We start from the raw sequence: 57,671 nt of genomic DNA on the forward strand, positions 1-57,671 counted from the left end.
AAATTTTCATTAACCCTTTTTCAATAAAGGCAATTCGGTTGCAGACATCTCCTTCCCTGAGCCAATAGCTATTAGCCGGTAATTCCCGTTTTCTTAAAATTTGCATCAGGTAAGATTGAACTTCAGAAGAAAGCGGATATATGGAATTTAAATATTGAAATAACTCTAACATTTTAAACGAGAGGTGGCAACTGCCTAGACTTTTTTAAATCAGCGATAAACTGGATAGAATTAGATATAATAAAATAAGTAACCAGCGCTCCAAATGCACATAATGTGATCATTGGCAGTGTTTCATGAAAAGTGCCATAGTTATAACTTGCATTAGGTTGTATAAAAAAATAAATAAGTGAACCACACATGCAACTTGCTCCAAAAATATTAAATAAATAACCCTTACTTTTTTTAATGTAATAAGCAAGCATTAAACAAAATATTCCCGATATACCAAGTATTGAATGAATAACAAAGTGCGGCAATCCCAGTAAAATATACAATAGGTAAAACCCGCCCATTTCTTCACCGCTTATTATTATTCCACAGAATAACAGAATTATTAATAAAGGGTGAGTGATAATTAATTTTAATCGTTTCATTTTACTTAATTTAATTACAGGGGCCATGACTTGCACCTACGTATCCGGCTACTCCCGGAATTAATATTTCTCCTCCCTCATATCCTCCTGTTTTGCTAAGATCAGAAAGTTCTATGTATAGCCCTTGAGGTGTATTTGAAAGCTCACCCATCATTCCGCCAGGTATATGATATTGCGGAATTTCCAGCGGCTCATATGCTGCCAGATTAAACACGGACAATGCAAAATCTGTACAATTAAAATTATCTATATCATATCTTGATTTAGACTGGTATTGAATTTCATTCAAAGCATTTTGAAAATGGGTAGCATCTATATTCACTGTAAGCGAAGCATTAAACTCATGACCCGCATTATCCACCATTTTACTTGGAACCGGCCCATTAGCTTCAATTGATTTCCATCCTGTTTCAGGGTAAAAACCTATGTTCTGCTGAATTGATGTACTGCCATTAGATTTTGTTAATTGCAAAAAAGTATGGCCGCAGGCCCCTGTACTAAAATCAAACAGTTTGTAGGGATCATTATTTACAGGTATATCGGTATAAATCGTAATCTTAAATGTTGCCCCCTGATCTGATAACTGCGAAAAGCAGTTTACATATTTTGTTACATCTATCGGTGATTGATCAGCATTTTCATAAGAAATATTAATGGTTTCATCAGGATAAACAGGGCCACTGCCCCCACCATGCGGTTGTGGGTCAGCGGAACCATATGTATAAGTGCTTCCACCACCACCACCACTGCCCATTCCTAATATGTCGTCAAAACAATACCAATAATAAGATGTAGGATTATCATAGATATATCCAACTACAACAACATCCGGCAGCGTTTGTTCACCCGCTGGCGCTTCTTCCTCCATCATGGAACTTATATTGTTGCTGGTAACGGTGTTTGCTTTTTCACGGTTTTCGTTTTGGCGATTTTTACTTTCGGTATTTTTAAGATAGACAATTTCTTTTCGATTCAGGGAACTTGCAACCATTGTAAAGTTTGCGCTTCCCTTTTGCTTGCCATCATGTTGTACGTGGACTATTCTTGCCTTAATGATATTTCCAATACTGTCGGTGCTTAATAAAACAAAATCATCTGACAGCTTCTTACGTGCAATGCTTATGCGCAGAAAATGATCTCCGGTAAGAACACTATTACTTTTATACAGGTGAAGAAAATCGATGGTTGCAAAGTCGCTTGCATTTAAACTATCTTTTAAACCGGCTTTTATTTTCGCCAGGTAATTTGCTTGCACAACAGAGGAGTCAATAGCACCTGATTTGTATTCTTGCACTATGTCTTGTTTGTAGCATGAGGAAATTAATAACGTAGTGTAGGCAATAGTGATAAAATACAGCTTTTTTAAATTCGGGTTTTTCATACCAAAAAGTTTTTATAATTGATAGTTGAATATGTCTGTTAAATGAAACGATTTGTGCACAAGTTTTTGAAAGCCATCTCATCGAAAATTGTGCACAATCTTTAAAAACTAATATGCGCATGGTGATAAAAAAGTATGTAAGCAGGACTTTATACTGAAATATGAATTGTAAGGCAACTTCTAAATACCCTTTATTATTTAAACGGCTTGGAGCTAAAATTATTCAAAGTGTAAAATATTCACTTAACTTATCAATATCTATGCAAACGGTGTAAAAAAAGTATGCAAGTGGGACTATTTATGGATTGAACAAATGCAGATTGCTAAAAGCGCTACATTCGTTTAGTCGAAAACATTATCACTATTATTCTAAGAAAATTGGATGATAGCTTATCATTTAAGAAAGATAAGGTTTTTGTTAATCAAATTTTCGACTTCAATTATAAGCTGCTCTTTAACCTTAAAAAGAATTTTGATGAGATTTAGACTTGCCATCTTATTTACAAATGAAAGATTTAGGTAATTTATTTGAATAGCGTTACCTTATTTTAAACGCCTTAACATGAAATAGCCTTAACTCAAAAATTAAAAAGATGAGTAAACCCCCTTTTAAATTATTGCTATTAAAAAAATCTACTTTAAGCCGCTTAACAGATGAGCAATTATTAAAGTTTAAAGGTGGTGGCGGGAATGCCAACGTCGAACAATTATTATCAATTGGTCATTCGTGAGTTGTAAGCATAGTTGCACCAGATTGGAACATGATTATTGTTGTATACCTCAAGTGCAGGATTAATAAATGACATACTACCTTAAAAAAATAACTTACATCTATTCCATTAATAGAGGTCCTCCTACCTTTAAAGTTTAAAGGCATAAAATGTAATTTCAAAGAAACGATTGTAATGATCAAATTTTTAAATTCAAAATATTTTACAATGAGAAATTCAAAAATTCAAAAATTGTTTTTAAAAAAGTCTACTTTAAGCAGATTGACAGATGATCAATTATTAAAGGTTAAAGGAGGTGGCGCAAATTCGCAGGAACCAATATTATCAATTGGTTCAGAATGTAGCTGTAATCATACTTGCAGCAGAAAAAAAGGTGATACTTGTTGTTGCCCACCAGTAAATACCTGATTTCTTCATTGAACACATAAAGTAAAGTGAGGCGTAAAATTAATTTTTGCCTCACTTGCTTTTTAAATCATTTAGGATGTTTAAAAGGATTGCTTTTATAATCTTATTTGCAATAATATCATTTACACGGATATATTCTCAAAGTCTTTTTGATTCAACTATATACAAATCCTTTCGTGGTTTTGATAGCATCAATTGGTCGTATCATATTGATACTTCTTATAAATTTATTTTTTCGAGCGAATGCCATGCGGTAAGCTGTAATTACGATTTGTCTTTCAGTATTATCAATTATCAGTTAAACTTTGGTCCGGTAAACTTAATAATTGAATATCCTTTTTCCTTTGGGATTATCTATAATAAATATTTGGAAACCGGAGATAGTTCAATTCTAAACACCCTTTGTTATTCAAAGGAAGAAATAGAATTCTGGAATAGAATTCATTCATTGCAGAAAAGCTTGCCTTCAAACAGAAAAGTAAAAGTATGGGGGGTAGATTTTGAGTTAGGTAACAGTGTAAACGCAAGATCCAGATCATTTCCGAGAGCTTTAAAAATATTAATAGAAAATAAAAAAGGTAATCCTCCTTTACTACTATCCAGAAGTATTGATTCAATGATCACTGATATTGATAATTTGGATAAGATACAATCTATAAAAAATATATTAAAAGATTCTCTTGAAAAAGAAGATATAATTACCTATTGGGGCAGTGATTATAATTTATATAAAACTTTGATTAGCCGGGAGGATCATTTTAAACGGAATCGGAATGATGCGATGTACGAAAATTTCCTTAGCCTTTATAATGATTCTTTGATTAATAATACACATGCAAGATTTTTCGCGCAGTTTGGCTATGGACATTCCTCATCTGATTATAAAAAATCCTTTGCATCTCTTCTGTTAAATTCAAACACTTCACCTGTACGTAACAGGGTTTTCATTTTATATAATCAATATATAAATTGTTATAGCACGCTTCCTGCTAATTCTAATCTTTTAAATCAAAATTCGGGACCAGTAGCAGACAAGAGAAACAAAAGCTTGCTAATGGAGCTGGCAAACAGCGACTCAAGCCGCATCAAAATTGTAAACGGGAAAGCTATTAATGATAAATTTCCTTCAATGAAAAAAGAGAAAATGAACCTGTTAATTCTCCTTTCAAATTTCGGCGGAATTCATTTAAATGATCATAAAAATAATAATGAGAACCGATAACAGTAACTTATTAAATGAAATTATTTCAATCATAAAAACTGAATTGACCGAAAATTTAGAGCAGATAGATCATCCATCATTATTAAGCGGAATCGGAGGCTCTATCTTATTCTTTTCATATTTATATAAGACTACGGAAGACGATTGCCTATTAAATCAAATTAATCAGGGTGTAGATATCCTTTTAGCGGGTGTCGAGAAATATGAAATTGACTATTCTTTCGAGAAGGGAATTTCGGGGATCGCTTGGTTACTGCAATTTCTTGTCAATGAAAACATTATCGACTTAGAATCCCCTGATATTTTTGAAAGCTTTGACAAAACTATAATTGACTCGATAGAAGTAGATATACAGAATAAAAGATACGACTATTTTTCAGGCTTAATAGGTAAGGGCGTTTATTATTTAGAAAGGAGTAAGTATAATAATCAACCCCATCCATATCTAACTTCAATTATTCAAGAGCTAGTTAATCTCTCTGAGCACGATTACCGCGGAACATATTGGCAAGATTTTTATTCCGTCGGAAGAAGTATTGAAGATAAAAATTTGTGCAGCTTAGGGTTAAGCCATGGCATTCCAAGTATCCTTGTTTTTCTATCAGAAGTTTTGAAACTTGATTTAGCAGAATATGAGCATGATAGCATTTCAAAGGTGCTTGAGAACGCCGTTAAATGGGTTTTGTCCTACCATCAAGAAAAAGACAGCCTCATTTTTTTTCCAAGCAGAATTGTAAACAAGGAAATGATTTACCCGTTAGATCCGCCGGAAAGATTGGCTTGGTGCCATGGCGATTTGGGAATAGCAGCCTCCTTGCTTAAGGTAAATGAATCTTTAAAAGAGACTTACGTATATGATGCCGCACTTGAACTGGCAAAATTTCAAATAAGCAGAAAGGAAGATGCCGATACCGGAATTGTCGACGCCTGTTTATGTCATGGAACTTCAGGAGTGTCGCTATTGTTCAAACAAATTTTTAATCAAACTGATATAGGCGATTTCAAAAACTGTTCGCAATATTGGTTGCAAAGAACTGTCGGGCTTGCAAATCTTTCTTTAAGATCATCCGGGTATAAAACCTGGTTTGAAGGCAACTATGGTAAAGGAGTGTGGAAAACAGATTTTGGCCTCTTAAATGGAATTAGTGGTATCGGTTTGGTGTTGATTGACAACCTTCCTCAAAGAAGCCAACTATTTAACTGGGAAAAAGTACTACTGATATAAGCAAAATTTTATAAACCTTAAAGGATAAAGTATGGAGCTGGCGTCTGATTTTTATTTGCTGAGAACAACTTTGCTTCCTGTAAATATCCTTGATTTAAATGATGAGCAATTTGATTTTCTATTTTCTAAGCTTTTAAAAACTGATTTTTTCAAAGAGGCTATTTACGTTGCTTCTACTGATTTGTATTACGAAATGGAGAAACTGAATACAAATCAATTATTAGAACAAAAGAAGATAGATAAATTAAAATGCACACTTTATAAGTATATATTTCGTATGTGCGGAAGGCCTATCCCTTTTGGCCTGTTTTCCGGAATTGCATTAGGTGAAGTAACAGGCCATGATACTTGTTTACAATATGGCAAGAAAGAACTTCATCAAAAGATTGTGCGTTTGGATATCAGTATTCTCATTTTAATTTTAAAAACATTAATGCAAACTGATGAAATTAAAAACCAAAGCAATTACTCAATTAATAATACAATTTATAAGATTGATAAAAACTATAGGTATGTTAATACAACTTTCATAAATGGCAAAGCATGTTATGAACTACAACAAGTGGAGTCTTCCGCATCGCTTGATAAAATTATAAGGAAAGCAAAGAGCAGTTGTAATATTAATGAATTAAGTCAATCATTGATAAATAAAGATATTGATATAGAATTGGCGACAGATTTCGTAAATGAATTGATAAACGAGAAAATATTAGTAAACGATATCGAACCCTGCTTAATCATTGATAGCCCTTTACATACATTTCTCAACAACATACAAAATTATAAGGGAATTGATAAACTAAAAATAAAAGCAGAACAACTTGCCAACAATCTTGGCCCAAATAAAATCGGGATTGGCAAATATTTTCAAATAACCGAAAATGTCAAACAGATTGTCAATTCCGATTTACATAAAAATACAGTACATGTTGACCTTTTAGTTGATATGAACAAAAATCAGATTAGTAAAAATGTTCTTGATGAAATTGTTGATTTAACTAAAGAATTAAAGCCCTTAAGCCATAGAAGGCAGAACATTGATCTGGCTAATTTTATAAATAATTTCCGTGACAAATTTGGAGAAAGTGAAATACCGCTAAGCTTGGCTATTGATTCCGAATATGGCATTGGTTATGGTAACCAAAACGTTGTGCGTTCTGATTTTCACAGTTTACTTAGCGGGTTAAGTTTTGATAAATCAAATGAACGTTATATTAAAGACGATTTGTTCACCCAGCTTGAAATTAAGAAGTTTAAACAGGCCATCACTTTAAATCAAAAAGTAGTTCAATTAGAGCAGGAAGATATAGGTGAATTTCTTAAAACAGAGAAAGGCTTCGAGCTTCCGGAAAGTATGTATGTAATGGGATCAATTATTGCTTCAAATATTGATGAGCTTACATCAGGTAATTATTATTTTGAATTAGCCAGCATTTCTGGCCCTTCTGCAGCAAATTTGATGGCCAGGTTTGGTTTACTAAATAAAACTCTTGGTGAAAAGCTGAAAGATATCGTTGAGAAAATTGAGAAAAACCATGAAGATATTATATATGCAGAAGTAGTGCATATACCTGAAACAAAGGTGGGGAATATAAGCGCAAGACCATCTTTTTATAGCTACGAAATACCCTACTTATCCAAAGGGCAAGGTGAAAATATTATTCAAATTTTATTGAATGATATTCTTGTTACTGTCCGGCAAGGCGAAATCATCTTGCGAAGTAAGAAGCATAATAAGAGAATAATACCCTGCCTCACTTCCGCCCATAATCACAATGTAAATAGCTTGCCGTTATATCAATTTTTATGTGATTTGCGCGTCCAAAATTTATTAGTGCCCTTTAATTGGAAATGGAATTTATTTGAAGATGAATTGTTTTTGCCACGTGTAGTTTATAAGAAATTAATTCTTCAAAAAGCACAATGGAAAATATCACTGGAAACCCATCCTGAAATTACTAAATTAAGCGGCAGTGCTTTAAGCGAGTACATTGAGGCTTTAAGAGAAAAATTAAGTATTCCAGCCAAAGTTTGCATTTCATATCGTGACATGGAACTTCCTTTAAACCTTGAATTAAGGCACTCCCAGGAATTACTAAGAAGTGAGCTAATTAAAATCAAAAAGCTGGGATTGACAGAGTTCTTAATGGACAAAAACAATTGTGTCATTAGCAATGATAATGACAGATATGTAAATGAAATAATTATTCCAATTGCCACAACTAACAATGTACAATTTCAGGAACTAAAACCGACAGCAGGAAAGAAATATGTACGAAAAAGCTTTAAGCCGGGCAGCGATTGGTTGTATTATAAATTCTATTCCGGAACTTTTACAGCCGATAAGATTTTGCTTAAAATAGTACCAAAAATAGTTAATGAATTCACCAGGCAAAACCTTATAGAAAAATGGTTTTTTATTAGATATCTTGATCCAAACCCACATCTGCGATTGCGCTTCAAGTTTAAAAATGCGAAAGATATTTGCCATGGTATCCATATCATTACCGAACAGCTTAATCAACCGGCCTTTAGGTCAGCAATCTATAAAACTCAAATTGATACCTACGAGAGAGAATTGGAAAGATACATGCATTCCTCCATTGAGCTTTCCGAATCCGTTTTTTGGAATGATAGCCTGTTCGTGATAGGAATTCTCAAAAAGATTGCGAATTATGATTTGGATGAGGATACGCGTCTGCTCGTAGCAATAAAAGGCGTGAATAATTATTTGAGTGCCATTGAACTTAACGAACATGAGAAATATGAATTAATGAATATTCTAAGCAATGGTTTTATGAATGAATTCGGAAATGATCCCTTATTGAAAAAACAGATCAATGAAAAATACCGGCAATATGCTCCAGTAATATATTCAGCTTATGCGGATAAAAACAATCAGATGCAGTTATTTAAAAAAGATATTGACAATCATTATCTCACATTGAAAAAAATAATTAATGAATCGGTATTGCGCCAAGACAAGAAGAAGTTAATCGATATAACTGAAAGTTTCATACACATGTTTTTGAATAGGCTATTTACTTCCAATCAAAGAAAATTTGAAGTAGTGGTTTATTCCTTTTTAGCGAAATTCTTTGATTCTTTATTGAAAAGGGATAAAACCTATTAACAGGTATATTTATGTCAGAGAGCTACCCATACAATATCTTATATAACTATTTGACTTCTCATAATGAGTTCGGCATAAAAGAAGAAGAAATAAAGGAGGCATTCTTGTCGTCTTCTAATGCTGATTCTTCCATTCTGCTTTCTATAAAAAGAGCTTTTGCCACACTTAAAATCCCAATCGAATTTTATAAAGTAAAATATGTTGATCTAAAGCATTTAACTTATCCATTTCTGGCATATTTGGGCTTTGCAGACCGGGTTGTCCTCGTTTTGAAAAGTTCTGATGTTCTTATTAGCTACTTAAGTGAAGACGGGATTGTAAAAGAACATGCCTCTATTTTTGAAAAGCGCTGGAGCGGTGTCGTTTCAAGATTAACAAACGAAAGGGGTTCCTCAGACGAAACTTTATCTTCTGGTTATACAAGCCCGGTTTTAAAATATAAAAAGCTGCTATTGCTATTAACTCTTTTTTTTTCCATATCCTTTTTTTACCAGCTATTATCGCCACCTGGATATAAAGGCACATTTCTCCTTTCCCTGCTAATTAGCATTGTAGGAACTGTTGTTTCCTTGATCATAACAGCGGAAACAATTAAGATAAAGGCATTTTCCAACAATTTAGTATGTAAATCAAACTCAAAAATTAGCTGTGAGAGCATACTGATTTCTAAAGCATCATTTTTTTTTAATCTTTTTTCCTGGAGCGATGTTGGTGTTACATATTTTATTGGCCTTTTTATCTATGAAACAGCGATGTCTGGTAATCCGGATATTTTAAAGCCTATATCGGTTATAAGCATACTATCAATTGGCTATGTAATTTATTCTCTGTCTTATCAATTAATAATTGCTAAGCGTTGGTGCGCATTGTGTCTGGTCATTCAATTCCTTTTGATTTTCCAATTCGTTCTGGTTTACAAATATTTTTCATTCGATGAAATTTTATCATTCAAAACCTCTATTTACATTTTAATTCCATTTTTAATCTCATCAATAGCTTGGACACTGTTTAAACCTTACTATAAAGAATTGGTTACTTATCCTGAATTGAGTCGAAACCTAATATCTTTAAAATATAGCCCGAAAGCTTTTAATTCGATAATTCGCAGTCAGCGTCAACTTGTAGAAGTGGATTGCAACAATCCAATTGTTTTCGGCAACCAGGACAGCAAAAATGTTATTCATCTTATTATTAGCCCCTTTTGCTTATACTGTGCACGCACGTTTATTTCACTAATCAGGTATTTGGATGAAAAGAAAGATGTTTTTCACTTCATAGTTGTCTTTAAATTAAAGGCAGAAGATAAAAGCTCTGCCAGGATTGCTTCAGCTTTAATTAATTATTATTTCCATTCTAAACAGGAAGATGTTATCAATATCTGGCTTGACTGGTTTACCAGCCTTCCAATGAAAAATGAAGTAAAATGGCTAAAAAAGAAAAGCTTTTCCCTTCAGAATTCGGAAAGTGTCAATGCTGTTTTGAAGTGTCATGTTGATTTTTGTGAGCAGAATGATATTAAGAACACCCCGGCAAAATATTGTAACCATTATTTATTTGCTCCGCAATATGATATTAAGGACATTATTAAGTTTATGGATTTTGATTTTTTTGAAAAATAGTTTGAAAGAATTTACTTAATCGTCGTTTGATATGAAATTTAATCGCTTTCCTTTATATCTTCAATTGGATGCTATGGATTGCGGTCCAACTTGCCTTAAAATGATTGCAAAATTTTATGGCAAGAATATTTCATTGAACAGGTTAAGGACTGATAGCCAGTTTAGCAAAGAGGGTGTTTCTTTATTGGGTATTTCAAAAGCGGCTGAGAAAATTGGCTTTCGCACGCAGGGTGTAACTTTAACCCACAAGCAATTAACTGAAGAAGTTCCTCTTCCCATTATATTACATTGGCGTCAAAATCATTTCGTAGTACTTACGCCTTTCCAACAAAAAGAGTATTTTGAAATCGCTGATCCTGCTGCTGGTTTAGTAAAAATGACCGAGAAAGAATTCAAGGCACAGTGGCTGCAGGCAGAAGAAGATGGGGAATCAATTGGTATCGCTTTAATCTTAGAACCCACACATGCATTTTATGTACAGGAAGATGAAAAAGAAGTTAAGGTGGGATGGACTGTTCTGTTGTTTTATTTGAAACAAAACAGAAGGTTTATTTCCCAATTATTTATTGGTTTATTCATTGGCAGTTTATTGCAGCTGATTTTTCCTTTCCTTACACAGAGTATTGTAGATGTAGGCATTAATACGCACGATCTTCAGTTTATATATATTATTCTTATTGCTCAATGTATGCTGTTTATCAGCCGGACTGTGGTAGATTTTATTCGCAGCCGCATATTGCTTTACGTTAGTACAAGAATTAATATTTCGCTATTGTCAGATTTCTGGAGCAAGTTAATGAGGCTGCCTCTTGCTTTTTTTGACACCAAACAAACCGGCGATATCCTGCAAAGAATCGAGGATCAGCACCGCATTGAAAATTTTCTTACGGGCACTGCGCTTTCTACCATGTTTTCTTTTATAAACATTATTGTTTTTTCTATAGTGCTTTTACTCTACAAAGTTTCGGTATTCTTCGTTTTTGCAATTGGCAGCATTTTTTATGTTCTATGGATACGCTTTTTTTTAAAACGGCGGCGTGATCTTGACTACAAAAGGTTTTTTCTGGCCAGCAGGGAAAACAGTACCACCATGCAGCTCATTTATGGCATGCAGGAGATTAAGCTAAATAATGCGGAAACTGCTTATCGTTGGGAATGGGAAAATTTACAGGCGAGGTTATTTAATCTTCTGTTTAAAAATTTATCCTTAAGCCAATGGCAACAGGCAGGTGCAGTATTCATAAATGAAGGCAAAAACATTTTTATTACTTTTTTGGTTGCAACTGCTGTGCTAAACGGGCAGCTAACACTCGGCGCAATGTTGGCGATTCAATATATTATTGGCCAGCTAAACAGCCCGGTTGAACAACTGGTTGGTTTTGTGCAGCAGGCACAGGACGCCAAAATCTCTCTGGAGCGTTTGAACGAAATATACCAGGTGGAAGATGAAGAAAAAGATGATTCTGCTTCCTTAAACCACGGCTGGAATGAAGGGTTAATAAATCCAATTACGATAAATAAAGGCATTAAAATTCAAGACTTGTCATTTAGATATACCGGCGTAGGCAATGAGCCGGTTTTGAAAAATATCAAATGCGAAATACCCGAAGGAAAAGTAACCGCTATTGTTGGTGTAAGTGGCAGCGGCAAAACAACCTTGCTAAAACTTCTGCTGAAGTTTTACGAAAATTATAAAGGGGAAATAACGGTTGGTGGAGTGAACTTAAAATATATCAGTCCTTCTTATTGGAGAAGCCAGTGCGGCAGCGTTCTTCAGGAAGGATATATATTTAATAAATCCATTGCTCAGAATATCACTATAAATGACGAGAATTTAAGACACGAAAAGCTGATACACGCTTGTAAAATGGCAAATATTTTACCTTTTGTTGAATCATTGCCTTTAGGGTTTAATACAAAGATCGGCGCTGAGGGCAATGGCATAAGCGCAGGACAGAAACAGCGTATTTTAATTGCAAGGGCAGTATATAAAAACCCGCAATATTTATTTTTTGACGAAGCCACCAATGCCCTGGATGCAAACAACGAAAAAGTTATTATAGAAAATCTGCAAAATTTTTTCAATGGTAAAACAGTTGTTGTTGCAGCGCACAGGTTAAGCACTGTAAAAAATGCGGATAATATTATCGTACTGCACGAGGGAGAAATTGCGGAACAGGGAACTCATGAAGAATTGAGCAGCAGAAAAAAACGTTATTATGAATTAGTACGAAATCAACTGGATCTCGGGAATTAAACTGATCCAGAAAACACGGCATTCTTATTAAGAAATTTTAGCAGTAGAAAACTTTATAAGCAAATAAATTATGCCCATCGAAGAAATTTCTAAAAATGGTAAACCTCGTCCCGTTGCTTTACGCCGGACAATCCAAAGCGAAGCGGTGCAGGAATTTGTATCACGTAACCCAGGGTTTTTAATATTGCATGGCACTACGTTGTTTTTAATATTATTTGTTTTTATTATTGGCGCCTGTTGGTTTATTCAATATCCGGAAGTTATTTCCGCTTCCGCCAAGCTGGAATCATTAAATGCACCCAAACCGGTAGTAAATAAAGTCGCTGGTAAATTAGTAAAGCTTTTTGTAAAAGAAGGAGATAGCGTTTCCGAGAAATCCATAATAGGTTATATGGAAAGTACGGCTATGCCTGAAAATGTTCTTCATCTTTCACAAAGCCTTGATAGCATTCATACACTAATAACAGATGCACATTTAGAACAACTGCCTTCATTTATTGCTTCATTGCATTTTGAGAATTTAGGAGAGCTGCAGCAGCCCTATCAAAATTTTATGCAGGCGTTTCTTATTTATAAAGATTACATCGGGAATGGCTTTTATGCAAGAAAAAAATCAATGCTTGAAACAGATTTAAATAATTTAAAAAAATTGCATACCAACCTCGATACGCAAAAAGCTATTCAGCACGAAGATCAAACCCTTGCCCAAAAAACCTTTGAAATGAACGAAACACTGCTTAAAGAAAAGGTGATTTCACTTAAGGAATACCGGGATGAAAGAAGCAAGCTGCTCAATAAATCATTAGCAGTGCCGGAAGCGAACTCCAGTATTATCAGTAATGAAAACGCGCAAAATGATAAAAATAAAGAAATGCTTGAGCTCGAAAATACCGCCCTGCAACAGCAAATAGTATTTATACAGGCATTGAACACGCTAAAAAGCCAAACCGAAGACTGGAAGCAAAAATATTTGCTTTTATCACCCGCTGACGGCGTGGTTTCCTTTCCTGATTTTTTGCAGGAAAAACAAGAGTTAAAAGCTAACCAAACTGTTTGCTATATTAAACCGGCAAATACTGCTTATTATGCAGAGGTTTTTATACCACAATCTAACTTTGGCAAAGTGAAAATTAACCAGCCTGTTCTCCTGAAATTTCAGGCTTATCCCTACGAGCAATATGGAAGTGTAATAGGTAAGCTTGAATTTATTTCACCTATTCCATCTGATAGTGGTTATGCAGCCAAAGTTAGGTTGCCTGAAGGGTTAAGAACGAATTACGGGAAACAAATCGAATATAGGGACGGTTTAATTTCTAATGCGCAGATCATTACTCAAAACATGCGACTGCTTCAAAGATTTTATTATGACATCGCCAGACAAATAAAACGTTGATGCATTTTTTTATTACCCATAAAAAACTAATGTATACATATTGTTTTCTTGAAGCCGCAATTTGCTTGATACAATTATATAACGTAATCGCTTACAGATTTATCTTTCGACTGAAATACCTTTAATTTTTCTATATAAACTTATCGCATAATTATCAGTCATGCCAGAAATATAATCTAATACAGATAGAACCCGTTGATACTTTTCATCATGGCTTAGTTGTTCAATTTCTTTCTCGGCAACAGGTTGAAATTCATCAGGAAGTAAGCTTCTGAGTTTTTGATCTTTAGGAGTTTCTTCATCCCCGCAAGAGAAACAAATATTGCTAATGATTGCAAATGAATTTATTAAATGTTCCATAACTTCAAATCCGCTCGCCTCACTTTCTAACACTGGCGGATAATTATATATGAATTTTCTAACTAAACTTTGCATCTGGTCTAAGCTTTCCTTTATTTCACTGTTCATTATACAGTCTAGTAAAGCTTTGTCGAACTTACCAGTCATTATGTTTTCATACTCAGTTCGGAATATAGCAAAGCATTCGTGAATCAGAACATTAATTACTTTACTTCTTAAATATGAAATTTCTTGTTTAAAGTCAGCTAAAGATGCGAGTTTTTCTTTATCAAATGAGGTATCAAGCTGTGCGATACTTATTAGAATTTCTTTCGGCGATTTGTTTAATGAAACTTCTTTTACTAAGTTATCCTTTTTGCGAACTTTAATTTTTTGATATTTCTTTTCAAAATCAATTAATCCTAGTCTACATCCATCCTCGAAATCTATCATTCCATATGCGATGTCATCAGATGCTTCCATCAAGAAAGCTAACGGATGTCTATAGTATGCAATATCATTTTCATCAATGCCATCAACTTTTATTAAACCTAATTCGTTAGCTACAAATTTAAACACATCCGCCTGTTCTTGGAAGAAGCCATACTTTGTTTGGCTTTTGGGCTTTTTTGCCTTGTCTGTAACTTCAAAGGGATCAAGTAAGAGGAAACTTTCTCGCGGATATTTTGTAAATACTCCTAATAATGCTAATGTAGGGTTAATGCCTTTATCACAATTTTTAGTAAGAATTCTGAAGCCATTGGCATTACCTTCAAACTGTGACAAGTCTTTCCACTTTTTCATGTATGCAGCTTCATCATCTGTCGGCTGTGATTCAATTGATATAAACTTATTTTGATTGGCGTCATATTTTTCTTTACAAACTTTTCCATTTTTAAATTTAAAATTCGGTTTGAAATTACTGTCTCGTTGAAGGAAATAATGTGATATTGAATCTTCTCCGGAATGACCAAAGGGTGGATTTCCTATATCATGTGCTAAACAAGCTGCTGCTACCAGGGCTCCAATATCTGACTTGTTAATATTTAATTGTTTTATAATGTCTTCACCTAATTCTTCGAAAATTAAGTCAGCTGCCATTTTTCCAAACGATCTTCCAACTGAAGCTACTTCTAAGCTATGAGTTAGCCTGGTATGAACAAAATCATATTTAGGAAATGGTATAACCTGGGTCTTGTCTTGAAGTCTTCTAAAAGGGTAGGAAAATGTCAGTTGATCATGATCCTTTTCAAAAGGGCTACGTGGATCAGTATATTGAGATGGCAAAAATTTCGTTTCACATTTTGTATAATCAGCTACACGTTTAGTTGATAGCAACAGCTTCCAAGTCATTCTTTTTTTCATGAAGAAAAGGTTTTCTAAAGATGGTGCACACAGTTCACTGCATTGCTACTGTATAATTGATGCCGAAGATAACTACTAAAAGTCAATGGCGTTTTATCTGATGTTGCTTTGATAGTTGTTTAGTCTTTGAATAAATTGAACAGCAGCAGTAATCCTGTTCAGCAACAGAATATATAATCGTTCAAACCCAAAGTGTACCTATATATTTTATGTAGTAACTTTATAATTATATCACCCATTATTCGGTTACGTTTATAACCGCTTTACATAGGATACTTTTATTGGCTGCTGCTTTTTTAATTGTTAACTGTTTATATTTTTAAGACTGGCTTGGCGTTAGATTTAATGTTACAGTCCACATTTTGCCTTGATAAAGTCCAACAACATCGTGTCCGGTTATTTCAAATTCTTCTCCAAAATTAAGAGGAGTAATATGCAATCCAAACGCCTTAGACTTTCTATTCATGAATTCTATTTTATCAAGTTTATTTAAAACGTAATTGTTGAGCCATAAATCAGGCAGTCCACTTTTTGCTGCCCTTTTTAATTGAGTATCTTGATTTGTCGTTACTCCATTTTCTTCTTTCGTAATGATGAACAAGCTATCTAATTTTAAAATTGTAATATGTAAATTCTCGTCATGTTGACCCAGGGTTCTTGCATGTTGACCCACCCTATTTGCTTGCAGTAAGAGTAAGAGCTTAATTGAGGGGATAAAAATACAGATGTGTATTAAGAGTTGTTTGATTTTTTTCCTCTTCTTGATTCTCCTTTCAGTTCAATTCGGTTGGCATTAGCTGTCAACCTGTCCATAATGGCATCGGCGAGTGTTGGGTCATTTATGTATTCATACCATTTTGCAACCGGTAGCTGGGAAGTTATGATGATGCTCTTTTTACCATAGCGGTCTTCAAGCAGTTGCAAAATGGTAAGTCTTATTTCCTGTGTTAATGGTTGCAGGCCAAAGTCATCGAGGATGATAAGGGTTTGCCTTTCCAGATGGTTGAGGAGTTTGATATAAGAGCCATCCAGTTTGGAGAGTGTTACCTTTTCAATCAGGCGGTTTGTATTCAGGTAAGTGGTTTTATATCCTTGCAAACAAGCCTGGTGGCCCAGTGCACATGCGAGGAAAGTTTTGCCACAGCCTGTAGCGCCGGTAATCAATATATTTTCACCATTACTAATGTAAAGGCTTTCGGCCAGTGTAGCCAGTTGCTGTTTGGAGAGGTTGCGCGAAGCGCCACATTCAATTTGCTCTATGGCAGCCGGCAGCCGTAGTTTGGCCAGTTTCAGGTAATAGGCTGTTTTCTCGTTGTAACAGTTAAGCTGCTCAGATTGTATGAGATGAGCAACCAGTTCATGGCCTTCCAGTTGGTGGTTTAGAGGTAAGTCCAGTTGCGATTTATAAGCCTGGTGCATGCCGTTTAAACGTAAGCTGTGCATCTGTTCCAATGTTTGTGTTGTGTTCATAATTGATTTGTTGTTTTTAATTATAGATGAAGTTTTTATTTATAGTTTTCTTTTCCGCGTATGTTGTCATGGTTAGGTATAAAAGGTTCGGCAAGAGGTAATTGAGTTTGTTTATCCAGCCCCCGTTCGAGTATGTGTTTAATCATGGTATAATTAACCCTTGGCCCCTGTAACGCCCTCATACAGGCGGCATTTAGCCGCGCAGCGGTATATTTTTTATACAACATCAGCATACCAAAACAGGATTTATAATTCTGCTCTACGTAAATACTGTTTTCGAGTATTAATGAAGCCGCTTGCGCAACATGAGGGCCTAAGCGTGCTGCCTGCGCAAGAAGGTCATCCCGGTTAAATCCTTTTATCTGCTGCATTTTCTGATGGTGGGGCGGCATGTGTTCGCCCAGTGTAGTGTAGGCTTTATTATGCCCCTGGCGGCTGTGTGTAGCAATACGGTTGCCATCCAGGTAAACCTCTACTGTGCCGGCATCATACATCACTTTTACTTTTTTACCTACATACGCGTAAGGAACGCTGTAATAATGAAGGCTTTCACTGAGCTGTACATGATAGTTACGCTGTACCGTAAGACACACTACCTTTTTTATGGTGAAGGGCGCTGGTGGAAGAGGTTTTAGAACACCAGACTCTTTGTCTTCAAAAAACCATCGGCGGCTATACGGTGTGTTTTTATAGGGTTTGTTATTGAGTAAAGCCAGTTGCTGGTGCAGGGCTGTATTAAGCGCTTTAAGGCTGGTAAAGGTTTGCTGGCGTAGCGGCGCATATACATGCGTATATACAATATTTACTGCCCGCTCCACCATGGCTTTATCGCGGGGGCTGTAAGGCCTGGTGGCAGTGAAAGTGGTACTGTAATGTTCAGAGAGTTGTTCGCAGATATCGGTAAACTGTGGCTCGTAGCGGTCGGCACGGGTAACGGCTGTTTTAAGATTGTCACAAACGATAGTGGCTGATACACCGCCATAAAACTTCAGCATACTGTTGATGCAATCAGCAAAATCGGCTGTCTGTTGTGAGGGTACTGCCTTACAAAATATAAGGCCGCTATAAGGCAGGATGGCCACAAACACTTCGCAGGCAACCAGTTCCCCGGTATCGGTATCCGTATAGTATTGTTTTTTGCCGGCAAAGTCAATCATCATCATATCGCCGCACTGGTACTCCAGGTGCATGGACAGGTCGCGGTTTTTAAAGTACCGGCTAAGGTGATAGCAATAACGGCTATAGCTATATCCATCAGGATGCCGGGCCAGGTATTCCTGCCATAGCAACTGCCTGGTAACACCGGTTTTTGATAGTTCGCTGCCGGCTGTATTAAAATGGGCTGTTATTTGGCGCAGCCGTTCAGCCTCCAGTTCTATCAGGTCATTATCATAGGCCTTATCCAAAAGTTCCTTGTCTGAAAGGGTATGTTTTACATTATTAAACCGCGCAAGATATTTACGCACACTATTGCGGCTGATGCCTACACGGCGGGTGATCTCGCGGATAGATATTCCATCGCTGTGGAGTTGAAGAATCTGCTTTAATTGTTCCATTGCTATCGGTTTTTGTGCCATGCTCCTTTAATTTTTAAAAGGCGCAAATGACATTTAAAAAACCTTACTCTTAGCAAGTCAGGGGTGGGTCAACATGCAGGAATGACAGTAGCCCAAAAACTGATCTGGTGGTGGGTCAACATGCAGGAATATCCGGTGAATGATAACCTATAGGATGGGTCAACATTCAAGAATAATCCCCCGCATCAAATAACAGGCTCATTAAAACAAGTGGGGCATCATGCAGGAATGATGGGTCAACATAAACAGGAATGGTGGGTCAACATGGGCAGGAATCTACAGTAAAATCCAAAGTTCCAAGAAATTGGTTTATTAAAAACCCTATTGTGTCTGGTTTTGTAATTGTGTTCTCATCGTAATAACGATATTTATAAGCCTTACCCAAAATTTCTAAAAAAACTGGGTCAAGAACATCAAACATCATGTGATAAGGTGTTTGGCTGTAAAGTGATTTAAATTGCCCCAAACTATCTAAGTGAAATTTTTTTAGTCTTTTTCCATTCATTGCTAAGCCAGCCTTTAAATATTTCTCTACTGCTGAACTTGCTAAAACAGTTCCTTGTAAAATATAATTGTTATTCAACAAAAACCTACTTGCAATATAATCCCTATAACCGAGAGAGATAAGACCTCTGGTGTATTCAATGTCAGTCATTCTTCAATAATTTCTGGTCAATAAAGCACTTGGATTTTTAGAGTTATAATAAGGTTGCTACCAACTCAAAAATATTCGAAAGTTAACTAGTTAAACAATTTTTTTTAATGCCTGATTCCAATATTCTTGTTTAAGAAACACGCAACCAATCATTCAAATCCAAAGTGTATCAATATATTTTTATGCAGTAACTTTATAAACATATCACCAATTATTCGGTCTCGCTTACAACCGCTTTACATAGGATACTTTTGTTGTGCGTTCGCCCTTCTTTAACTTTTGCTGTTAGCAGATTCCTGAATCAGTTTTTTCAATTCAAACCAATATTTTTCATCCCAAAACCTTCTTGCATTACCAGAAGTAGATGGTAATACAAAAATCTTTGATGCTCCAATTGTCTGGATTTGTAATCCGTAATTAATAAGACTTGTAACACCTCTAAACCCTAATGCAAATGATGCCGCAGCTTTACTGGTAAAACCAATAAACTTGGGTTTATAGTGCTCCATTTTTTTAATAAAAACATCTACTTTATAACTATCACTGTTAATATCCTTATCATTTCCATATTCAGTATGTACCAAATCTGTCAAGCCTATTCTATATTCATTCATTGAATAGCAATTTGTAGGCAAAAGTCTTTTGGGTGTCAACGCTGTACTATGTAAAATGCCATAAAATTTGTTTCCAGATCCGGCGTAGTAATATCCTTTCAATGCAGAAGCTTTGCCTTTTGCTGTCCCGCAAAAAACTACTTCTAAATTTTCTGTCAATACATCTTTAAGCATAGTTGAATAATTCTTGTATTTTCTAATGTTCGAATTTTAATATTAGTAAGATGCCCAATAGGCAGACGCCCAACTCAAAAATATATGAAAGTTTACAGGCTAAACAATTTCTTAAAATGCCCGATTTCCATATTCCTATTTAAGAAAACATGCAACGCACATTCGTTTTTTATTGTTAACTCACGTTAAGTTAGATTATTATAATTCAGCATAAAGTTTGTTTAAACTGGATAGCAAATTCAAATTAAGGATTTGGTAACACTGCGACGCAGTCATGGAGACTACGCCGAGCAGGAGACGCCATTGGCGTATTATTTTTATGAATTTAAAGCAATTATTGTGTCTTTCAAGTTTCTAAAATTATCCCAGCCAATATCATCATCCAATTCTTCTTCATTCGATAAAATCATTGCGACAGAACGTGCTAAAATTGGTTTTGAACTACCAAGTTTTTCTCTTTCCTTTTCTTCATAAGCCTCATAATTTGAAAAAGAATTTCTCATAGTTTCTTCAAAATTTTTTCCAAAAACACAAAAGTTTTGGTTTAAGTTCCAATCTTTTTCTGTCAGAAGTTTTTCAATATTTTTTTCATTTATTCCTATTGCTTTTAATGCATCCTTTCTTTTTAATCCTTTTGAATCATCACTATTATCATTATCAAAACAAATAAAAGTTGGGATTTTTAGATTTGAAAAGAGTCGCCACCATTTTGCTAAATTTCCTTTTCCTCCAACAGATATTATTGCTATGCCATCTTTAAGTGTATCAAACCCAATAGCATCCAAATATATTGGGAGAGATAATTCCTCTGTTTCACCTTCAACTAAAATTATTTTTTTAGCAAATAAACCATTTAATATATGAGGTTTACTATGCAGAGCATAAAATTGAAGTATATTCTTTTTTTCAGCTTTTGCAGCTCCAGTTTTGATACAATGTGTTGCTAATTTTTCAGCATTCGTGTTTGTTACAATTGTTTGCTCTTTTTTACAAACTATATAAATGCTATTCAAATACTCAAGATTGATAAAGTAAGGACTGTGGGTAGTAATTACCAATTGTAAACCATCTTCAGCCATTTTAAACATTTGGCGGGCTAACCATTTTTGCGCTAAAGGATGAAGATGTGCTTCGGGTTCATCTAAAACAAATATTAATCCTTGACCTAAAAAAGATTTTGCATAGGCATGAGCAAAGCATAATGCTAAGATTTGTTGCTGTCCTGTTCCGAGTTCCTCAAATGATCTAACATTCCCTCCTTCTGTGGGGTGAACGCGCATGGTTTTAAAATAATTGCTTGGATCATACGCTGAAAAATCAAAATTTAAGGCATGGCTCATATTTGTTATCATCTGCCCTGCAATTGTTGACATGTTATCATTAAAGTTTTTGAATTCTTCAACTTTTAAAAATGTTCCTTTAATTGTATCGAATAATTCTTTAAGTGTCTTTACCTTTTCTTCATCTGAGGATAACCTTTCATGAAATGATTTAGTAACCTTTGATAGCAATGTAAACTTTGATGAATAACTTAATTGGTACGATAAATTTTGTTCTGCATTGACGACAACACATAACAATTCTTCTCTAAGGTTGTTACTTACAAAATGGTTTGTATTTCCATCCTCGCTTTGAATCGCATAAAAATCGGCTCCTTTGTTCTTCTCACATGTAAAACCAAAACCGCTGCACGTAAATTCTCCGTTACGGCCTAGCCTATTTTTAAATCCAATAACTTCAGCATCAATAACAATTTTATTCTTGGGATTTCTAAGAAAATGGTCATAGTCTTCCAGGTTTTTATATTTAGGATGAAACTCGCCAAACATTAATTCGATTGATCTGATAATATTTGTTTTGCCACAGTTGTTTTCACCAATAAGTATTATTGGCTTGTTTTTAAAAAATTTTATTACAACAGGTTCTTCACCTATTGAACGGAAGTTTTCTATCGATATACTTTTAAGCTTAGGCATTTGTCAAGATGGCTTACAACGTGAGTTTGCGAAAACCCTTCCTTGTATTATCAAATATAATGGATGATGTAAATAGGTTAATACTTGTGACATTGTTTTAAAAAAACATGTAATTCATATAAAGTTACACTTGCAACAAAACTGGCTTTCATAGCGTAAAATCTGTTAATAGTAGTTTCATATGTTACGATAAAATTCCTTATAAAAATGTTTATCATTCACCATAGAAAAAAGCTCGTCAACATAATTTTTATCTCTTTTTCTTAACGGGTCTTTTGTTCCGTGGTATCCAATTTTTTTGTCAAACTGTTCAGCTTCAATACTCTCTAAAATTACTCTTACTTCCTCACAAAGCAGTTCGTACTCATAACTAATTTCCAATAGCTCTTTTGTCTTTATATCGGTGATTATGTAACGATGAACCACTTTATTGCGGCAATCATACAATAAATATAATTTTTTGTGTTGTACTTCTGATATAATAGCCATGTCTTTAGCTTTATCATAAATTCTCTTTTCCATTAACGGCTTATCTTTTTCTCTTTGAAATAAATATTCCAGCTTAAACAACAAACTATTTTCGACTATTTGAAATTTAAAAACTATGCATAATCTTAAATAAGCATCAATTTGATTAGCACTTAACACAATAAGTTCAACCAAAGACAAACTTTTCATCGCTCTATTTTTTAAGTCAAAAGAAGCAGCCAGTGATACATTAAATTTTTCAAACCTATCAAAGCTGATAGCGAATTCTCTGCGGTCTGGACTTAAACACATTAAAGTAGATAAACAATTTTCAACTTTCGTCAATTGCTCTTCAATGACTTTCGCGTCAACCTCTGTTGCTAGATATATGTATTTTGCCATAAAGAAATAATCCCCCGCAGTTGTTGCCCAAAGCAAAATTTTAAACTCTGTATCTGGAAGCTCCGTTGGAATGAAGTTTAGATTAGTAATATTATAATCGTGCTTCGGTAATTCAGAATTTAATGGTTTTTCATTTTTGTGATAACAACTAATTTGAAAACATCCTTTTACGTCTTCAAATACCTCGAAGCTAAAAGGAGACTTATTTTCGTAGCCAGCCACTTCATTTTTATAATGCCAGTCTAATGGAATCTTAATCTCAAATATTCCTTCTGGATGTGTGAAGTATTTCATTTCATAAGTTAAAAATTAACACTAATGAATTAGTAATTATTGAAGCGCAGGTATTGGCGCCAAGTCAATTGAGACAAAAGCAGAATTACACAAAGCTAAATATGTAGCTGACAAACAAAGGTTGATGTTGCAGTATGTCCATGTTTTCGCCAATCATTTGTTGCCTAAATTATATTTTCTTCTTTTGTTCCAATGCTTGCTTCGCTAATAACTCAAAAGGTCTTTTTAAAAATGTGTCAAACCAAAGCTGTTCTGAAAAGATCATTATTTTACAATCGTTAATAGTTGTGTTGGTAAAATTCTTAATAATATGTTTGATTTCATGTGAAGTTCTAAATAACATAAAACCAAACCTGTCAACAACTAAACAATAAGGGTCATATGAAAATGGTGCAAATAACATATTTGCAGTTTCATCTGCAAAAGAATTCGCGGTCGTTATGGCTGTTGGAAATATTTTAAAATTTGGTTTAGAATTTAGCGCATTTAAGTAGTCATTTTTTTTCTCATTTTTATATGTCATCAAAGTTGTGCGTAATTCCTCTTCAAAGTCAGAGGCAAGCTTTACATTTTTAAAGAGGCTGATGGATGAAATACTAACTCGCCAAAAAATAGAATAAATCAGCAGATAAATTGTGGCTTTGTCGGCAGTGTTACATTCAACAACGTCAAGTTGGTCAATAACATGTTTTAAAGTATAGTCTCCGTTATCTACTTTATTTCGCCAATTTATAAATGTGTCGCTTGAAATACCTTCCAGTACACTGAAATATGCTTCACACTCATCACATAAAATATAATCTTCCTTTGGCGAGTCCTGAATGACTCGAGGCTTGTCCTCTAAAATTTTGTCACTACTCAAATCATACCCTCGACGTCCCGTCCCTTTATTTCCTAAAAAGTTAGTTGAAATAAATTTTGGGTAAATATGGGATTTTGTTTTAGTCGCAGGATTAACTTGGCACAAAAGGCAAATGTCTGTTGGTTTACGCATTGTCTTAAGTAATTGCAGGTGGCACAATAGTGCTGTGTTGATACCAGGAAGCTAAATTAATGTTTTATTGCTGATGCTGCGCTCTCATTAGCGCCTTTACAGGATACTTTTATTGGTGGCAGTTTTATTTCCTTGCGTAATTCTGCATTCATATTTCTTTTGTCAAGCCAATCATCTTTATAGTACGGACGATTAGGATATATTCGCCTGTCAAGCACAACAGAAAACCCCATGTTGTACGCATAGCGTTCGTCTATTTGCTTATTACTTCGGCTATCATGCCAAGTTTATGATGAACTTCTGTAAACAGTTTTTGAAATTTCTTAAATCTGTCTTCACTTGAGATGTTTGTTACAATTGCTATCGCGCTTCCAAATATTTTATTATGTCGTATCATTTGTCCAAGCAGTCTATCGTACTCTGATTGTGTTGGATCTTTTTTTACTTCAATAGGATATTTTTTATTTAATAACAGATCAGGATTACTTTCTCCGGTTTCTTCTTCTAAATCAAAAAACTTTTCAAGGTAGTGTCGTAATTCTATTTTATAGCCCTCTTCGATTATTCGTTTGCGATCTGGTTTCCACTCAACAATTTTTTCCACAATATTTTCGAAAGCCTTGTTTGATCTGCTCGAAATTGTGGTCGGAGATTTTCGTCTTAAGATTTCAATGACATCTTTCCATTCTAATTTATCTTGATTGTTTTCAATAAAAAAGATTGGCATATCAGCCCATTTAAGATTATGCACTTTTCGAAGACCGTCTGGTTGGGGAGAGTAATTTGCTTCTAGCCAATCAGCACTGACTGGAACTTCTTTTTTGAGTCTCACCAATTCCCCATACTGATTTAAAATCTTTTCGATCGAAGTCCTTTCCAATTCGAGCTTGTTGGGAGTGTCCCCACAAGCTTGCTGTAATTTGGAATAAGCATCTTTTCCGAAGGCCTTACTTAATTGAAAATCTCCAATCTTACAAAATTTTAGAAAATCATTTCTTAAAGGTTTTTTTCCGTCATTTAATTCTCGAAGTTTTTTGTACTGTTCTATATAGTTTGTTTTGTGATCCATCTTTGAATGTTGTTACCAGTGGCTTGCATACAACGCAAAGGTTTGTGGTAATATCCACAACGCTGCAATAAAATTATAAAAATCCGCTTTTAAAAACAGCAAACAGGCACTATACATTTTGTATCTTATGTAGAACAATTCAAATTTATTTTTTCCATTAACCAGTTTCTCAAAACAATTTCATTCATATCTTAGCCCTTTAAGGGTTTAGGGTTGAAAAAAAATCCCACCAGTCCTGGCGGGATTTTTTATAACATTCAAATTTGTGTATTGGTTATCATCACTCAAAACTTGCCTTTGTAATCAAATAATTCCCAAGCTTTCACTTCAAGAGCATTTGCAATAATAATTATTGTATCGAATGTAATATTTGCGATTCCCTTTTCATAGTCGCTCAAATTGCTTCTATCAATAGATGCTGTAACATCTATATCTAATTGAATTTTACCCTTAATGTTTCTAATAACTTTAATTCTTTTGCCTAAAGATATTAATTCACGTTGCAATAACTTTTCAAGTGGTATTTTGAATCCCGTTCCTTTTAAAATTGGAAGGCTGTTATGAAAATCGAAAATTGAGACAAGTGAAATGTTAAGCGATTGAGCAAGTTTAATAATTGTCCGGAATTCTATATTAGCGCCTTTTTCGATTCTGCTTAAAAGACTTGTTTTACTATCGGAGTTAGTAAAGACCCTTGCAAAATCTTTTTGAAGTTTATAACCAGCTCTTTTTCTTAAGAATTTTATTCTTTCACCAAACAGCTTTTCGAATTGTTTAATCTCTTTCTCGTCCAAAATTATTTTTGGAAGAAAAGTGTTTTGTTATTATAAAATAAAAAGTGGTTTATAATTGAACTTTTAAAATAATTACTATATTTGTTTTTAAAATATTAGATCGTTACTCTACTAATTGAGTAATGGTGCTATAAGAGTCTCGCTCCCCGAACGTGACAATTTGAACCGCGAGAGTAAGTATAGCGCCCAATTCTTATATTGCGAAAGCAAAAAAAGATTGGGCCTACTTATGCCTTGTGGTTCAACCGCCCTTTTGGGGCGGCAGGCTGTCACACCTGGGGGACAATGGTGTAGTAGGTCCAACCTTTTATCTACCACACTTTTTGTGCAAGACTCATCCGGTATATTTCGAGGATGAGCACTAAAACATTATATCAAACTATAATTTCCCACGCAAGTGATGCAAGAACTTTGCGTGCGCCTAAACCAATTGAAGAAAATATCTACCAAAAACTACTGGATAGTGGCTTTACCAAGCGGGAGATAGACAATGTGATCTACAAATGCATCATGCACGAGATAGCCTGCAAAAAAGCTTACCAAAAACTATCCCTTCCCGGCAAAATAAAATGGCATCTGCAAAACTATTCGTGGCATGTAACCCGTTTTTGTAAAAGGCTTACAGCCGAAGGCCTGGTGTTGTTAAAAACCCAGTTTGCCAAGAAACCGCGCAACCCCATCTAAGTTTTATTATAGATGTGATTTAAGGATTAACAAAGGGGCATAACGCGTATGGCAATAGCAACATCTTTCCTGCGCGTTTTGCTTTAAGCACTGTCTCCTTATCCCGCATCTATTCTCTCCGGTTAAAAGCCAACAGCCCATAGCTATCAGCTTTTTATTTCCACATTAAACAATTTAACTGCAATGAAAATAAAATCATGCATTGCTTCCCTGCTATTGGTATGCGCATACAGCAGCTTGCAGGCACAGAGCAACATATCTCTGCAACCCGGCGATAGTTGCACTAATATAAAATTACAATTCATCAACAGGGCTGTCCCCGCACAACTGGCCGCTTATAACAACAAACTAGTCATACTCGATTTTTTTTCCGTCATCTGTGGTTCGTGTATCGCCGCATTGCCAAAATTGAACGCTTTGCAGCAAAATATGCCTGATAAGATACAGGTAATTATTGTAAGCGATGAACCCAAAACAGTAATGCAATCATTCTTTGCATCCAATAAAATAGGCCGGACAAACCACCTGCCGGTAATAGCAGCCGATACAACCTTAAAAGGCTTGTTCCCGCATACATTACTTCCACATGAAGTATGGATAAAAGAGGGCAAGGTTAAGGCAATAACGCATGCAGAGTCAATTACCGCAGATAACATACAATCCATGCTGCGGTATGCAGATTTTAAGTTACCGCTGAAGCAAGACCTGCTTGATTTTAATGCATCCCGGCCGTTATTTCAGGATGGTAACGGAGGCGCTGTAAACCAGCTTTTAATGCGCAGCAGTTTTATGCAAGCATTGGATGGTGCAGGCAGTAAAGTGGCCGTTTATTCCGGTAATAACGCAAAACGTTATCTTATTATCAACAGGCCCTTGCAGGCTATGTACGCTGAAGCTCTGGAAGGCAGTATACTACCAAACCACATACTTCCGGAACTTAAAGATTCCCTGCTGTTCAAAGGGCGCAATGCACCACTATTTTGTTACGAACTGATTGCACCTGTACGTACTTCCATTACGCAGATGCATGCATGGATGAAGGCAGATTTGGAAAGGTGTTTTGACATACAGGGAAAATTGGAAAAAAGAAAAGTAAAATGCTTTGCCATAATAAGAACAGGCGATACTGCGCAGTTGCACTCAAAAACAGATTCAAGCCACCTGCAATGGAGCGATGATGAACCGGTTAAAAAATTAATACACCAGCCTGTTTCAGCATTGGCTGAAGCACTTAATAATTCATCCCTTTCGCCAGCAGCCATATTTATTGACAAAACAAATTATACTCCTCCCGTTGACCTGGTATTGAATATTCCTGATGTGGAAGACATTGAAGCGCTGCAAAAAGAATTGAGCTCATACGGGCTTACGCTAAGACCCGTAATGGAAGATATGGAAATGTTTGTTATCCGGGATAATAACCAACCTGCAACAGAAAACCAATTTGCTAATTAAAGAAAAACTACAGCTCCATGCGTTTTAAAACGATTTATATACGCCTGTTCATAATGATAATTTTTCCTTTATGCGCTAAAGCGCAGGAACATCATACGATAACCGGCTTCGTGATAAGTTCACCAGGCAAAGCGCCGTTGGCCGGTGCATCCATCGGGCCCGATAGCAGCCGCATTATCGCTATCACGGATGATAAAGGGAGGTTTGTAATAGTACTACCAGACAGTATTGTGGCCTTGTATGCGAAACATGAAGGTTATATAACACAGGCAGCAACCGTAAACAGGCAAGACACAATAATGTATATCACGCTACAGGAAAATGTGAACAGCCTGGAAGATGTAACCGTATCTACCGGCTATGAAGTTTTACCCAAAGAAAGAATTACCGGCGCTTTTACAAAGGTTGGCAACAGGCAATTAAATGAACAGGCAGGCAGTAACATTATCAATCGCCTTAAAGGCGTAACAAGCAGCCTGCTGTTTGACAACAGCGAGAGCAGGCCGCCGCTAACCATCCGGGGTATAAGCACATTTGAAGGCCCATCAGCTCCACTGATTGTAGTTGATAATTTTCCATATGAGGGAGATATACAAAACATTAACCCGAACGACGTGGAAAATATTACCGTGCTTAAGGATGCGGCAGCAGCATCAATATGGGGTACGAGAGCCGGGAATGGTGTTATTGTGATCACTACAAAAAAAGGCAGATTGAACCAGCCGCTCAGGGTGCAGGTAAATGCGAATGCAACCCTTGTGCAAAAACCTGATCTTTTTTATTTACCACAAATGAACGCTGCGGATTTCATTGATGTGGAGACCTGGTTATTTAACCAGCAGTTCTATGATGAAAACAGTTATAACCATGCTGCCTTAACCCCTGTAGTTGAACTTCTTATAAAACAAAGGGATGGTATTATAACACCGGCTGATGCTACGGCACAAATTAATGCTTTAAAGCAGCAAGATGTACGCAACGATTATGACAAGTACATTTACCGGCAGGGGATAAATCAGCAGTATGCTATAAATGTAAACGGCGGTAATAACAAATCGGCTTATTATTTTTCGGCAGGCTATGATAAAAACATTGATAACCTCGATGCGGCTTATCAGCGCATTCAACTAAAATTACAAAATACATTTCACCCTTTTAAAAACCTCCAGGCAAGTATTGCCGTTAGCTATACAAACAGTAACAATAAAGCAGGCAGGCCTGGTTATGGACAAATATCAACTATTACAGGCGATGCTTTATATCCTTACGCACAGTTAGCCGGTAACAACGGCGCTGCATTGCCGCTTATAAAAGATTACCGGCAGGCTTTTATTGATACAGCCGGACAGGGGCTTTTACTTGACTGGCATTACTATCCCCTGGACGACTACAAGCATATAAACGATACCAAAAATCTTGATGATTTGCTGGCTAATGTAAACATCCAATATACCATAGTTAAAGGGCTTAATGCCACCCTGCAATACAATTATGAAAGGCAGACAATAAACTATAAAGCATTGTATGATGCTGAGAGCTATTATGCAAGAGACCTTATAAACCAGTTCACTCAAATTGATTTTAGCACGGGTGCAATAAGCTATCCGGTGCCTAAAGGCGGTATCCTGGATATGTCAAATAACAGCCTGCAAAGCAACAACCTGAGGGCACAACTAAACTATGCTTATCACCGGAACAATAATGAACTATATATACTTGCGGGAGGAGAGGTAAGGCAAAATCGTACCGTTGGCAGCAGCCACCGTACTTATGGCTATAATAATGATGTGTTGGGTTTTACAAATGTTGACCTCGCAAATGGATACACATCTTACGTAACCGGCTTCGAAACATATATTCCTGGCAATAACGCTTTTTCAGATAAGCTTTATCGTTTTTCTTCTCTATACGGTAATGCTACTTACACGTATAAAAGCCGTTATACCATAACAGGCAGCGTTCGTAAAGATGCCTCCAATTTATTTGGGGTTAACCGAAACGACAGGGGCATTCCCTTATGGTCGGCAGGGGGCGGATGGATAATTTCAAAAGAACAGTTTTATCACTGCAATTTTATGCCCTTATTAAAACTGCGTATGAGCTATGGTTATAGCGGCAATGCCGATTTAAACAGGTCTGCAGTTACCACAATGTCTTACATTTCCAATGCCCGGTTTACCAATCTCACCTACGCCAATATTACACAGTTTGCCAATCCTGAACTTGGTTGGGAAATAACCAAAACAATTAATGCGGGTATTGACTTTACTGTAAAAAACAATATTGCCGGCGGCAGTATAGATTACTATTGGAAAAAAGGCTTTAATCTTTTTGGCCCTTCTGCTTTAGATCAAACCACCGGTTTGCAAAGGCCGGCTATTACAAAGAATGTTGCAGACATGCTCGGCCATGGCCTGGATGCAGACGTGTATATAAATCCTGTAAACAGGCAGTTTAAATGGAGTATGCATTTTCTTTTCAGTTATAACTTAAGCAAGGTAACCAACTATTATCTCGAAGATAGCAATGGTGCAGATTATGCAGGTAACGAAGGTGTGGCGCCGGTAAAGGGGAAGCCCGTGTTTTCGCTGATGAGCTTTAAATGGGCAGGGTTAACACATGATACAGGCGACCCGCAGGGCTACATTGACGGTAAAGCGAGTACTGACTACGATGCTATTTTTAATGGCGGTACAACGGTAAATGACCTGGATTTTATTGGGCCTTCTGTACCACCATATTTCGGAAGCCTGCATAACAACTTTAGCTGGAAAAATATTGAACTGGCTATTAATATTACCTACAGGCTTGGTTATTATTTCAGGAAAGGCAGCATCAATTATTCACAACTTTTTTACGGGTGGTACGGTAATGCAGATTATGCAAAGCGATGGCAACAACCCGGCGATGAATTACATACCAGTGTTCCATCTTTAGTTTATCCGAATGATTATTACAGGGATAACTTTTATGTTAACTCGTCAGCGCTTGTAGAAAAAGCCGACAATATAAAGCTTGAGTATATAAACCTTAATTATACGCTGGATAAAAAACATTTACAAAATGTTCCATTTCAAAGCCTGCGGTTATACTTCTATGTAAATAATGTTGGCATACTATGGCGGGCTAACAAAGATGGTCTCGACCCAGATTATCCCAATGCATTAAAACCCGGAACCAATTTCACCTTCGGGTTAACCGCCGATTTATAATAATTACAAAACTGACAAGATGAAATATAGCCTCATACTTTATAGTCTTTTATGCATGTGTTTAAGTGTTTCCTGTAAAAAATACCTTGATGCCAAACCCGATAAAAGCCTTGTGGTGGCCAGCCAGGTTTCAGACTACCAGGCTTTGCTTGACAATAACGGCATAATGAACCGTGCTTCCCCGTCAGCCGGCGAGGGCAGCGCCGATAATTATTATTTAGATTATGATAACTGGGCTGCTTTATACAATGAAGCTTTTAAAAACATTTATATATGGGGAGATGAAATCACCTATGATCTTTTTCCCAATGACTGGGGGCAGGCTTTTGATCAAATATATTTTTGTAACACGGTAATAGAAGGCCTTAAAACAATTGAACAAAACGATAACAATATCACAGAATGGAATAACGCTGATGGTTCTGCCTACTTCTTTCGCGCCAATGCATATTTAAAGCTGGTTTTAACCTGGGCTAACGCTTACGACAGCACCACTGCAGCCTCAGACCCTGGCGTGCCGTTAAGGTTAAACACCGACTTTAATGAAGTGTCTGTAAGAGCCAGTGTGAAAGATTGTTATGAGCGTATAATAAATGACGATGAACAAGCCATCCGGCTGCTGCCGGTAAATGCATTGTTTGCCACCCGGCCATCCAAAAAGGCTGCCTATGGCCTCATGGCAAGGACATATCTTGCCATGCGTAATTATCATAAGGCAGGCCTATACGCCGACTCTTGCCTACAACTATATAATACAACTATGGATTATAATTTATTGGACAGTACTGCTGCCTATCCAATACCAGCATTTAATGATGAAGTGCTTTTTTATGCGGCTGCCAGTGCGCCTGAATTAAGTAATAGTATTGCCAATGTGGATACCGTATTATTTGCTTCATATTCGGACAGTGATCTTCGAAAAACTATTTTCTTTAATGATAAGGGCAATGGTAAATTTAAATTCAGGGGAAGTTATAATGGCAACAATGGCTTGTTTACCGGTATAGCTACCGATGAGATATATTTTGTTAGAGCTGAATGTTATGCAAGAGAAGGTAAAATTGATGCTGCCCTGGATGATCTTAATGCGCTTTTATCAAAAAGATGGAAGCATGGTATGTATATATATCACAATGCAGATAATACAAATGATGCGCTTACGCTGATATTAAATGAACGAAGAAAAGAATTGCTTTTTCGTGATTTAAGATGGATGGATATTAAAAGATTGAATAAAGAACAGAATAGACAAATTACCTTAAAGCGTTCTTTAAATGGAGTTGAATATACATTAGAGCCAAACGAGCCAAAATACGCTTTGCCTTTGCCACAAAGTGTTCTACAGCTTACCGGAATGCCACAAAATCCAAGATGATTTAGAGGAGTTAAATAGTTTATTAAGGAGGCTGTTTTAATAACAGCCTCCTTAACTGTTAAGGGGTAGTCCTTGAATCTACCTGGTCAATAAAGCTGTTTGTAGTAACAGCACCGCTTGCAGGAATGCCAAGCGGATGGCTTGAGCCGTTGTCCTGTGCATGAACCGCACAAACATTTGGGCCGCTATCACAGTCTGGTTCCATCGTGCCAACCCTGGTATAGTCAGAAGCATGGTTTTTATTACCACCATCAGTAAGTCTGTACCAAAAATAATCAGCATGGGTGGCTTTCCCGATAGAGCGAGGTGCAGGCTTAAATGCAAAAGCGGCAAATACTCCCAACAGCAACGCCGTTAGCGGTAATACAGAAATTCTTTTACGCATAATCTGCTGTGCTTTTATAGTCTTAAAAAGCTAAACTTTAAATGAATATTGTTCCTACTTTTTTCTACAGGTTTTCGGATGATCCTGCTTATTGCAATAAAGAACTTAAAGAGATGTTCTGATATTTAACTATCTCTCTTTGCTGTTTTATTCCAACTCCACTTAACGCAATAAAAAATAAATTGAATAATACATGTTGTTTCCAGCTTAATCCTGCGATAATGCCGCCACAGGAACAGGGCAAGTCTGTTTTAAATATAACCATGCCGGTCAAATACATACTAAACAAAACCAGCATTGTGAGAGAAATATATAAACCGTATAGCCGAATCGATGGCATAGCAAGTGTTATACTTAATAATATTTCAAGCAATGGAAGTATATAAGACAAAACAGGCGCTGCATAACTGATTAGCGGTAGGTTTATCAATTGTGCCTGGAAGTCTTTGTGGCCAGCCAACTTGCTTACACCTGCATACGCAAATAAGAGAATGAGCAGGGAGCAGATAATTTCTATCATTATACTCTTTTTCATTGTCACGCATTTCTTTAAAATGCTTTATAGAGTACAGAAGATATTCAGTTTTAAAAAAAATAGTTATACTTATATTCTAAGTTGCAAGCTATAACAAACTAACTATTGAAGTGGAACTAAATACTATGCAACCGGTACTTTTTTAAGCGCCCTATTTAATGTTATCATTAAATAGTTTACGCCATTCTAATGGAGTTACTCCAAATTTTTTTTTAAACGCAGAAGAAAAATTGTTCGGTTTTTTATAACCCGCATGCAAACCTATTTCCTGAATAGATTTTATAGTTTGTTCAACCTCCATTTTTGCTATTTCGAGTATCCGGTTTTGCAGGTAACCGTATAATCCAAAGCCGAAAATTTCTTTAAAGCCTTGTTTAAGCTTTTTGTCGTTTATGCCTACACGCCTGGCAATCTGAGGGATAGTAAAATGCATCGGCACATTAAAATCAATAAACTCTTTTGCTGTGTGTATTCTTTCAATCTCGTCGACGGTAAATCTTTTACTGTAAATATTAAATTGGGATGCTCTCTGGAGTATTTTAAAAAATAGGTCTTTTACAATATTTAAATGAAATTGCTTTACCGTTGAAGAATAAGGAGAGTGAATAATTTTATAGATGCATTCTGTCATAGAAGCAGTTAAATACATTTCCTTGTTAGCAAAGCATGATGATATAGAATTTAAAACATTCTTCCTAAGCTTTTCAAAAGATGGGAAAAAATCTAATATTCTAAGTAGATGTTTTTGCGTGCAGGAGATTTCAAAAGATACATATTTTCCTTTCTGCAGATGCATTATGTTTATGGGCTTTTGCAAACAAAAGATGGCAAACTGATTTCCCTTTAAGCTAAAGTTCTCAACATCTTTTATTTCATATAAAATTTTACCCTTCAGAACTATTTCGCACATTGCCAAAGAAACAAAGTATGTTACTTGAAGCGTTACATCTTTTTCAACATCGAACACACTGAATAGCCAATTAAAACCGTCGAGTTCTACTAACTGAAGCATAAAACATTCAAAACTTGCGACAGTGCTCATTACGATACTGCCTGGTATATGAAACTCAGCTAAGGCCTGAGGAACTTCATTCGTTATCAGAAGGGCTTCATATCCTAAAGCATCAATAGAAATATGTGCAGTATTATTATTCACTACCAATAAGTTTAGGTAACGCAGAGTGTAAGGGTTATTTGTTGATAAATACAATAATACCCAATTCTTATTCTATTTATTTATGACAAGCTAAAATTGCGTACCAATACACAAAAAATGCGTACAACTACGCATTTTAAAGAAAGCTAACTTATATAACATTGCAATTAAAAAATATGGCAACGAATAATCATGAAATTTCATTGCAGCAAGGCATTGCAATGACCACGCTTTATCGGGTAAACAGACCGTCTAACTTTCCGATTTGTGAAACATTTGAAGTAAGTGCTATTAATAAGCTGTTAGCAACAGAAGGATGCAAATATCTTAGGATTTATTATGGCATGACTGATGAGCTTAATGCCAATGCTATTTTAGTGGCTGTGAACGCCAATGATGAGGATATTTTACCTTCGGGCACAAGTAACTCAACAGATGCAGACGATGACGGCCCTGTAATTATAGAAGATGGCTACAGGTGTCCTCCTGATTGCCCGCCTGCTTCTCCTTTAAATGGCGCATAATGATATGCATGGGTATATTGTAAATATTCTATTAAATCATTCCATTTCTATTGCGGCGATTGCCGGAGCTTTCAGGATAAAAAAAATTGACAGCAATTATTATCCTTTCATTTTTCTTGTCTGGCTTGGTTTTTTGAATGAAACCTTAAGCCTCATTCTTATCTATACAGTAAAGACCAATACCATAAATTCAAATATCTATGTTTTGGCAGAGTATATTTTAATACTGATTCAGTTTTACAAATGGGATAATTCTAATGATAGCGGGCTTTATTATTTTTTTGCTTTTGCCGGAATATTTGTTTGGATTGGAGATAACCTGGTTCTAAACTCTATAAATAGCAATAATTCCATATTTCGAATCTTTTATTCTATTGTAATAACGTTCTTTAGTATAGCTGTAATAAAAAGGCTAATTATTTATGAAAATGAAAATCTAATTAAAAACGCAATATTTTTAATCTGCTCCTGCTTTTTTATATATTATAGCTGTAAGGCTTTTGTTGAAGTATTTAATGCATTTCATTTAGGTTTAAGCAACGCGTTTAACAGGCGGGTTTTCATGATTCTTTACCTGGCTAATCTATTTTCCAATATTATGTATCTCATCGCAATTTTATGTATCCCAATGAATCAAAAATATACACCGCCATCCTGATTGGTGCGTTGGTATTGGTAGCCTTTATGGTATTGGCTGTTGTTACCATTTATCGTTATCACAGAAAGAAAATTTCTTTTCAGCGTGAAAGAATAAGAGCTGAAATCAATTCGCTTGAAGAAGAACGAAAAAGGATTGCAACAGATCTTCACGATGATTTTGGTGCATCTCTATCTGCTATTAAACTGCGGCTTCAATGTTTTGGTCCTGATAATATAAAGAATATTGCCCTTGGTCAGGGCTGTGAATTTTATATAGATGAAGCAATGCGTAAATTAAAACGCATCTCCTTTAATATGATGCCGCAGATATTGCACCGAAACGGTTTGAAAGAGGCACTTACCGAATTAATAGACATGCTTAACCCCGGAAATATTACAATCAATTTTACATGTGAAGTAAATCCGGGTGATATTGAAAAGCGGGTGCATATATACAGGATAATACAAGAGATAATAAACAATACTGTCAGGCATTCAAATGCCTCAAGCGTAACCTTGAGCATAGAAAAAATAAAGAACAAAATTCTCTTGCACATTGAGGATAATGGAATCGGTTTTGATAAAAACTTAATTTTAGGAAACAAAAAAGGAGAAGGCCTGCAAAATATCCGGGCAAGGGCAGAACTTCTAAATGCTAAGGTGCATTTAAAAGCCATACCTGGGATGGGGGTTAATTATATCATCAAAATACCTGCATAATTATGGACTCCAATCAAAAAATAAAGGTGGTGGTTGCTGATGACCATGACCTGTATCGTGACGGGTTGAAAATGCTGTTAAACCAGGAACCCGAAATAGAAATTGTAGGGGAAGCCGCTGATGGAAATAAATTGGTTGAGAGAGTAAAGGAGACTAAACCGGATGTTGTATTAACGGATTTGAGAATGCCTGGTATTGATGGTATACAAGCGATTAGGGAGATTTTTGAAGCCGGCTTATCTGCAAATTGTATTGCAATTTCGACTTATGATAGTGACCAATTAATTGTAGATGCACTCGAAGCCGGGGCTAAAGGATATATTGTTAAGAATGCAAAAAATGGCGAAATAGTTGAGGCCGTGAAAACTGTATATGCAGGTGATCCTTACTATTGTAAATCAACGGGCCTGAAACTGGCCAGGAAAATTTCAAAAAGTAAATTCAACCCTTATGATAAAATGCAACGCGATTTGTTTTCTGAACAGGAGAAAGAAATAATGAGACTGGTATGCAGAGAAAAGACAAGTGAAGAAATTGGTGACTTACTCAGCATGAGTCCAAGAACAGTTGAACGCATACGATCAAAAATTATGGAAAAAGCGGGCGTTAAATCAACAATCGGATTGGTTATCTATGCCATTAAGAATGGAATTTTTTTTATTGAGGAACTGAATTAGATACTTTCAAACGACCTATTTAATAGTCATACTTGCAATAATTGTTTTAATGTCAGTGTGTATTTTTTTTACATGCTACAAGTGATGAATGTATACCATCAATCTCTCTGGCCTTCCACAATGCATTTAATTTTTTCCTCCAAGTCCTAATGTCCTTTGGGCATCGCTTGCAGCAGTATTCATCTAAAACTTTACCTCTTTATAATCCTGTTTATATGCCATTGTAATTTGCGTTAAGCTATAGTATAAACTAAGATTGCTTATCAGATATTCTAAAAGTGAGATTGATTCTTGCTCCGATCTTGCGGCTGGTTTTTGGTACATGATGTTCATAATAATATTGCATTGTTTCACCCATTAAGAGAAAGCTTCCATGCGTAAGTGGAATGTCAAGCTGCGAAAACTTTTTATTTGTTTTGTGACGAACTTTAAACAAACGGGTTTCTCCAAAAGTAACAGATGCTATGGCGTGGTGTTTTCCGGACGATGGTAATGTATCACTATGCCATGCTACGGAATCATTCCCGTCACGATAGTAATTAAGCAACACGCTATTAAACGCAATCCCGCATTCGCGCTCAACACATTCTTTTATTTGTGATAATGCAGAAGGCCATGAGGATAAGGTTTCAATGCTGTACCACGCAGTAAGTCTCGGATCGGGAATTATCTTGTCATACATTTTGCGGGTGCGTTGTTTCCAGGGTGATTCTTTCAATAAGATTTTATAATAATAATCCGATTTATCTTTTTCAAAAAACCGTTCCCATAACTTTAGTTCTGCATCAGGCAATTCAAAATCGGTATATCGTTTTTTACCTTCATCAAACAACAGGATATCATCAAATAAAGTATTCATAACCACGGTTTTTTTATTATCTAAAATTCCTTGCATCAGGAAAAAGTTCAGCTTGTGTCACCTTCTTTCTTATTTGCGTTTTTTTATTTTCTGTTTTAAAAGGAAATCCATCTTTTTCATCGCGTGGCGATAATGTAAGCACACTCACTTCCGGTTCTCCGCCTTCAGTTAAAGCACAAAGCTGTTCTGACCAGTTTTCACAATGGCTTACGATAATATGTATTACATTATCCTGCTTTTGCACTTTTCCCTGCACCATAATTAATTTGGATTGAAGAATTTCTTTCCGGTAAATATTTTCAAATAAATTTCTAAATACAACAAGATTGGCATTGCCGGTTTCATCTTCAATGGTCATAAAACAAATGCCGCCTGCAGTGCCGGGCCTTTGCCTTACTAAAACCAAGCCTGCAATCCTTACTACATCACCGTTATTTAATTTGTTCAAATCTTCGAGCGCTGCAATGTTATTTGCCGCAAGCTTTTCACGTAAGAAACTTAGCGGGTGTGCTTTTAAGGAGAGTGATAAAGCGCCATAATCATACACCACATGTTCTGATAAAGACATTTTTGGCAACAACAAATTTGCCTCTAAAGTGCTTTCAGACGGTTGTCCCTGGAATAATCCGAAGGGATTATCTTTTAATGCTGTTACTTCCCAAAGCGCTTGCCTTCTGTCCAAACCAATTGACCGGAATGCATCTGCATCTGCTAATTTTATTAATGATGATACTGAAATGCCAATGTCTGAAATCTCATTAATGCTTCTGAATTTTCCTGTTCTTGCCGTTACAAGCTGCTGCATATCTTCTTCACGCATTCCTTTGATATGCCTGAACCCAAGCCGTAATGCATGATATTGATTTACCTTTTCCTCCAGTGTATTATCCCAGTGAGAATAGTTGATGTCAACGGGTCTCGCTTCAACACCATTTTTTTTGGCGTCACCAATAATTTGTGCAGGTGCATAAAAGCCCATCGGTAAACTGTTAAGCAGTCCACAGGCAAACACATCGGGATAGTAACACTTCAGCCATGCAGAAATATATACCAGGTGTGCAAAGCTTGCGGCATGGCTTTCAGGGAATCCGTAACTTCCAAATCCTTCTAACTGTTTGAAAATTTTTTCTGCATATTCTTTTGTATAGCCATTCTTCAACATGCCATTCATTAATTTGTCCTGGAACTGGGTTACCAATCCCTGCAACTTGAAAGTTGCCATGCTTTTTCTTAATGCATCTGCCTCTGTTTTTGTAAAACCTGCCGCCACTTCAGCTATGCGCATAGCCTGTTCCTGGAATAGTGGTACACCCAATGTTCTTCGTAAAATCTCTTCTATTTCTTTGGATGGATATTCAACCGGTTCCTGGCCATTGCGGCGACGTAAATAGGGATGCACCATATCGCCCTGGATGGGCCCTGGTCTTACAATAGCTACTTCAATAACCAGATCATAGAAGCATTTTGGTTTCAATCGCGGCAGCATGGCCTGCTGTGCCCTGCTTTCAATTTGAAAAACACCAATCGTGTCCGCAGCACTTGTCATTTTATATACTGCAGCATCATCTTCGGGAATATTGGATAGCGTAAATTTTTTATCATAATGTTCTTTGGCTAATTCAAAGCACTTGCGAATGCAGGTAAGAATACCAAGCCCTAATATATCTGTTTTGAGAAAATTAAGTGCATCAATATCATCTTTGTTCCATTCAATGCAGGTCCTGTCCGCCATTCGCGCATTCATGATGGGGCATAAATTTGAAAGTTTATCCTGTGCAATTACAAAACCGCCTGTATGTTGCCCAAGCTGCCGCGGAAAACCTATATATTGTTTGGTAAGCTGTAACACTTTTTGTAAGAGTGGTTCTTTAGCGTCTATTCCCTGTTCCTTTATACGGTTTTCATCAAACCATTCTTCCGTAAATTCCCAAACGCATTTGGAGAGCCGGTTTAATGTATCAACAGAAAGCCCCATTGCCCTGCCAACATCACGAACAGCGCCTTTTGCATGCATTGTCGTAACAGTAGCAACAATTGCTGCATTGTCTCGACTGTGTTTGTTATACATGTATTGAATGATTTCTTCGCGGCGTTCATGTTCAAAATCAACATCAATATCAGGCGGTTCATCCCTTGCATCTGAAACAAATCGTTCAAATAACAAATCAAATTTGGTTGGGTTAACATTGGTAATACCCAAACAATAGCAGACCGTTGAGTTCGCAGCCGAGCCACGGCCCTGGCACAGGATGCCGCGCTCATTGGATGCACGCACTGCATCATAAGTTTCTAAAAAGAAGAATGCAATATTTTTTCTTTTTATAAAGGCAAGTTCATGTTCGAGTGTTTCCTTTACTTTTCCAGGAATATCTTCTCCAAACTTTTCTTTTGCAGATTTCCATGTGTATTCTTCTAATGCCTGTTGCTGTGTTCTGCCATCAGGCATTAATTGCTGCGGATATTCAAACTTTAAATCATCAAGACTAAAGTGGCAGGCTTCGGAAATTTCCTGTGTTGCCTTTATTGCACCAGGATATTGCCTGAATAAGCGATGCATCTCATCAACCGGTTTTAAATATCTCTCTGCATTTTGATGTAATAAAAACCCTGCTTCATTGATGGACGTCTTTTCGCGTGTGCAGGTAAGTATATCCTGTAACTCCCTGCGTTCTGCGTTGTGATAGTGCACATCGTTAGTGGCTACAAGCGGGATATTGTAGTATTGAGCAAGCTTTGAAAGACGAAATAATTTTTTTAAATCATCATCCTGGTAATAGCGTGTTGAAGCCATATAAAGGTCACTTCCAAACGCTTCATGATATTCGGCTAATATGTTTATAAAATCATTATCAAAATCAAATGCTTCATTTAAACAAGATGGCGAAATGACAATAAATTTTATTCCTTTCGAATGTTTGTACACATCTTGTTTATTTAAATCACTTTTACCTTTTTCTGTTCGCAGATTTCCTTTTGTAAGAAGTGCACAAAGATTTGAATACGCTTCTTTATTTGTTGGATAGGCTAATAAACTGGCGCCATCTTTTAAATCCAAACAGCAACCTGTTATCATCTTAATGCCTTTTGCTTTTGCTGCAACATGAGCACGCACAATGCCTGCCAAAGAATTTCTATCAGTAATGGCAATTTCTTTGTAACCTAATGCCGCTGCATGAACAATAAGTTCATCCGGGTGTGAAGCACCTCTTAGAAAACTAAAATTGGTTGTAACGTGTAATTCTGTATAATTCATACCCCTTTAATTCTTTCACTCAAAAAATCCATGTATAAACCACAGTGGTTTATTGTTATCATTGTAATGACCTAATCTGAAAAGCCAGTAACATTTTCCTTCCTCCGTTTGCACAGCATAATAATCACGGTGCAATCCTTTATCTAACCACCATTCGCTTTCTATGCGTTCACAGGCATCCGCTTTTGTTACTTTATGCAGCTTGCCATTGTACCTAAAATTCATTGGCGGATAATCAGGAATAGGAGCAGTTACTTCAATGGGTTGCGGCTGCTTTAAAAGATGTGTTGGCCGTAATTTATCTGTTCTCCATTCGGTTGTTGGTTTATCTTTTAATGATGCGGCAAGCTTGATAGAATGTTCCGGCAGATGACGTTCAGCAGGTAAATAGCGATGTATAATATTGTTTCCAAAATTGTTTTCAAGATTATCCATTAATTCAGACACTTCTCTGCACTCTAAACTGCTGTTCATTGTCCAGAATGTTTCTTGTGAAGATTGTACGTCTTCCACTTTGGAAGCCTCCAGCGTAAATACTTCAATGCCTAATGCTGGTTCAATGATTGAAATTTTTGTTTCAAACAATTTAAAAAGATGTTTTGTGTTATTTGAAGGATGATTGGTGCGGATTTTAATTTGCTGAATATCGTTGTCAATGCGATAACATTTGAGTGTTGCAAAACGTAAACCTTTAGCTTCTTTTTTTAAACGTGTGCACAACGCTTCTAACAATTTTTGTAATGCTATTTCAATTCCTGTTGCTGTTTGAATAGGTTCCAAACAAGGCAGATGTTCACTATAAGGTTCAACTGGAATTACAGGTTTGATAATTTCTTCTTTGTTACCTAATGCCTGGTCAAGCCTTAGTAAAATTTGTTCGCCAAACCTTCTGCGTAAAACAGAACGTTGCATATTGATAAAGCTGCCAATTTTATGCAGGCCTAATTTGTGTAATTGCTCGCTGATGCTGTATTCTAATCTTAACGCCTCGGGCGGCAATGGCATTAAAGCTTCTGCCTGTTCATTGTTTTTAATAATTACCTTTTCTTTTCCGAACCTGCATACTGCCCATGCCGTACCGACAGTATCAGCTATAGCAATACGAATATGATAATCTAAGCTTTTTAATTTGTTGGATATATCTTTTAGATAAGCTTCCTCACAGCCCCATAAATGCGTGCAGCCACTAACATCAAGTATCAACCCTTCTGGTAAATCAACTGAAACAATAGGCGTGTATTTAATAAACCAGATTGAAAGATTATTCAGTAATTTTTCCGCTAATTCTGTTTTATCATCAAATACTTTTATCTCCGGCAAAACAACTTTTGCATCTGCTGCAATCATTCCCGCATATAATCCCTTTGATTGCGCAGCCCTGCTAACTTCTGTTATAACCATTCTTCCCCGTTGGGGAAGAGCCAAAACGAATGGAATTGCTTTCAATTCAGGTTGACGGCGAACCACCCAGTCCGTCTTTAAATGACGGAACCATATTGCCACAAATCGCTTACACATCTTATCCTGTTTTTCTTCCTCTTTCTTCCTGCGGTAATGAAAAAATGTTTTGTTTAATTTCTTTCAGCCTGTTAAATGAATATTCCAATTGCCATGTTCCTGGTTTACCATTGCGAACTTTTAAGAGTTCAACATTCCATCTTGGAAAACCAATGCCAGGCATGCCGTCCGGCAATTCACGCGGAAGTGCTGTGACGTGCCACCGTGAAACGCAGGCTGTTGTATTGATGGTTTTGTGGTGTGACCGAACCAACAAACCGGTTACCCTGCTTTGTTCTGCCGCTAATTGAAGTCTTCTGGATGCTTTAAAATCTATATATTTTGTTTCACCAACAACCGCTGCAATTCTTTTGCACTTCAAGCATTCTTCCATAGCATACAATACATCACTTTCATTTTTTAAGTCAATAAAAATAATTTTGTCGGGTTGTACACCAAACCTCCCTAAAGCCGCCGGAAATAATGTTCTTGATGCACTTATCCAGATAGCAGCTCCGTCAAACTGCATCAGTTTGCTTAATAAAACAGCAATGAAACCATTGGTGGCAGCCCGGTTTTCAACCGATGAATAAAGAAATTCATGTGTACAGCCAACTGGAAAAATGGCATTTGGAAAAGCATTTTCAATACCACGAAAGCCGATCGGAATATCGTTATCCGTATCTAATTTCTTTAACCCTTGTAAGGGAAGGATATCCCGCTGAAGCTGCGCTATGATATTTTCTTTACTCATTTATGAATGCTTACCACACAAAGATTACTAATATTTTTAGTAATGCATGCTAAATAATTTAAGCATTGATTATCAGTGCGGTTAAATATTATAACGGTTGAAGATTTGAGTTCTGCATGCGAGAGGATGTAATGCCGTTGTAAAATAAGCGGGGTTAATTATTTGTTTCTTTAAGCGCCTTTTTGAGCTGCAGAAGGTCATCAAACCGGACAGCCGCGCACAACCCTGTAAGGCTATTGTCCTTTAACATGGCAAGATTTTCCCAAACGAATTTTGGGACATCATGATAAGTAATGGCGCCATGTAATTTTATTGTTTTGGGTATGGTAGTTTTCCTAAAAAAAGCTTCCAGTTCTTCTATTTGCTCCATGCTGATCATGCCTGCAAATTAAGACAGATAAGATGAAAGCAACAGGAATGGCTGCTACTGGCCTGATAGTTGAAATAATAATTTTAAATTTAAGTATATGGATAACAAAAACAGGCAGGATAACCGGGACAGGAATAAGGTTGATAGCAACGATCCTTCTGAGGTCGAATACCTCCACAGGCAGCACAAACAATACTCCCATGAACAAATTGTTGATGCCATAAAGAAATACGGGCCTTACAGGGAAGATATTGAAAAACACCTGCAATCCGGTAAGATGTAGCTTTATCGTTTGTTGTTTTTATTTAGGGTGGTTGTGTGGAATTAAGTTCTTCGAATAACCACCCTTACTGTTTTAAGTGCTTATTATTATGACATTGATTTCACGCATGCCTGCGTCTGTGAAGCCCATGCTTTGCACGTTGGTCAAAGAACCTTTCACGGCACCGGGCTGGCTGTTTGAAAATAAGTTCGATGGCTATCGCATTGTTGCATTTAAAGAAGGCAGAAAAGTCATGCTGCGTTCCCGTTCCGGCCTGGATTACACTGCCCGTTATCCTGCTATCAAAGAAGCTGTTTTAAAGCTGAAAGGCAATTTTATTATTGATGGCGAGGTGGTGGCATTCGACGAAAAAGGGAAGGTTATATTTGACTTAGTACAAGGCAATAACCCAACGGCGCCGCTTGTATATTTTGTATTTGATATTATCTGGAAGGACGGAAAAAGCTTAAAAGACCAGGCATTGACGCAGCGAAGAAAGATCTTAAAAGCTTTTATTAAAAACAATAAAGTTATAAAAGTCAGTGAGGTTTTTAATGATGGGATTGAACTTTTCAAAAAAGCAGAAGCAACCGGGTTGGAAGGCATTGTTGCAAAACGTGCAGACAGTATTTACCGCGAAGGCGCACGAAGTGCCGACTGGCTCAAAATACCAACGGCCAGGAGACAGGAGTTTGTAATTGGCGGCTGGGCAGAATCTGAAAAAGTGCGTTTATTCAGGTCAATATTATTCGGCGCATATAACCATAAAGGAGAACTGGAATGGATTGGCCGCTCCGGCGGTGGTTTCAAAGAGTCCGAAATGCCGGGCATCTTAAGAAAGTTGAAAGCGCTGGAAATTAAAAACTCTCCTTTCGTTAATAAAATACTTGATACAAAAGGTGCTGTGATCCACTATGCGAAACCTGAGCTTGTCGCAAATTTTAAATTTGCCACCTGGACAAATACAGGACGCATACGTAAGCCTGCTGTCTTTCTTGGTTTCAGGTACGATAAAAAAGCAAAAGATGTTGTACGGGAAATTCCATTGTCAACCGGGCAGGAAAAACAAGTTATAAAAGCAGATGCACCAAAACCCAAATCAAAGGTAAGCGCCGGCAGCAACTGGCGCCGTATTGACGAAATCAAAATAGAAAATGAACAAATCTTTGAAATTGAAGATTGTTCCATACAACTGACAAATGTTGACCGGGAATTATGGAAAGGTGTGGCAAAAGCAAACCTTGTATTGTATTATAACAGTATTGCAGAATACATTTTGCCATACCTGAAAGACCGGCCGTTGTCGTTATTGATAAAGCCCAATGGCCCAATGGATGAAGGTTTTTACATTAAAGACATGGAAGGGCGACAACCTGAATGCGCCAATGTCTTTCAGGTCAGGCGAAAACATCCCAAAGCCGGTAAGCCGAAAGTTATTGATTACCTGGTATGCGATAATCAGGCAACCTTACTATGGTTAATTAATCTTGGCTGTATTGATATTAATCCCTGGTCTTCCAGAACAAAGGACTACCTGCATGCTGATTATATAATCATAGATTTGGATCCATCAGATAATGACTTTGAGAAAGTAATTAAGGTAGCGAAAATGTGTAAGAAGTTTTTTGACAAACATAAGCTGAAAGCATTCATTAAAACAAGTGGTAAAACAGGGATGCATATTTTATTGCCCTGCACCACCTTTACATTTCCGCAGGCACGCTTGGTAGCGGTAAACATCTCAAAACAAATTGCTTCCATGATACCGGATATGGCAACCAGTGAAAATACTGTTGCCAAACGGGGTGATAAGGTTTTCATTGATTACAATCAAAATGACGAAGCAGATACCATTGCATCAGTATATAGCTGCAGGCCATCATATCTTCCTACAGTCTCCACACCTTTGGACTGGGCTGAAGTCAAAACAGGTCTCAAGCCTGAACAATTTACCATTGAAACAATCTTGCACAGGTTAAAAACAAAAGGCGATTTATTTAAAAGCTTGTTGCATAAAAAAACAATGGATGCTAACATGCGGGCTTTGCAAGCGTTTATTTAGTGGAGTATTCGTTTCGCAGGTAAATAACAAATGAACCCTCTTATCTTAAAATAATATCCTGTTCATTTAATCCAACACGCTGCAGTATTTTTTCAATCCCGTCTGAACAATTTTTTATTCGGTTAATGCAAGAATCAATCTGTTCAATGCCTTTGGCAAAGCGGTCTTCCAACTCGGACAGCTCGGCATCGTTTATCTTGATAAGGTCCTGGATATTTGCAATGAAATTAACAGAAGGAAGTACAGTTTGTAACATAAACACATTTTTAAAGTGAAGGAATTTCTTTCAACGTATTGTGATTTAACTATTGACATTTACGGGCAGATTAACGCTGAAAGCCTGCTGAAAAATCATTTTTAGTTCTCTGATGCTTTCTGCTTTGCGGAAATAGTTTCTAGCACCCAGTTGAAACGCTTTGGCCTTGCTGTAAACATTATTACATGTTGAATAAATGAACACGTTTATCTTTTCCGCATGTAGTAGTTCTTTAATTAATTCCAGGAGTGGCAGCCCATCAATACAGGGAAGGTTTATATCTAAAAATACCCACCGGGGCTTCAAATCATAAATCAGTTTTAAGCCCTGTTCACCGTTGAAAGCTGAAACAACTTCCACATCGGATTTATATTGAAGTAATTGTTCAATAAAGAATTCCTGATCCTCCGGATCATCATCAATAAGTAGTAGTCTCTTCATAGTATATGACTTTAGAAACTTCAAATCGATGTTGTTTGATAAATCAAAATTATCCGTAATATAAACCATCCACATTTACGAAGAACCTGCAAAGCGTAATTGAAAATTTATAGATTATCCAGTGCGGTAATGATCGCTTGTATTAAGTCTGGCCTTATAGGCTTGTCTTGAACGTTCTGACCGGACAATACCCCTGTATTGCTGTTCCTCATCCTTCTCAAAAACAAGTTCCTGTCCATCTACAATGATGTAATACTTATATACATAGCCAAATGTCACCAGCCGACCTATAAAACTCTGTTTTTCTCCGTTTACACTGACCGGAAGATTGAAATAATGTTCCATCCAAATGATTTCTGAGAGCCAAAATTATATCTTATCAAATATGCCATAACAACTTTATCTTTTGCATGAAGCCATCCAGCCCATGCGGTGGCTGTTTTGTTTTGATAAGCCCGCATCCGCCGTCTCGCTTCAAAGGCGTATGCAGGCAGGCAGTTCTTTCCTTCATGATTGCCGCGTTCTGCTCATGCTTCGCTTCACCTGCGGACAACATTCCTTCTTTCACTTCCTGCCACCATACTAAGCTTTTTTGATTTTATTTTTTTAATAAGAAAAAACTCGTCTATCCCTTCCTGCGCGAAGATCCTGGCAGGCTGTGCTAAAAGCAAGGTCTGCGCCTTCGTAAACTCCGGCTTGCCACAGGTTTTACTCAAAAAAAGCTTCCCGCTTCGGAGCGGGACTTTTTTGCTTTCGCGGCATAAACCGCTTTGCTTTTTATTCCACGGTCAAAAATTTTTTGGGTAAAAACCTTGCTTTTATCCCTTCCTGCCTTAGGGCCGGGTTGCTACGAGAGAAAGGACGAGGCGCTAAGCCGAGTACAGAAAACAAATAAATCACACTAAAAACTTTCATCGTATGCAGCATGAACAACGTTCAAAACTGATGCGGCTTTCATGGCAGATTCAACGCCGCAGGCGTTACAACCGCTCAAAATCTTTAATCAGTGCATGGGCAATTTATTTAAACGAGGACATAACCGTGTATCACCTCGTACAGAAACACAGCGGCAACAGGGAAATCAATTATAACAAAGCCGCTTCACTCACTTTATTCAATCAGTAATCAATTTTTATTCATCAATTAAATTTTAAGTTATGGAAACTTTAGTAGGGCGCGTAGTTAAAAACGCAGAAGTAAGAACAACAAAGAACGACAAACAGGTTGTCAATTTTTCTATTGCTGTTAATGACAGCCACAAAGCAAAGAATGACAGCGAAGCAAAAAAAGTAGTGAGGTATTTCAACTGCGCTTACTGGATTAACACAACCATTGCCGAACATTTAACCAAAGGCACGCTTGTCGAGCTAAACGGCCGCATCAATCTTGACACATGGGAAAACATGGAAGGCAAAACCATTGCTGCGCTTGCCATGCATGTAAACAATATCAAACTGCACGGCAAAAGTACCGGCAAAAAGCAGGCTGATACAGGTGAAAGCAATACCACAACAACAGCCGGTGAAACAGGCGACGACCTGCCATTTTAAACGCTTTCAGCCCAAACCCTTTAACCGCTAAAACAGAAAGGATATGAAATACTTTAAAGATTGCACAACAATAGATGAAGTAAAGGCGCAGTATAAAAAATTAGCAAAAGAAAACCATTCCGATGCAGGCGGCGACACGGCAACCATGCAGGAGATTAACCGCGAATACAGTTATGCCTGCGCACATATAGCCAAAGGCGCAGGCATGAGCGATGAAGAAGCCGATACTGCTATAAAATTCTCCGAAGAATACCGATGTGTGATTGAGCAAATCATACACCTGCCGGACATCATTATTGAAGCGGTAGGCCATTGGATATGGGTAACAGGCAACACCTATCCGGTACGCAAAGAGCTAAAAGAAGCAGGGTTATTTTTTGCGCATAAAAAAGGCGCTTGGTATTACCGTAGCGAGTTATATAAAACACGAGGTGGCAATAAAACACTTCCTGAAATCAAAGCCAAATACGGCAGTGAAACTATTAACCGCAAACAGGGAGTAAACATTTTGGAAGATTAAAAAAACAAAACAGATGAAAAAGATAAATAAAGAAGCTGCAAGAATTTTTTGTAAGCTCTTAAACAGGATGGGCATAAAAGACTATATAAAATTTACGAGTGAAGGCTTTATGCCGTTGGTGATGGAACAAATCGGAACGCTCATCAATACGCCTTATGGCAAAGCGCAGCTATACAGTCTTGCACATTACTTTGAACAAAACGGCGATTTAATGCGCGACCCTGAAATGGTTTTTATCGTAGTAGATAACAGGAAAAATGAAAAAGATTATGACAGCATCGGCATTTATCCGCAAATGTTCCAACAGGATAATTTAGGGGTTTATGAAGAAAGTGTTTGCATCGAAAACAATGCTGTAACAACCTATAAACCTGCATGGCAGGAAGCACATGCGGCATTTGCAAACCAGTGGCTGCGGAATATAAATCAACAAGGGTTTTTAAAATAATCTTTGGTGCGGGAGCGCCGCCGCGATAAAAACAGGCGCATATTAAAACGAAAATCAGGAAAAAATAAACAAGGTATTATGGAAAATATACAGGCAGTGACGACAGGAAAAACAAAATGCACTAAGGTTGCCGAAGTAGAAGTTATCTATAAATCAAATGTGAAGCCTTCTGAACGCCCGGTTATCAAAAGTTCAAAAGATGCGTATGATATACTGCGCAACTATTATAATAAAAACATTCTTGAATTGCAGGAACAGTTTTGTGTTCTTTATCTCAACAATGCAAAAAAAGTTCTTGCCGTCAATAAGCACTCAATAGGTGGGATTATCGGCACAGTTGCCGATACACGCCTGATATTGGTTACAGCTTTAAAGCTGGCGGCTTCTGGACTGATTTTATCCCATTCACATCCGAGCGGTGCGCTTTCTCCGAGCCGGCAGGATGAAGCTATGACACAAAGAATAAAAAGTGCTGCGCAATTCATGGATATTGCCCTACTCGATCATATCATTATTAGCAGCGAAGATTACTATTCTATGGCTGACAATGGAATAATATAAAGCAGCTTGATTTTTTAAAGTAGTTGCCCGGCATAGATAAATCTGTGCGGCGCTACTTTTCTTTTTGCAGGCGCGACAAAAGAAAAGTAGCAAAAGAAAAACGCTGATGCCGGAAGGTATCTTGCGATTTATTTATCTATTTCCGTTCAGAATCAGTCCTTAAAACTTTAACTGTGTCGTACGAAACCGTATCCTGCTTATGGAAATATATTTTGCATTCTTAAAAAATGGTAAAATTTAGCTTGAGGCAAATAACTGCTTTATACGTTCACAGAGATTATGTTACGACTTAAGTAGATTGAGTTACTAAGTTTATACAAATCGTTATCACTTTTGTGCTGCATTAGAAAATGCCTGTAATAAATAACGCAGGAAAATTACAAACTCAAATTTTTATATATGAATGCCAAAAAAGAAAATGAAATAATGATTGACCTTGCCGGTCATGATGTGCCGGTATTGAAAGGCGGCTTATATCACCGCTTCCGCTCTAATCCTCCCTTATCGGTTATTGCTAAAGAAAGACCTGATATTGATTTAAGCTGGTTCGAAACGATTCAGAAAGAGAGAAAATATGTTGGCTTCATCACTTTTTCTCCTAACTTCTATTACAGCAACAGCAGCATCACAGCTATTTATACTGCGGACATGAAGCGATTGAAAGAACTCGTTCCGGTAGCAGTAGTGGATTTGGTGAAACCAATCTCCATTGTACCCGGTCGTGGATTGGTTGCCATTACCGCTTACAGGTATCACTACTGCGACAATGATTCTTACAACGAATTATCTGTTTCAATTGTAACTACAAAACCGGAAAAAAGAAACTGGGGTATTTTCTCTTTGCTTGGCGAAACAAGCGAGAACAGTCTTTGGGGATATGTATTAAAACTTCCTGTAGATACTGAACTGGCAAGGGTTCGCGGTGTGGTGGGTTACAACCTGCCGAAGTGGTTAATTCGTATGGATTATGATACAACCGGCGATAATATGACCTTCAAAGTTTATGATGAAGCAGAGAATTTGGATTTTATCATGAGCGGAAAAAAACTGGATATTGAAAAACACGAGCCTGAAGTTCTCCGTTCCAATTTTATTAATCTGAATAAAGATTCTCAATTAACGCATGGCTTTACTGACATACGTGCTATAAAAAAAGCAAGCAGTAAAAAAGATGAAGATTTAAAGCTTGAATTGACTGACGGACCGCTTTCAACTTTATTAAAATCTATGGATTTAGGTAAGCTGTTTCGCTACGATTATCAGCCCGAATTTCAAGCAGCCTTATACACGCCGGAATTGGTTGAAGAAAAATAATAAAACGATTATGCAAACAATATTGGGCGCAAACGGGCAAATAGGTGAAGAACTTGCAAGAGAGCTGAAGCGAAATTATACTTCAGACATTCGTGTGGTGAGCCGGAAGCCACAAAAAATAAATGATACCGACGAAATTTTTTCGGCTGACTTATCCATAAAAGAAAAAGCTATTGAAGCAGTGAAAGGCAGCGAGATAGCCTACTTCACTTTAGGGCTTCCAATGAACTCGGAGTTATGGGAAAAACAATTTCCTGTAATAACAAGAAATGTAATTGATGCATGCAAAATCAACAAAACAAAACTGGTGTTTTTTGATAATACGTACATGTATCCACAAAATGATGATGTGCTTACCGAACAAACGCCTTTTGCACCTATTGGCAGAAAAGGAAAAGTAAGAAAGGAAATGGCGGAAATGCTTTTGAAAGAAATGAATTCAAGGCAAATAGAAGCCGTTATTTGCCGTGCACCGGAGTTTTATGGTCCGGGTAAAACACAAAGCATAACCAACACTTTAATTTTTGAGAATATTAAAGCAGACAAAAAAATAAAAGTGCTTTTAAGCGCTGATAAAAAGCGCAGCCTTATCTGGACGCCCGATGCAAGCCGTGCCACCGCATTAATCGGCAATACGCCGGATGCATATAACCAAACCTGGCATTTGCCCGTTAATAAAAATCATCTTACTTATAAAGCCTTTATTGCGTTGGCTTCTGAAGTGTATGGTAAAGAATTAAGCTATACCGTTATTCCAAAAATTGTCTTTCAAATCGCCTCGCTTTTTAATAAAAAAATGAAAGAACTATTGGAGTTATTACCGCGATATGGATATCATAATTTATTTGATGATTCAAAATTCAGGAAACGTTTTCCGGATTTTGTAATAACAACATATAAAGAGGGAATGGTGCAAATTAAAAACGAACAATTTTCATAATAAAATAAGGAGTACATTGGTGATGTATAAAGCAGAAAATCAAACTATGAAAGCTCCTTCAAAAGTTTCTTCCATTAACGCATTGCACCAGTTTTTAGGATTGGAAAAACCATCTAATCCTTTAATCAGCGTATTCAATTTTGATGATGTTAACCTGGAGCCGGAAACTATTTTAAGCGCCATAACAACAGATTTTTATGTGGTTGCTTTAAAGAAGGATTGTGCAGGCGGCAAATGCAAATACGGTCAGCAATATTTTGATTTTGATGCAGGTATTATGTACTTTATTGCCCCACACCAGGTGTTGCAGTTTGAAGATGTTTTGCTGAATGGTGTAAGAGGATTTGTTCTTGTAGTACATCCTGATTTTTTACAAAGTTTCCCGTTGGCTTCTCAAATAAAAAATTATGGTTTTTTCTCCTATGCAACCAATGAAGCGCTGCATATTTCTGAAAAAGAAGAAAAATCAGTGATGGATATTATTGAAAATATCAGGCGGGAGATAGCGGCTAATATGGATGCGTTTACCCAGGATTTACTAGTTTCCAATATTGATTTGTTATTGAAATATTGCGACCGCTTTTATAACCGTCAATTCCTTACGAGAAAAAAAGTAAATACAGATTTACTTACAAAGTTAGAAGCCTTATTGCATGACTATTTTAAAGATGATAAGCTGGCAATAAACGGAATACCGACGGTTCAATTTGTTGCGGGCGAATTGCACTTAAGCCCTAATTATCTCAGCGATATGCTACGGGTACATACCGGGCAAACCACGCAACAACATATTCAAAACAAGCTGATAGAAAAAGCAAAAGAGCTTCTATCTGTTACCAGTATGTCAGTTTCAGAAATCGCTTACCAGTTGGGCTTTGAACATCCGCAATCCTTTCACCGGTTATTTAAACACCACACATCTGTTTCTCCGCTGGAGTTCAGGCAATCGTTTAATTGAATAGAATATTATTCAGAGATTTTGTTACAATCTTCGTTGATAAGGTTACTATATCTTAATGTTCAACAGAGACCTTTGGTATATAATTACAGATGAATTACAGATGAAAAAACTTTTATTAATTGTTACCAATGTTGGGCACTATGCAAGCGGATTGAAAACAGGTTTATGGCTGAGCGAACTCACGCATATTTATCATGCAGCTAAAGAGAAAGGATGGAGCGTTACAATAGCAAGTCCGAAAGGAGGCGAAGTGCCGATTGATCCTGAAAGTTTGAAGCCGTTGGTGCTTGATAAAATTTCTAAAGATTATTACAACAGCCCTGCTTTCATGAATGAACTGAACCATTCGAAAAGTTTGGAAGACGTAAAGAATGAATCGTTTAATTGCGTGTATTTAGCCGGCGGACATGCTACGATGTATGATTTTCCACATGATGCAACGCTGGAAGAAATCATCAAAAACCAATATGAAAAAAACAAAATGGTAGCAGCCATTTGTCATGGTGTTGGCGGCTTGTTGAATGTAAAACTTTCTAACAATGATTATTTACTCAAAGGAAAATCTATAACAGGATTCGACTGGTTTGAAGAATCCATTGCAAGGCGAAAAAAAGAAGTGCCGTTCAATCTTGAAGCAGCTTTGAAAGAGAGAAATGTACATTATAAAAAAGCGTTTATTCCCATGACATCTAAAGTCGTAATAGATGACAATCTTATCACCGGGCAGAACCCGTTCAGCTCAAAAGAAATGGCAAAAGTGGTAACGGCGGAACTGGAGAAAAAAGGGAATTGATATCACAGTTTACTTTATTCATTCAATAATAAAAAACAATAACGATGGCAACAACAATTCCGGCAGAAAAAGACCTGCAGATTCTATCAGGGATCAGAAAATTTCTGAAAAAATTAAACAGCGAGAGCACAAAGCCGATGGAAGAAATGACTCCGAAGGAGGCTAGGCAAGTGTTGATTGATGCCCAAAAATCGGTTAAGGTTGATATTTCGGGCATTTATGAAACGGAAAGAGAAATTACACAGGATGGCATTACAGTAAACATCCATATTGTAAAGCCTGAAGATTCGGAGGCAGATATACTTCCGGTTTTTATGTTCGTACATGGCGGCGGCTGGGTGTTGGGAGATTATCCTACGCATAAAAGACTGGTAAGGGATTTAGTGGTGAACAGTGGTGCGGCTGCAGTTTTTGTTGATTATACGCCATCGCCTGAAGCACAATACCCAACTGCAATAAACCAAATTTATGCAGCCACTAAATGGGTTGCTGAAAACGGAAAAGAAATTAGCGTTGATGGAAAAAACCTGGCAATTGCAGGCAATAGTGTTGGCGGCAATATGAGTACCGTAACCTGTTTGATGGCTAAAGATAAAGGCGGTCCAAAAATAAAATTCCAGTTATTGCTGTGGCCTGTTGCAGATGCTGATTTTACACGTGAAAGCTGGCAGAAATACGCAGAAGAAAGATTTTTAACAGCTAATATGATGAAATGGATGTGGAATAATTATCTGCCTGAGGTTGAGAAAAGAAAAGAATATTATGCTTCACCATTCCAGGCTTCTTTAGACGAACTGAAAGATTTGCCACCGGCTTTTGTATTATTAGCTGAGAATGACATTCTGCATGATGAAGGTTTAGCTTATGCAAGAAAATTAGATGAAGCAGGCGTGCCCGTAACCATTCAAACTTTTAATGGGTTTATTCATGATTATGGTTTATTAAATCCACTGGATAATATTGAGGCTGTAAAATTCTCCACTGAACTTGCAGCTCTTGGCTTGAAGAAAGCATTGTTTTCTTAAAGTTGTACGTGGCCAATTGAAATCAAATAGTCCGGATGTTTGATAACACAAAGTTCGTGCAATGTGCACGACTATTTGATTTATCTGTTATAGGCTTTTTCATTATTCTTAAAAGATAAATAGTTTTTTTGAGAAGAAGAATTATGTAAGCTAAGGCTTGCCGAAACCGGCAAGCCTTAAAAAATTTTCGCCGCCTACAGGCGGCATTCCTTTTTTGTTGACTGGTTAATATGCTGTATAAGTTGAACGCTGCTGATAAATACTTTGTCTTTATTATTCTTTTGAATACAGATATGATAAGAAGCGTTAACTGCACAATCGGCAAAATTCACATTAGAGCCTGTTATATCATACCTGCCTGTGTGGTTATTACAATAAACCGTTACTACGAATTTTTCTTTGGTGGCAATCTTTGTAAAATAACAATTGATTGCAATGATGCGTTTTGACCATGTTTTAAAATCGAGTATAGCGTCAAATTCACCTAAAGGTATTTGCGATAGATCATAAGTATATAATCGTGGCTCATAACCTTTGCGGATGGCTGTTTTAAATGATGATACATTACGTTCCATACCGGCTCACTTTGATTGCAATTCGTTGAGCTTGCTGTACATTTCCGTTAATCCTGCTTTTTCCAGAATGCTGTCGGTAAGATTATTGAGTTCTGCTATGGCGTCTTTACCTGCCGTTTGCAAGAAACCGCCTTCGCTATCTTTTGCCAATAGCCCCAATTCTATAACCCTGGTTAATAACAGTGCATTTTTACGCGGCATACGCAAATCAATTTTCACTGTATCATTCATGCCCGGAGACGTTAAGAGCGTCTCATAAATAATGCTTACATCTTTTGCTGATAACATACAATAGAATTTTTGCTTCACGAATCTTGTTCACGCTGTAAAACTATTATGCAATAAGTTTTCAAAGAGGATTTTACCTGTTCAGAAATTGAAGGGGTTATTAATAATAAACTAAAAAATCCCGCCAGGACCGGCAGGATTTTTTTCAACCCTAAAGCTTTAAAGTGCTAAAGCATGGAAAACATATTTTGCAAGCAACGTATCTTCATTGATGCATTGTTTATATTTATTACTTATTTTGTGTTAATACCGAGCAGCTGTTAATCAACTTTATATCTAATGCAATGGATTAGCGATTATTTGTAAAGGGGGAAGTATTAACTAATAAAATTGGATTACCCCCGACATACAAAATGTATAATATTGAATTGATGATTTAGATATCGATTTTTTGAAATTTTAAATTTGAAACTATGCTTGACAGCATAAATCCTTGCGGTTTGTATAATATCAAAAGACTAAACGCAATGACAACTTAATAAAAATATGAGATGAGTAAGGTAGGTGAGCCGAATAGTACGTTTTATAGGTTACAGCTAAGCAAGACATATGTTGCTTACGGAACAGCAATTCCAATTATGCAAGAACTGACGAAAGAAAGTTCACGGCATAGATGCTGTTGTATTCTAATGAAGCTCATAATACCATGTATTATTTGTAAAGTTATGAATATAATTCTTCCCAACTTGAAGGGGCAATATTCGTTAAGAGTATTGTGGAATGCATGTATTATTCCATTAAGTAAGGCATGCCCCGTAGTTGCACCTACCCCTCATCTCTATTTATGAATGCGACACAAAAAAGAGAAAAAGATTGGTTTCGTTTAAAGCGCTATCCACATATTGGATTCCCACTACAGCCGAACGATAAAGGGTGGATTGAAAAGTATGTTTCAGATAAGAATAAAATATCGAAGCATGCCTTTTTTCCATTCATTCACAGAAAAACAGAAACAAGAAAGTTTAGAAAAGAAATCTGCCATGATGGTAGTCGTTCAATTTTAAGAAAACCAACATTCAAAGAACGAGAATTATATTATTCTAATCACTTAGATGCAAATATTTACAGTTACTATTCACAACTAATATCAATCGAATACGAAAAAAAGCTGCACGATGCAGGAATCAATAATTGTGTGACTGCATACAGAAGATTAAAGCTAAATCCCAGTATCCCAAATTCGAGAAACAAATGCAATGTTGATTTTGCCAATGAAATATTCTCATACATAAAAAATTCAAGGGAACCGGAATTAGTTGCGATAACTTTTGATATAAAATGTTTTTTTGATAATATTAATCACAAAAAATTAAAAAAGGTTTGGAAGCAAATCGTCCCTGAATTTTCTGATGATCATTATAATGTTTTTAGAAACATCACTAAGTTTTCTTACGTAGAAGAAAATCAAATTTTTGAAGCTTTCA

At 36.6% G+C, this 57,671-nt stretch carries 54 protein-coding genes (1 of these 54 running past the window's edge); 28 read left to right on the forward strand and 26 right to left on the reverse strand.

The annotated features are described in order from the left end of the window. Nucleotides 1-173 precede the first annotated feature (173 nt). Nucleotides 174-596: a hypothetical protein gene (locus QM629_RS15250; RefSeq protein ID WP_415160749.1), complete on the reverse strand. Its 423-nt coding sequence runs from the start codon at nucleotides 594-596 to the stop codon at nucleotides 174-176. Nucleotides 597-606: 10 nt separating this feature from the next. Next, nucleotides 607-1,977, reverse strand: coding sequence for a hypothetical protein (locus QM629_RS15255; RefSeq protein WP_415160750.1), 1,371 nt, complete (start codon nucleotides 1,975-1,977; stop codon nucleotides 607-609). A gap of 593 nt (nucleotides 1,978-2,570) precedes the next feature. Here QM629_RS15255 and QM629_RS15260 point away from each other — a divergent pair. The 8 genes from QM629_RS15260 (at nucleotide 2,571) to QM629_RS15295 (ending at nucleotide 13,965) form a co-directional block, all read left to right on the forward strand. After that, the gene (locus tag QM629_RS15260; protein ID WP_415160751.1) at nucleotides 2,571-2,708 is read left to right on the forward strand and encodes a hypothetical protein; all 138 of its coding nucleotides are present in this window, start codon (nucleotides 2,571-2,573) and stop codon (nucleotides 2,706-2,708) included. 207 nt (nucleotides 2,709-2,915) lie between these two features. Then, a complete protein-coding gene (locus QM629_RS15265) occupies nucleotides 2,916-3,116 on the forward strand; it encodes a class I lanthipeptide (protein WP_415160752.1) in 201 nt (66 codons plus the stop codon). A 76-nt stretch (nucleotides 3,117-3,192) separates the two neighbouring features. Further along, nucleotides 3,193-4,338, forward strand: a complete 1,146-nt coding sequence (locus QM629_RS15270; protein ID WP_415160753.1) for a hypothetical protein — start codon at nucleotides 3,193-3,195, stop codon at nucleotides 4,336-4,338. Beyond that, nucleotides 4,325-5,563, forward strand: coding sequence for a lanthionine synthetase C family protein (locus QM629_RS15275; protein WP_415160754.1), 1,239 nt, complete (start codon nucleotides 4,325-4,327; stop codon nucleotides 5,561-5,563). Before QM629_RS15270 ends, QM629_RS15275 begins: the two co-directional genes overlap by 14 nt. A 31-nt stretch (nucleotides 5,564-5,594) precedes the next feature. Beyond that, nucleotides 5,595-8,696, forward strand: a complete 3,102-nt coding sequence (locus tag QM629_RS15280; RefSeq protein WP_415160755.1) for a lantibiotic dehydratase — start codon at nucleotides 5,595-5,597, stop codon at nucleotides 8,694-8,696. Nucleotides 8,697-8,707: 11 nt separating this feature from the next. Further along, a complete protein-coding gene (locus tag QM629_RS15285) occupies nucleotides 8,708-10,315 on the forward strand; it encodes a vitamin K epoxide reductase family protein (protein WP_415160756.1) in 1,608 nt (535 codons plus the stop codon). 31 nt (nucleotides 10,316-10,346) lie between these two features. After that, nucleotides 10,347-12,572, forward strand: coding sequence for a peptidase domain-containing ABC transporter (locus QM629_RS15290; protein WP_415160757.1), 2,226 nt, complete (start codon nucleotides 10,347-10,349; stop codon nucleotides 12,570-12,572). Between the two features lie 70 nt (nucleotides 12,573-12,642). After that, nucleotides 12,643-13,965 (forward strand): HlyD family secretion protein, encoded by a 1,323-nt coding sequence (locus QM629_RS15295; RefSeq protein WP_415160758.1) that lies wholly within the window; start codon nucleotides 12,643-12,645, stop codon nucleotides 13,963-13,965. Between the two features lie 99 nt (nucleotides 13,966-14,064). Here QM629_RS15295 and dgt read toward each other — a convergent pair whose 3' ends face one another. The 11 genes from dgt to QM629_RS15350 form a co-directional block, all read right to left on the reverse strand. Further along, the gene (gene dgt / locus QM629_RS15300; RefSeq protein ID WP_415160759.1) at nucleotides 14,065-15,669 is read right to left on the reverse strand and encodes a dGTP triphosphohydrolase; all 1,605 of its coding nucleotides are present in this window, start codon (nucleotides 15,667-15,669) and stop codon (nucleotides 14,065-14,067) included. A gap of 319 nt (nucleotides 15,670-15,988) precedes the next feature. After that, nucleotides 15,989-16,342, reverse strand: a complete 354-nt coding sequence (locus QM629_RS15305; protein ID WP_415160760.1) for a hypothetical protein — start codon at nucleotides 16,340-16,342, stop codon at nucleotides 15,989-15,991. Nucleotides 16,343-16,401: 59 nt separating this feature from the next. Further along, nucleotides 16,402-17,139, reverse strand: a complete 738-nt coding sequence (istB, locus tag QM629_RS15310) for an IS21-like element helper ATPase IstB (protein ID WP_415160761.1) — start codon at nucleotides 17,137-17,139, stop codon at nucleotides 16,402-16,404. A gap of 35 nt (nucleotides 17,140-17,174) precedes the next feature. Beyond that, nucleotides 17,175-18,716: an IS21 family transposase gene (gene istA / locus QM629_RS15315; protein ID WP_415160762.1), complete on the reverse strand. Its 1,542-nt coding sequence runs from the start codon at nucleotides 18,714-18,716 to the stop codon at nucleotides 17,175-17,177. A gap of 259 nt (nucleotides 18,717-18,975) precedes the next feature. Next, nucleotides 18,976-19,371 (reverse strand): hypothetical protein, encoded by a 396-nt coding sequence (locus tag QM629_RS15320; protein WP_415160763.1) that lies wholly within the window; start codon nucleotides 19,369-19,371, stop codon nucleotides 18,976-18,978. Nucleotides 19,372-19,643: 272 nt separating this feature from the next. Continuing rightward, complete coding sequence (locus QM629_RS15325) at nucleotides 19,644-20,159, reverse strand: mismatch-specific DNA-glycosylase (RefSeq protein WP_415160764.1); 516 nt, start codon at nucleotides 20,157-20,159, stop codon at nucleotides 19,644-19,646. Between the two features lie 317 nt (nucleotides 20,160-20,476). After that, nucleotides 20,477-22,135, reverse strand: a complete 1,659-nt coding sequence (locus tag QM629_RS15330; RefSeq protein WP_415160765.1) for an ATP-dependent nuclease — start codon at nucleotides 22,133-22,135, stop codon at nucleotides 20,477-20,479. A gap of 177 nt (nucleotides 22,136-22,312) precedes the next feature. Beyond that, a complete protein-coding gene (locus QM629_RS15335) occupies nucleotides 22,313-23,299 on the reverse strand; it encodes a hypothetical protein (protein ID WP_415160766.1) in 987 nt (328 codons plus the stop codon). A gap of 169 nt (nucleotides 23,300-23,468) precedes the next feature. After that, nucleotides 23,469-24,293 (reverse strand): hypothetical protein, encoded by an 825-nt coding sequence (locus QM629_RS15340; protein WP_415160767.1) that lies wholly within the window; start codon nucleotides 24,291-24,293, stop codon nucleotides 23,469-23,471. Nucleotides 24,294-24,546: 253 nt separating this feature from the next. Next, nucleotides 24,547-25,362, reverse strand: a complete 816-nt coding sequence (locus QM629_RS15345; protein ID WP_415160768.1) for a hypothetical protein — start codon at nucleotides 25,360-25,362, stop codon at nucleotides 24,547-24,549. 284 nt (nucleotides 25,363-25,646) lie between these two features. Further along, the gene (locus tag QM629_RS15350; protein ID WP_415160769.1) at nucleotides 25,647-26,156 is read right to left on the reverse strand and encodes a helix-turn-helix domain-containing protein; all 510 of its coding nucleotides are present in this window, start codon (nucleotides 26,154-26,156) and stop codon (nucleotides 25,647-25,649) included. A 354-nt stretch (nucleotides 26,157-26,510) separates the two neighbouring features. Here QM629_RS15350 and QM629_RS15355 point away from each other — a divergent pair, with 354 nt between their 5' ends. The 4 genes from QM629_RS15355 (at nucleotide 26,511) to QM629_RS15370 (ending at nucleotide 32,882) form a co-directional block, all read left to right on the forward strand. Beyond that, nucleotides 26,511-26,840, forward strand: coding sequence for a hypothetical protein (locus QM629_RS15355; protein ID WP_415160770.1), 330 nt, complete (start codon nucleotides 26,511-26,513; stop codon nucleotides 26,838-26,840). A 183-nt stretch (nucleotides 26,841-27,023) separates the two neighbouring features. Then, complete coding sequence (locus QM629_RS15360; RefSeq protein WP_415160771.1) at nucleotides 27,024-28,295, forward strand: TlpA family protein disulfide reductase; 1,272 nt, start codon at nucleotides 27,024-27,026, stop codon at nucleotides 28,293-28,295. Between the two features lie 17 nt (nucleotides 28,296-28,312). After that, on the forward strand, nucleotides 28,313-31,507 hold the full coding sequence (locus QM629_RS15365) for a SusC/RagA family TonB-linked outer membrane protein (protein WP_415160772.1): 3,195 nt from the start codon (nucleotides 28,313-28,315) through the stop codon (nucleotides 31,505-31,507). Nucleotides 31,508-31,526: 19 nt separating this feature from the next. After that, nucleotides 31,527-32,882, forward strand: coding sequence for a RagB/SusD family nutrient uptake outer membrane protein (locus QM629_RS15370; RefSeq protein WP_415160773.1), 1,356 nt, complete (start codon nucleotides 31,527-31,529; stop codon nucleotides 32,880-32,882). A gap of 58 nt (nucleotides 32,883-32,940) precedes the next feature. Here the strand turns inward: QM629_RS15370 and QM629_RS15375 are convergent, their stop codons facing one another. The 3 genes from QM629_RS15375 to QM629_RS15385 form a co-directional block, all read right to left on the reverse strand. After that, nucleotides 32,941-33,267, reverse strand: coding sequence for a hypothetical protein (locus tag QM629_RS15375; protein WP_415160774.1), 327 nt, complete (start codon nucleotides 33,265-33,267; stop codon nucleotides 32,941-32,943). 88 nt (nucleotides 33,268-33,355) lie between these two features. Further along, a complete protein-coding gene (locus QM629_RS15380; RefSeq protein ID WP_415160775.1) occupies nucleotides 33,356-33,787 on the reverse strand; it encodes a MauE/DoxX family redox-associated membrane protein in 432 nt (143 codons plus the stop codon). Between the two features lie 166 nt (nucleotides 33,788-33,953). Next, nucleotides 33,954-34,958 (reverse strand): helix-turn-helix transcriptional regulator, encoded by a 1,005-nt coding sequence (locus QM629_RS15385; protein WP_415160776.1) that lies wholly within the window; start codon nucleotides 34,956-34,958, stop codon nucleotides 33,954-33,956. 176 nt (nucleotides 34,959-35,134) lie between these two features. Here QM629_RS15385 and QM629_RS15390 point away from each other — a divergent pair, with 176 nt between their 5' ends. From QM629_RS15390 to QM629_RS15400, 3 genes are all read left to right on the forward strand, one after another. Continuing rightward, complete coding sequence (locus tag QM629_RS15390; RefSeq protein WP_415160777.1) at nucleotides 35,135-35,482, forward strand: hypothetical protein; 348 nt, start codon at nucleotides 35,135-35,137, stop codon at nucleotides 35,480-35,482. A 618-nt stretch (nucleotides 35,483-36,100) separates the two neighbouring features. Then, on the forward strand, nucleotides 36,101-36,841 hold the full coding sequence (locus QM629_RS15395) for a sensor histidine kinase (RefSeq protein WP_415160778.1): 741 nt from the start codon (nucleotides 36,101-36,103) through the stop codon (nucleotides 36,839-36,841). Nucleotides 36,842-36,843: 2 nt separating this feature from the next. Continuing rightward, the gene (locus QM629_RS15400) at nucleotides 36,844-37,518 is read left to right on the forward strand and encodes a response regulator (RefSeq protein ID WP_415160779.1); all 675 of its coding nucleotides are present in this window, start codon (nucleotides 36,844-36,846) and stop codon (nucleotides 37,516-37,518) included. Between the two features lie 250 nt (nucleotides 37,519-37,768). Here the strand turns inward: QM629_RS15400 and QM629_RS15405 are convergent, their stop codons facing one another. The 5 genes from QM629_RS15405 to QM629_RS15425 form a co-directional block, all read right to left on the reverse strand. Continuing rightward, nucleotides 37,769-38,377, reverse strand: coding sequence for an alpha-ketoglutarate-dependent dioxygenase AlkB family protein (locus tag QM629_RS15405; protein ID WP_415160780.1), 609 nt, complete (start codon nucleotides 38,375-38,377; stop codon nucleotides 37,769-37,771). A gap of 16 nt (nucleotides 38,378-38,393) precedes the next feature. Then, nucleotides 38,394-41,630 (reverse strand): error-prone DNA polymerase, encoded by a 3,237-nt coding sequence (locus QM629_RS15410; RefSeq protein ID WP_415160781.1) that lies wholly within the window; start codon nucleotides 41,628-41,630, stop codon nucleotides 38,394-38,396. A 15-nt stretch (nucleotides 41,631-41,645) separates the two neighbouring features. Then, complete coding sequence (locus QM629_RS15415) at nucleotides 41,646-43,148, reverse strand: Y-family DNA polymerase (RefSeq protein ID WP_415160782.1); 1,503 nt, start codon at nucleotides 43,146-43,148, stop codon at nucleotides 41,646-41,648. A 1-nt stretch (nucleotide 43,149) separates the two neighbouring features. Beyond that, nucleotides 43,150-43,881: an ImuA family protein gene (locus QM629_RS15420; RefSeq protein WP_415160783.1), complete on the reverse strand. Its 732-nt coding sequence runs from the start codon at nucleotides 43,879-43,881 to the stop codon at nucleotides 43,150-43,152. 154 nt (nucleotides 43,882-44,035) lie between these two features. Beyond that, nucleotides 44,036-44,260 carry a DUF6965 family protein gene (locus QM629_RS15425; RefSeq protein ID WP_415160784.1) on the reverse strand — a complete coding sequence of 75 codons (225 nt, stop codon included), beginning with the start codon at nucleotides 44,258-44,260 and terminating at the stop codon, nucleotides 44,036-44,038. A gap of 88 nt (nucleotides 44,261-44,348) precedes the next feature. On the opposite strand from QM629_RS15425, the gene QM629_RS15430 reads away from it, so the two are divergent. Beyond that, complete coding sequence (locus QM629_RS15430; RefSeq protein ID WP_415160785.1) at nucleotides 44,349-44,534, forward strand: DUF3606 domain-containing protein; 186 nt, start codon at nucleotides 44,349-44,351, stop codon at nucleotides 44,532-44,534. Between the two features lie 88 nt (nucleotides 44,535-44,622). Beyond that, nucleotides 44,623-46,575 (forward strand): DNA ligase D, encoded by a 1,953-nt coding sequence (gene ligD / locus QM629_RS15435; RefSeq protein WP_415160786.1) that lies wholly within the window; start codon nucleotides 44,623-44,625, stop codon nucleotides 46,573-46,575. A gap of 40 nt (nucleotides 46,576-46,615) precedes the next feature. Here the strand turns inward: ligD and QM629_RS15440 are convergent, their stop codons facing one another. From QM629_RS15440 to QM629_RS15450, 3 genes are all read right to left on the reverse strand, one after another. Further along, entirely contained in the window at nucleotides 46,616-46,831 is a 216-nt protein-coding gene (locus tag QM629_RS15440) for a hypothetical protein (protein WP_415160787.1), read from the reverse strand. A 45-nt stretch (nucleotides 46,832-46,876) separates the two neighbouring features. Then, nucleotides 46,877-47,272 carry a response regulator gene (locus QM629_RS15445; protein ID WP_415160788.1) on the reverse strand — a complete coding sequence of 132 codons (396 nt, stop codon included), beginning with the start codon at nucleotides 47,270-47,272 and terminating at the stop codon, nucleotides 46,877-46,879. A gap of 114 nt (nucleotides 47,273-47,386) precedes the next feature. Beyond that, a complete protein-coding gene (locus QM629_RS15450) occupies nucleotides 47,387-47,617 on the reverse strand; it encodes a hypothetical protein (protein WP_415160789.1) in 231 nt (76 codons plus the stop codon). Between the two features lie 573 nt (nucleotides 47,618-48,190). Here QM629_RS15450 and QM629_RS15455 point away from each other — a divergent pair. From QM629_RS15455 to QM629_RS15500, 10 genes are all read left to right on the forward strand, one after another. Next, complete coding sequence (locus tag QM629_RS15455) at nucleotides 48,191-48,397, forward strand: hypothetical protein (protein WP_415160790.1); 207 nt, start codon at nucleotides 48,191-48,193, stop codon at nucleotides 48,395-48,397. Nucleotides 48,398-48,429: 32 nt separating this feature from the next. After that, entirely contained in the window at nucleotides 48,430-48,822 is a 393-nt protein-coding gene (locus QM629_RS15460; protein ID WP_415160791.1) for a single-stranded DNA-binding protein, read from the forward strand. 43 nt (nucleotides 48,823-48,865) lie between these two features. Continuing rightward, a complete protein-coding gene (locus QM629_RS15465; RefSeq protein WP_415160792.1) occupies nucleotides 48,866-49,342 on the forward strand; it encodes a hypothetical protein in 477 nt (158 codons plus the stop codon). 13 nt (nucleotides 49,343-49,355) lie between these two features. Further along, nucleotides 49,356-49,790 (forward strand): DUF6908 domain-containing protein, encoded by a 435-nt coding sequence (locus tag QM629_RS15470; protein ID WP_415160793.1) that lies wholly within the window; start codon nucleotides 49,356-49,358, stop codon nucleotides 49,788-49,790. Between the two features lie 78 nt (nucleotides 49,791-49,868). Next, nucleotides 49,869-50,351, forward strand: a complete 483-nt coding sequence (locus QM629_RS15475) for a JAB domain-containing protein (protein ID WP_415160794.1) — start codon at nucleotides 49,869-49,871, stop codon at nucleotides 50,349-50,351. 399 nt (nucleotides 50,352-50,750) lie between these two features. Continuing rightward, complete coding sequence (locus QM629_RS15480) at nucleotides 50,751-51,665, forward strand: hypothetical protein (RefSeq protein ID WP_415160795.1); 915 nt, start codon at nucleotides 50,751-50,753, stop codon at nucleotides 51,663-51,665. 10 nt (nucleotides 51,666-51,675) lie between these two features. Further along, on the forward strand, nucleotides 51,676-52,605 hold the full coding sequence (locus QM629_RS15485; RefSeq protein WP_415160796.1) for an NAD-dependent epimerase/dehydratase family protein: 930 nt from the start codon (nucleotides 51,676-51,678) through the stop codon (nucleotides 52,603-52,605). A gap of 46 nt (nucleotides 52,606-52,651) precedes the next feature. Beyond that, nucleotides 52,652-53,563 (forward strand): helix-turn-helix domain-containing protein, encoded by a 912-nt coding sequence (locus tag QM629_RS15490; protein ID WP_415160797.1) that lies wholly within the window; start codon nucleotides 52,652-52,654, stop codon nucleotides 53,561-53,563. A gap of 103 nt (nucleotides 53,564-53,666) precedes the next feature. Then, nucleotides 53,667-54,359 (forward strand): type 1 glutamine amidotransferase domain-containing protein, encoded by a 693-nt coding sequence (locus QM629_RS15495; protein WP_415160798.1) that lies wholly within the window; start codon nucleotides 53,667-53,669, stop codon nucleotides 54,357-54,359. A 44-nt stretch (nucleotides 54,360-54,403) separates the two neighbouring features. Then, a complete protein-coding gene (locus QM629_RS15500; RefSeq protein WP_415160799.1) occupies nucleotides 54,404-55,384 on the forward strand; it encodes an alpha/beta hydrolase in 981 nt (326 codons plus the stop codon). 194 nt (nucleotides 55,385-55,578) lie between these two features. Here QM629_RS15500 and QM629_RS15505 read toward each other — a convergent pair whose 3' ends face one another. Both QM629_RS15505 and QM629_RS15510 read right to left on the reverse strand, forming a co-directional pair. Then, a complete protein-coding gene (locus tag QM629_RS15505; RefSeq protein ID WP_415160800.1) occupies nucleotides 55,579-55,959 on the reverse strand; it encodes a hypothetical protein in 381 nt (126 codons plus the stop codon). Between the two features lie 6 nt (nucleotides 55,960-55,965). Next, complete coding sequence (locus QM629_RS15510; protein ID WP_415160801.1) at nucleotides 55,966-56,247, reverse strand: hypothetical protein; 282 nt, start codon at nucleotides 56,245-56,247, stop codon at nucleotides 55,966-55,968. A gap of 784 nt (nucleotides 56,248-57,031) precedes the next feature. Between QM629_RS15510 and QM629_RS15515 the strand changes: the two genes are divergently transcribed. Further along, nucleotides 57,032-57,671 carry the beginning of a reverse transcriptase domain-containing protein gene (locus QM629_RS15515; protein ID WP_415160802.1) on the forward strand. 911 nt of this gene lie beyond the right edge of the window, so only the first 640 of its 1,551 coding nucleotides appear in the window; it begins with the start codon at nucleotides 57,032-57,034; the stop codon falls past the right edge of the window.

It is taken from the genome of Parafilimonas sp., assembly GCF_047606085.1.
In the GTDB taxonomy this organism is placed as follows: domain Bacteria; phylum Bacteroidota; class Bacteroidia; order Chitinophagales; family Chitinophagaceae; genus Parafilimonas.

Coding starts and splice junctions, on each gene's coding strand:
- QM629_RS15370 (WP_415160773.1), top strand. CDS start 31,527: ATGAAATATAGCCTCATACTTTATAGTCTTTTATGCATGTGTTTAAGT.
- QM629_RS15445 (WP_415160788.1), bottom strand. CDS start 47,272: ATGAAGAGACTACTACTTATTGATGATGATCCGGAGGATCAGGAATTC.
- QM629_RS15260 (WP_415160751.1), top strand. CDS start 2,571: ATGAGTAAACCCCCTTTTAAATTATTGCTATTAAAAAAATCTACTTTA.
- QM629_RS15270 (WP_415160753.1), top strand. CDS start 3,193: ATGTTTAAAAGGATTGCTTTTATAATCTTATTTGCAATAATATCATTT.
- QM629_RS15265 (WP_415160752.1), top strand. CDS start 2,916: ATGAGAAATTCAAAAATTCAAAAATTGTTTTTAAAAAAGTCTACTTTA.
- QM629_RS15365 (WP_415160772.1), top strand. CDS start 28,313: ATGCGTTTTAAAACGATTTATATACGCCTGTTCATAATGATAATTTTT.
- QM629_RS15380 (WP_415160775.1), bottom strand. CDS start 33,787: ATGATAGAAATTATCTGCTCCCTGCTCATTCTCTTATTTGCGTATGCA.
- QM629_RS15345 (WP_415160768.1), bottom strand. CDS start 25,362: ATGGATCACAAAACAAACTATATAGAACAGTACAAAAAACTTCGAGAA.
- QM629_RS15395 (WP_415160778.1), top strand. CDS start 36,101: ATGTATCCCAATGAATCAAAAATATACACCGCCATCCTGATTGGTGCG.
- QM629_RS15295 (WP_415160758.1), top strand. CDS start 12,643: ATGCCCATCGAAGAAATTTCTAAAAATGGTAAACCTCGTCCCGTTGCT.
- QM629_RS15510 (WP_415160801.1), bottom strand. CDS start 56,247: ATGTTATCAGCAAAAGATGTAAGCATTATTTATGAGACGCTCTTAACG.
- QM629_RS15495 (WP_415160798.1), top strand. CDS start 53,667: ATGAAAAAACTTTTATTAATTGTTACCAATGTTGGGCACTATGCAAGC.
- QM629_RS15420 (WP_415160783.1), bottom strand. CDS start 43,881: ATGAGTAAAGAAAATATCATAGCGCAGCTTCAGCGGGATATCCTTCCC.
- QM629_RS15470 (WP_415160793.1), top strand. CDS start 49,356: ATGAAAAAGATAAATAAAGAAGCTGCAAGAATTTTTTGTAAGCTCTTA.
- QM629_RS15275 (WP_415160754.1), top strand. CDS start 4,325: ATGAGAACCGATAACAGTAACTTATTAAATGAAATTATTTCAATCATA.
- QM629_RS15465 (WP_415160792.1), top strand. CDS start 48,866: ATGAAATACTTTAAAGATTGCACAACAATAGATGAAGTAAAGGCGCAG.
- QM629_RS15480 (WP_415160795.1), top strand. CDS start 50,751: ATGAATGCCAAAAAAGAAAATGAAATAATGATTGACCTTGCCGGTCAT.
- QM629_RS15455 (WP_415160790.1), top strand. CDS start 48,191: ATGCAGCATGAACAACGTTCAAAACTGATGCGGCTTTCATGGCAGATT.
- dgt (WP_415160759.1), bottom strand. CDS start 15,669: ATGAAAAAAAGAATGACTTGGAAGCTGTTGCTATCAACTAAACGTGTA.
- QM629_RS15390 (WP_415160777.1), top strand. CDS start 35,135: ATGGCAACGAATAATCATGAAATTTCATTGCAGCAAGGCATTGCAATG.
- QM629_RS15360 (WP_415160771.1), top strand. CDS start 27,024: ATGAAAATAAAATCATGCATTGCTTCCCTGCTATTGGTATGCGCATAC.
- QM629_RS15405 (WP_415160780.1), bottom strand. CDS start 38,377: ATGAATACTTTATTTGATGATATCCTGTTGTTTGATGAAGGTAAAAAA.
- istA (WP_415160762.1), bottom strand. CDS start 18,716: ATGGCACAAAAACCGATAGCAATGGAACAATTAAAGCAGATTCTTCAA.
- QM629_RS15415 (WP_415160782.1), bottom strand. CDS start 43,148: ATGTGTAAGCGATTTGTGGCAATATGGTTCCGTCATTTAAAGACGGAC.
- QM629_RS15425 (WP_415160784.1), bottom strand. CDS start 44,260: ATGATCAGCATGGAGCAAATAGAAGAACTGGAAGCTTTTTTTAGGAAA.
- QM629_RS15475 (WP_415160794.1), top strand. CDS start 49,869: ATGGAAAATATACAGGCAGTGACGACAGGAAAAACAAAATGCACTAAG.
- istB (WP_415160761.1), bottom strand. CDS start 17,139: ATGAACACAACACAAACATTGGAACAGATGCACAGCTTACGTTTAAAC.
- QM629_RS15330 (WP_415160765.1), bottom strand. CDS start 22,135: ATGCCTAAGCTTAAAAGTATATCGATAGAAAACTTCCGTTCAATAGGT.
- QM629_RS15320 (WP_415160763.1), bottom strand. CDS start 19,371: ATGACTGACATTGAATACACCAGAGGTCTTATCTCTCTCGGTTATAGG.
- QM629_RS15255 (WP_415160750.1), bottom strand. CDS start 1,977: ATGAAAAACCCGAATTTAAAAAAGCTGTATTTTATCACTATTGCCTAC.
- QM629_RS15440 (WP_415160787.1), bottom strand. CDS start 46,831: ATGTTACAAACTGTACTTCCTTCTGTTAATTTCATTGCAAATATCCAG.
- QM629_RS15505 (WP_415160800.1), bottom strand. CDS start 55,959: ATGGAACGTAATGTATCATCATTTAAAACAGCCATCCGCAAAGGTTAT.
- QM629_RS15335 (WP_415160766.1), bottom strand. CDS start 23,299: ATGAAATACTTCACACATCCAGAAGGAATATTTGAGATTAAGATTCCA.
- QM629_RS15400 (WP_415160779.1), top strand. CDS start 36,844: ATGGACTCCAATCAAAAAATAAAGGTGGTGGTTGCTGATGACCATGAC.
- ligD (WP_415160786.1), top strand. CDS start 44,623: ATGACATTGATTTCACGCATGCCTGCGTCTGTGAAGCCCATGCTTTGC.
- QM629_RS15485 (WP_415160796.1), top strand. CDS start 51,676: ATGCAAACAATATTGGGCGCAAACGGGCAAATAGGTGAAGAACTTGCA.
- QM629_RS15430 (WP_415160785.1), top strand. CDS start 44,349: ATGGATAACAAAAACAGGCAGGATAACCGGGACAGGAATAAGGTTGAT.
- QM629_RS15325 (WP_415160764.1), bottom strand. CDS start 20,159: ATGCTTAAAGATGTATTGACAGAAAATTTAGAAGTAGTTTTTTGCGGG.
- QM629_RS15490 (WP_415160797.1), top strand. CDS start 52,652: ATGAAAGCTCCTTCAAAAGTTTCTTCCATTAACGCATTGCACCAGTTT.
- QM629_RS15280 (WP_415160755.1), top strand. CDS start 5,595: ATGGAGCTGGCGTCTGATTTTTATTTGCTGAGAACAACTTTGCTTCCT.
- QM629_RS15355 (WP_415160770.1), top strand. CDS start 26,511: ATGAGCACTAAAACATTATATCAAACTATAATTTCCCACGCAAGTGAT.
- QM629_RS15460 (WP_415160791.1), top strand. CDS start 48,430: ATGGAAACTTTAGTAGGGCGCGTAGTTAAAAACGCAGAAGTAAGAACA.
- QM629_RS15290 (WP_415160757.1), top strand. CDS start 10,347: ATGAAATTTAATCGCTTTCCTTTATATCTTCAATTGGATGCTATGGAT.
- QM629_RS15450 (WP_415160789.1), bottom strand. CDS start 47,617: ATGGAACATTATTTCAATCTTCCGGTCAGTGTAAACGGAGAAAAACAG.
- QM629_RS15500 (WP_415160799.1), top strand. CDS start 54,404: ATGGCAACAACAATTCCGGCAGAAAAAGACCTGCAGATTCTATCAGGG.
- QM629_RS15285 (WP_415160756.1), top strand. CDS start 8,708: ATGTCAGAGAGCTACCCATACAATATCTTATATAACTATTTGACTTCT.
- QM629_RS15340 (WP_415160767.1), bottom strand. CDS start 24,293: ATGCGTAAACCAACAGACATTTGCCTTTTGTGCCAAGTTAATCCTGCG.
- QM629_RS15375 (WP_415160774.1), bottom strand. CDS start 33,267: ATGCGTAAAAGAATTTCTGTATTACCGCTAACGGCGTTGCTGTTGGGA.
- QM629_RS15410 (WP_415160781.1), bottom strand. CDS start 41,630: ATGAATTATACAGAATTACACGTTACAACCAATTTTAGTTTTCTAAGA.
- QM629_RS15250 (WP_415160749.1), bottom strand. CDS start 596: ATGAAACGATTAAAATTAATTATCACTCACCCTTTATTAATAATTCTG.